The 55,629-nt window shown below is 69.9% G+C and carries 50 protein-coding genes and 4 tRNA genes (1 of these 54 only partly in view); 29 read left to right on the top strand and 25 right to left on the bottom strand.

Annotation, left to right across the window (positions count from 1 at the left end; all coding sequences use genetic code 11):
* Positions 1-415 carry the 3' portion of a class II aldolase/adducin family protein gene (locus ACODT0_RS35765; RefSeq protein ID WP_489043418.1) on the top strand. Its footprint begins 266 nt before the window's first position, so the window shows 415 of its 681 coding nt (coding positions 267-681); the start codon falls outside the window, past its left edge; the stop codon is at positions 413-415.
* 1 nt (position 416) lies between these two features.
* On the opposite strand, the gene ACODT0_RS35760 is transcribed toward ACODT0_RS35765, so the two are convergent.
* Positions 417-1,964, bottom strand: a complete 1,548-nt coding sequence (locus ACODT0_RS35760) for a linalool dehydratase/isomerase domain-containing protein (protein ID WP_489043417.1) — start codon at positions 1,962-1,964, stop codon at positions 417-419.
* Positions 1,961-2,545 carry an SCO family protein gene (locus ACODT0_RS35755; RefSeq protein ID WP_082321935.1) on the bottom strand — a complete coding sequence of 195 codons (585 nt, stop codon included), beginning with the start codon at positions 2,543-2,545 and terminating at the stop codon, positions 1,961-1,963. Before ACODT0_RS35755 ends, ACODT0_RS35760 begins: the two co-directional genes overlap by 4 nt.
* Before the next feature lie 108 nt (positions 2,546-2,653).
* On the opposite strand from ACODT0_RS35755, the gene ACODT0_RS35750 reads away from it, so the two are divergent.
* The 4 genes from ACODT0_RS35750 to ACODT0_RS35735 all read left to right on the top strand — a co-directional run bounded on the left by ACODT0_RS35750 (position 2,654) and on the right by ACODT0_RS35735 (position 7,701).
* Entirely contained in the window at positions 2,654-3,334 is a 681-nt protein-coding gene (locus ACODT0_RS35750) for a TetR/AcrR family transcriptional regulator (RefSeq protein ID WP_261216946.1), read from the top strand.
* Between the two features lie 79 nt (positions 3,335-3,413).
* Positions 3,414-5,585, top strand: coding sequence for a sensor histidine kinase (locus tag ACODT0_RS35745; protein WP_489043416.1), 2,172 nt, complete (start codon positions 3,414-3,416; stop codon positions 5,583-5,585).
* A complete protein-coding gene (locus tag ACODT0_RS35740) occupies positions 5,582-6,196 on the top strand; it encodes a response regulator transcription factor (RefSeq protein ID WP_422095995.1) in 615 nt (204 codons plus the stop codon). Before ACODT0_RS35745 ends, ACODT0_RS35740 begins: the two co-directional genes overlap by 4 nt.
* 167 nt (positions 6,197-6,363) lie before the next feature.
* Positions 6,364-7,701, top strand: coding sequence for an MFS family transporter (locus ACODT0_RS35735; RefSeq protein WP_057591388.1), 1,338 nt, complete (start codon positions 6,364-6,366; stop codon positions 7,699-7,701).
* A 71-nt stretch (positions 7,702-7,772) separates the two neighbouring features.
* Here ACODT0_RS35735 and ACODT0_RS35730 read toward each other — a convergent pair whose 3' ends face one another.
* On the bottom strand, positions 7,773-8,405 hold the full coding sequence (locus ACODT0_RS35730) for a TetR/AcrR family transcriptional regulator (protein WP_489043415.1): 633 nt from the start codon (positions 8,403-8,405) through the stop codon (positions 7,773-7,775).
* Between the two features lie 83 nt (positions 8,406-8,488).
* Between ACODT0_RS35730 and ACODT0_RS35725 the strand changes: the two genes are divergently transcribed.
* From ACODT0_RS35725 to ACODT0_RS35715, 3 genes are all read left to right on the top strand, one after another.
* Positions 8,489-9,154: an O-methyltransferase gene (locus ACODT0_RS35725; RefSeq protein ID WP_489043414.1), complete on the top strand. Its 666-nt coding sequence runs from the start codon at positions 8,489-8,491 to the stop codon at positions 9,152-9,154.
* Between the two features lie 133 nt (positions 9,155-9,287).
* A complete protein-coding gene (locus tag ACODT0_RS35720) occupies positions 9,288-10,484 on the top strand; it encodes an MFS transporter (RefSeq protein WP_489043413.1) in 1,197 nt (398 codons plus the stop codon).
* A gap of 130 nt (positions 10,485-10,614) precedes the next feature.
* Positions 10,615-11,016 carry an HU family DNA-binding protein gene (locus tag ACODT0_RS35715; RefSeq protein WP_489043412.1) on the top strand — a complete coding sequence of 134 codons (402 nt, stop codon included), beginning with the start codon at positions 10,615-10,617 and terminating at the stop codon, positions 11,014-11,016.
* 78 nt (positions 11,017-11,094) lie between these two features.
* Here ACODT0_RS35715 and ACODT0_RS35710 read toward each other — a convergent pair whose 3' ends face one another.
* The 5 genes from ACODT0_RS35710 to ACODT0_RS35690 all read right to left on the bottom strand — a co-directional run bounded on the left by ACODT0_RS35710 (position 11,095) and on the right by ACODT0_RS35690 (position 17,227).
* Entirely contained in the window at positions 11,095-12,027 is a 933-nt protein-coding gene (locus ACODT0_RS35710) for a LysR family transcriptional regulator (RefSeq protein WP_489043411.1), read from the bottom strand.
* A gap of 60 nt (positions 12,028-12,087) precedes the next feature.
* Positions 12,088-13,059: a Bug family tripartite tricarboxylate transporter substrate binding protein gene (locus ACODT0_RS35705; protein ID WP_057591392.1), complete on the bottom strand. Its 972-nt coding sequence runs from the start codon at positions 13,057-13,059 to the stop codon at positions 12,088-12,090.
* An 86-nt stretch (positions 13,060-13,145) separates the two neighbouring features.
* Complete coding sequence (locus ACODT0_RS35700; RefSeq protein ID WP_057591393.1) at positions 13,146-14,627, bottom strand: FAD-dependent oxidoreductase; 1,482 nt, start codon at positions 14,625-14,627, stop codon at positions 13,146-13,148.
* 41 nt (positions 14,628-14,668) lie between these two features.
* Positions 14,669-16,147 (bottom strand): aldehyde dehydrogenase, encoded by a 1,479-nt coding sequence (locus ACODT0_RS35695; RefSeq protein WP_489043410.1) that lies wholly within the window; start codon positions 16,145-16,147, stop codon positions 14,669-14,671.
* Between the two features lie 132 nt (positions 16,148-16,279).
* Entirely contained in the window at positions 16,280-17,227 is a 948-nt protein-coding gene (locus ACODT0_RS35690; protein WP_261216966.1) for a LysR family transcriptional regulator, read from the bottom strand.
* Positions 17,228-17,323: 96 nt separating this feature from the next.
* On the opposite strand from ACODT0_RS35690, the gene ACODT0_RS35685 reads away from it, so the two are divergent.
* The 6 genes from ACODT0_RS35685 to ACODT0_RS35660 all read left to right on the top strand — a co-directional run bounded on the left by ACODT0_RS35685 (position 17,324) and on the right by ACODT0_RS35660 (position 25,597).
* A complete protein-coding gene (locus ACODT0_RS35685; protein WP_489043409.1) occupies positions 17,324-18,196 on the top strand; it encodes an amidohydrolase family protein in 873 nt (290 codons plus the stop codon).
* Positions 18,197-18,218: 22 nt separating this feature from the next.
* On the top strand, positions 18,219-19,211 hold the full coding sequence (locus ACODT0_RS35680; protein ID WP_489043408.1) for a tripartite tricarboxylate transporter substrate binding protein: 993 nt from the start codon (positions 18,219-18,221) through the stop codon (positions 19,209-19,211).
* A gap of 19 nt (positions 19,212-19,230) precedes the next feature.
* A complete protein-coding gene (ydiJ, locus tag ACODT0_RS35675; protein ID WP_489043407.1) occupies positions 19,231-22,302 on the top strand; it encodes a D-2-hydroxyglutarate dehydrogenase YdiJ in 3,072 nt (1,023 codons plus the stop codon).
* 53 nt (positions 22,303-22,355) lie between these two features.
* Positions 22,356-23,240, top strand: coding sequence for a LysR family transcriptional regulator (locus ACODT0_RS35670; protein ID WP_489043406.1), 885 nt, complete (start codon positions 22,356-22,358; stop codon positions 23,238-23,240).
* A gap of 76 nt (positions 23,241-23,316) precedes the next feature.
* Positions 23,317-24,477, top strand: a complete 1,161-nt coding sequence (locus ACODT0_RS35665; protein ID WP_489043405.1) for an agmatine deiminase family protein — start codon at positions 23,317-23,319, stop codon at positions 24,475-24,477.
* 28 nt (positions 24,478-24,505) lie between these two features.
* A complete protein-coding gene (locus tag ACODT0_RS35660) occupies positions 24,506-25,597 on the top strand; it encodes an agmatine deiminase family protein (protein ID WP_422095986.1) in 1,092 nt (363 codons plus the stop codon).
* A 6-nt stretch (positions 25,598-25,603) separates the two neighbouring features.
* Here the strand turns inward: ACODT0_RS35660 and paoC are convergent, their stop codons facing one another.
* The 9 genes from paoC to ACODT0_RS35615 form a co-directional block, all read right to left on the bottom strand.
* The gene (gene paoC / locus ACODT0_RS35655) at positions 25,604-27,814 is read right to left on the bottom strand and encodes an aldehyde oxidoreductase molybdenum-binding subunit PaoC (RefSeq protein WP_296740564.1); all 2,211 of its coding nucleotides are present in this window, start codon (positions 27,812-27,814) and stop codon (positions 25,604-25,606) included.
* 5 nt (positions 27,815-27,819) lie between these two features.
* Positions 27,820-28,770: an FAD binding domain-containing protein gene (locus ACODT0_RS35650; RefSeq protein ID WP_489043404.1), complete on the bottom strand. Its 951-nt coding sequence runs from the start codon at positions 28,768-28,770 to the stop codon at positions 27,820-27,822.
* Positions 28,767-29,411 (bottom strand): aldehyde dehydrogenase iron-sulfur subunit PaoA, encoded by a 645-nt coding sequence (gene paoA, locus ACODT0_RS35645; protein WP_422095984.1) that lies wholly within the window; start codon positions 29,409-29,411, stop codon positions 28,767-28,769. The genes ACODT0_RS35650 and paoA overlap by 4 nt, the downstream gene beginning before the upstream one ends.
* 418 nt (positions 29,412-29,829) lie before the next feature.
* Positions 29,830-29,917 (bottom strand) — tRNA-Ser (locus ACODT0_RS35640).
* A 35-nt stretch (positions 29,918-29,952) separates the two neighbouring features.
* Positions 29,953-31,227 (bottom strand): radical SAM family heme chaperone HemW, encoded by a 1,275-nt coding sequence (hemW, locus tag ACODT0_RS35635; RefSeq protein ID WP_489043403.1) that lies wholly within the window; start codon positions 31,225-31,227, stop codon positions 29,953-29,955.
* Positions 31,218-31,817, bottom strand: coding sequence for an RdgB/HAM1 family non-canonical purine NTP pyrophosphatase (gene rdgB / locus ACODT0_RS35630; RefSeq protein ID WP_489043401.1), 600 nt, complete (start codon positions 31,815-31,817; stop codon positions 31,218-31,220). Before rdgB ends, hemW begins: the two co-directional genes overlap by 10 nt.
* Before the next feature lie 52 nt (positions 31,818-31,869).
* Positions 31,870-32,601, bottom strand: coding sequence for a ribonuclease PH (gene rph, locus ACODT0_RS35625; protein WP_489043400.1), 732 nt, complete (start codon positions 32,599-32,601; stop codon positions 31,870-31,872).
* Positions 32,602-32,667: 66 nt separating this feature from the next.
* Complete coding sequence (locus ACODT0_RS35620) at positions 32,668-33,579, bottom strand: PP2C family protein-serine/threonine phosphatase (protein WP_057595161.1); 912 nt, start codon at positions 33,577-33,579, stop codon at positions 32,668-32,670.
* A gap of 49 nt (positions 33,580-33,628) precedes the next feature.
* Positions 33,629-34,636: a serine/threonine protein kinase gene (locus ACODT0_RS35615; protein WP_057595160.1), complete on the bottom strand. Its 1,008-nt coding sequence runs from the start codon at positions 34,634-34,636 to the stop codon at positions 33,629-33,631.
* A gap of 91 nt (positions 34,637-34,727) precedes the next feature.
* Here ACODT0_RS35615 and ACODT0_RS35610 point away from each other — a divergent pair, with 91 nt between their 5' ends.
* The 4 genes from ACODT0_RS35610 (at position 34,728) to ACODT0_RS35595 (ending at position 38,877) form a co-directional block, all read left to right on the top strand.
* Entirely contained in the window at positions 34,728-35,651 is a 924-nt protein-coding gene (locus ACODT0_RS35610) for a YicC/YloC family endoribonuclease (protein ID WP_057595159.1), read from the top strand.
* 20 nt (positions 35,652-35,671) lie between these two features.
* A complete protein-coding gene (gmk, locus tag ACODT0_RS35605) occupies positions 35,672-36,292 on the top strand; it encodes a guanylate kinase (protein ID WP_057595158.1) in 621 nt (206 codons plus the stop codon).
* A 30-nt stretch (positions 36,293-36,322) separates the two neighbouring features.
* Complete coding sequence (gene rpoZ, locus ACODT0_RS35600) at positions 36,323-36,526, top strand: DNA-directed RNA polymerase subunit omega (RefSeq protein WP_057595157.1); 204 nt, start codon at positions 36,323-36,325, stop codon at positions 36,524-36,526.
* Between the two features lie 95 nt (positions 36,527-36,621).
* The gene (locus tag ACODT0_RS35595; protein ID WP_057595156.1) at positions 36,622-38,877 is read left to right on the top strand and encodes a RelA/SpoT family protein; all 2,256 of its coding nucleotides are present in this window, start codon (positions 36,622-36,624) and stop codon (positions 38,875-38,877) included.
* A 22-nt stretch (positions 38,878-38,899) separates the two neighbouring features.
* Here the strand turns inward: ACODT0_RS35595 and greB are convergent, their stop codons facing one another.
* From greB to hrcA, 4 genes are all read right to left on the bottom strand, one after another.
* A complete protein-coding gene (gene greB / locus ACODT0_RS35590; RefSeq protein WP_489043399.1) occupies positions 38,900-39,475 on the bottom strand; it encodes a transcription elongation factor GreB in 576 nt (191 codons plus the stop codon).
* A gap of 108 nt (positions 39,476-39,583) precedes the next feature.
* Positions 39,584-39,660, bottom strand: a tRNA-Arg gene (locus ACODT0_RS35585).
* A gap of 70 nt (positions 39,661-39,730) precedes the next feature.
* Positions 39,731-39,807: transfer RNA gene (locus tag ACODT0_RS35580), tRNA-Ile, on the bottom strand.
* 39 nt (positions 39,808-39,846) lie between these two features.
* Complete coding sequence (hrcA, locus tag ACODT0_RS35575) at positions 39,847-40,854, bottom strand: heat-inducible transcriptional repressor HrcA (protein ID WP_057595154.1); 1,008 nt, start codon at positions 40,852-40,854, stop codon at positions 39,847-39,849.
* A gap of 30 nt (positions 40,855-40,884) precedes the next feature.
* Between hrcA and ACODT0_RS35570 the strand changes: the two genes are divergently transcribed.
* From ACODT0_RS35570 to rapZ, 3 genes are read left to right on the top strand one after another with little or no spacing between them, the layout of a single operon-like run.
* Positions 40,885-41,793 carry an NAD kinase gene (locus ACODT0_RS35570; RefSeq protein ID WP_057595153.1) on the top strand — a complete coding sequence of 303 codons (909 nt, stop codon included), beginning with the start codon at positions 40,885-40,887 and terminating at the stop codon, positions 41,791-41,793.
* A gap of 1 nt (position 41,794) precedes the next feature.
* Positions 41,795-43,480, top strand: coding sequence for a DNA repair protein RecN (recN, locus tag ACODT0_RS35565; protein ID WP_489043398.1), 1,686 nt, complete (start codon positions 41,795-41,797; stop codon positions 43,478-43,480).
* 31 nt (positions 43,481-43,511) lie between these two features.
* Positions 43,512-44,387 (top strand): RNase adapter RapZ, encoded by an 876-nt coding sequence (gene rapZ, locus ACODT0_RS35560; RefSeq protein ID WP_057595151.1) that lies wholly within the window; start codon positions 43,512-43,514, stop codon positions 44,385-44,387.
* 25 nt (positions 44,388-44,412) lie between these two features.
* Here rapZ and mutY read toward each other — a convergent pair whose 3' ends face one another.
* The 3 genes from mutY to mutM all read right to left on the bottom strand — a co-directional run bounded on the left by mutY (position 44,413) and on the right by mutM (position 48,414).
* Positions 44,413-45,453 (bottom strand): A/G-specific adenine glycosylase, encoded by a 1,041-nt coding sequence (mutY, locus tag ACODT0_RS35555; RefSeq protein WP_489043421.1) that lies wholly within the window; start codon positions 45,451-45,453, stop codon positions 44,413-44,415.
* A 73-nt stretch (positions 45,454-45,526) separates the two neighbouring features.
* Positions 45,527-47,494, bottom strand: coding sequence for a dynamin family protein (locus ACODT0_RS35550; RefSeq protein ID WP_057595150.1), 1,968 nt, complete (start codon positions 47,492-47,494; stop codon positions 45,527-45,529).
* A 110-nt stretch (positions 47,495-47,604) separates the two neighbouring features.
* On the bottom strand, positions 47,605-48,414 hold the full coding sequence (gene mutM / locus ACODT0_RS35545; protein WP_057595149.1) for a bifunctional DNA-formamidopyrimidine glycosylase/DNA-(apurinic or apyrimidinic site) lyase: 810 nt from the start codon (positions 48,412-48,414) through the stop codon (positions 47,605-47,607).
* A gap of 71 nt (positions 48,415-48,485) precedes the next feature.
* On the opposite strand from mutM, the gene ACODT0_RS35540 reads away from it, so the two are divergent.
* The 8 genes from ACODT0_RS35540 to ACODT0_RS35505 all read left to right on the top strand — a co-directional run bounded on the left by ACODT0_RS35540 (position 48,486) and on the right by ACODT0_RS35505 (position 55,165).
* On the top strand, positions 48,486-50,384 hold the full coding sequence (locus tag ACODT0_RS35540) for a tetratricopeptide repeat protein (RefSeq protein ID WP_489043397.1): 1,899 nt from the start codon (positions 48,486-48,488) through the stop codon (positions 50,382-50,384).
* Positions 50,384-50,911, top strand: coding sequence for a lipoprotein insertase outer membrane protein LolB (locus tag ACODT0_RS35535; protein WP_422095980.1), 528 nt, complete (start codon positions 50,384-50,386; stop codon positions 50,909-50,911). The genes ACODT0_RS35540 and ACODT0_RS35535 overlap by 1 nt, the downstream gene beginning before the upstream one ends.
* A complete protein-coding gene (gene ispE / locus ACODT0_RS35530) occupies positions 50,908-51,798 on the top strand; it encodes a 4-(cytidine 5'-diphospho)-2-C-methyl-D-erythritol kinase (protein WP_057595147.1) in 891 nt (296 codons plus the stop codon). The genes ACODT0_RS35535 and ispE overlap by 4 nt, the downstream gene beginning before the upstream one ends.
* Positions 51,799-51,870: 72 nt before the next feature.
* Positions 51,871-51,947 (top strand) — tRNA-Gln (locus tag ACODT0_RS35525).
* A 174-nt stretch (positions 51,948-52,121) separates the two neighbouring features.
* Positions 52,122-53,096, top strand: coding sequence for a ribose-phosphate pyrophosphokinase (locus ACODT0_RS35520; protein ID WP_057595146.1), 975 nt, complete (start codon positions 52,122-52,124; stop codon positions 53,094-53,096).
* Between the two features lie 135 nt (positions 53,097-53,231).
* Positions 53,232-53,873, top strand: coding sequence for a 50S ribosomal protein L25/general stress protein Ctc (locus ACODT0_RS35515; RefSeq protein ID WP_057595145.1), 642 nt, complete (start codon positions 53,232-53,234; stop codon positions 53,871-53,873).
* 83 nt (positions 53,874-53,956) lie between these two features.
* Positions 53,957-54,589 (top strand): aminoacyl-tRNA hydrolase, encoded by a 633-nt coding sequence (gene pth, locus ACODT0_RS35510; RefSeq protein WP_057595144.1) that lies wholly within the window; start codon positions 53,957-53,959, stop codon positions 54,587-54,589.
* Positions 54,590-54,685: 96 nt separating this feature from the next.
* A complete protein-coding gene (locus ACODT0_RS35505; RefSeq protein ID WP_057595176.1) occupies positions 54,686-55,165 on the top strand; it encodes a hypothetical protein in 480 nt (159 codons plus the stop codon).
* Here ACODT0_RS35505 and ACODT0_RS35500 read toward each other — a convergent pair.
* Positions 55,151-55,444: a YfhL family 4Fe-4S dicluster ferredoxin gene (locus ACODT0_RS35500; RefSeq protein WP_057595143.1), complete on the bottom strand. Its 294-nt coding sequence runs from the start codon at positions 55,442-55,444 to the stop codon at positions 55,151-55,153. The genes ACODT0_RS35505 and ACODT0_RS35500 overlap by 15 nt on opposite strands.
* Positions 55,445-55,629: the final 185 nt, after the last annotated feature.

The raw sequence follows: 55,629 nt of genomic DNA, 5'->3' as shown, positions 1-55,629 counted from the left end.
CTACCGCCGCTACCCGCAGGCCGAGGCCGTGGTCCACACGCATTCGGATGCCTGCGTGGCGCTGTCGGCGCAGCGCCGGCCGATCCCGGCCTTCCACTACATGCTCGCGGGCTTCGGCGGCGACGACATTCCCTGCGCGCAGTACGCCACCTTCGGCACCGATGCGCTCGCGCAATCGGCGGTCGACGCGCTCGAGAACCGCAATGCCTGCCTGCTCGCGAACCACGGGATGATCTGTTACGCGGCCACGGTCGAGAAGGCGGTGGCGAACGCCGCCAAGCTCGAGACCCTGGCGCGCCAGTACTGGATGAGCGCGCAGCTCGGCGCGCCCGTGATCCTCGACGCGCGGGAGATGGAGACGGTGCGCCAGCGCTACCGCGGCTACGGCAAGTCGCGGCTGCCCACGCGCGGCTGAGTCAGTCGGCGCCGAACGCCAGCACGAAGGCCGCGGCCGCGCCCTCGGGGCAGCGCAGCGCGAAGCCCTCGGGCGTCGCGCGCAGCGCCAGGGCCGCGCCGCCTTCGATGCGGTCCGCCTCGCCGCGCGCGACCTCGGCGCCATCGCACCACAGGGTCCAGGCACCGCGCGATGCCAGCCGCCCGATCTCGACCTCGACGCCGCCGCGCGCGCCCTCGCAGCGGCGCAGCGCGAAGCGCAGCACGCGCGCTTCGGTGTCGAACACCGCCTGCAGCACGTCGACCGCGTCGTCCACGCGCACCAGCGCGGGCTGGCGATGGTGGTGCTCGGGCCAGGGCTGGTTGTAGAGGCGCCAGAGCCCGTCGGGCACGTTGAGGCTCGCATAGCCCAGCAGCACGTTGCCGGTCATCGGCTCGACCAGCGTGCGATGGCCCTGCGCGTCCTCGGGCTGGTCGTTGCGCGGGAAGTGGAAGCCGCCATCGCGCCAGGCCGGCGCCATGTGGCGATCGGCATGGCGCATGAAGCCCGCGAGCGTCTCGGCGTCGCCCATCTCCGAGGCCCAGGCCGCGGCGAAGCCGAAGTCGGAGTCGTCGTTGACCACCTGCTGGCCCATCACCGGCGGCCGCTCGGCCGAGCGCACCGAGCAGGCGCCGTCCTCGCCGCGCAGCAGCCAGCCCGCGAGCTGCGCCGGATAGTGCGCATGCACGAAGTCGCGGTTCCACATGTTCATGAGCATGCCGCACCAGGCATCGACCCAGGGCGAGGGGCCTGCGTTGTCGCGCAGCGCCTGCGTGTCCTGCGCCATCATCGTGAGGTAGTGGCCGTTGGCGCCGAGCCGGCCGAAGCGTTCCCAGGCCTGCTGGTAGGCCGTCGTGACCTCGACCGCCATCGCGCCGCCATGCACCAGGTCGTGCATGCGAAAGCCCAGGATCGCGGGCTGGTTGCAGATCTGGAACACGCAGTTGGGCTCGCAGGCCACGCCGAGGTAGCCGCTCTCGACCATCTGCCAGTAGACGTGCTGGTTGAGGCTGCGCTGGTCGTATTCGAAGCGGCGCTCCTTGCCGCCCCAGAAGAAGGACCAGTAGCTGAAGGTCAGCGCGCCGGGCTGCGCATAGCGGTCGTCGTCGAACAGGTAGTGATGCAGCAGCGCCATCGACTGCACGTAGGCGCTGTACATGATGTTGTCGCGCCCGACCGGGTTCCAGTCCTCCTCGTAGTCGTGCGAGCGGTGCATGTTGAACACGCTGCCGCCGCGGCTCACGCGCGCCCAGTACATCCAGACCTCGGGCAGCAGCATCTTGGCGATCAGCCGCTCGAACACCGGCCGGAAGGCGCCGGGCGCCGCGGGCAGCCGGTGGCGGTGCGCGAGCGCGATCGCATAGGCCATGTAGGCGAGCTGGAAGCGGTAGCCGCCGAAGTCGTCCTGGCCGGTGCCGCGGCCCTGCATGCCCGACCAGTCGTTGACCGGCTGGCGCGAGAGGTTGGCGAAATGGCGCAGGTGGCCGGCCTGCCGGTCGCTCAGCGGCGTCGAGGCTTCGGGGCTGTTCATGGCGTGTCTCCCTGCATCAGTTCCTTCATGCGTGCCGCCACCGCTGGCGCATCGAGCGATTCGGCGAAGTGCGCGAGGTAGCGGCCGCCCGGCGCCATGAAGTAGGCCAGCGCGGTGTGCGGCACCACGTAGCCGCCGGGCGCCGCCGCGTCGGGCACGCGGCGCGCGAACACGCGAAAGCTCTTCTTCGCGGCCTCGACCTGCGCCTCGCTGCCCGTGAGGCCGACGAAGCCGCCCGGATGGCGCGCCACGCAGGCGCGCAGCACCTCGGGCGTGTCGCGCGCGGGATCGACGCTCACGTAGAGCGGCTGCACGCGCGCGGCCAGCGGGCCCAGCGCCCGCAGCGCCGCGCCGAGCTTGGCGAGCTCGCGCGGGCAGACCACCGCGCAGTGCGAGAAGCCGAAGAACACCAGCAGGTGGCGATCGCCATAGCTGCGCTGGTCGACCGGCGTGCCGAAGTGGTCGACCAGCGAGAAGGCGCCATCGATCGGCGCGGGCATCGGAGCCGGCGCGGCGGCAGCGGCGCCGCCGCAACAGCAGGGCGCGGGCGCGGCATCGGCGAAGGTGGAGAGGAAGGACATGGGCGCATTCTTATTTGAACGCGTTCATTTATAGTCCGGGTTTTCCCGCAGCGCCACCTATACTTCGGCCGTCCATCGCCCCCACTCCCCTCGCCGGCCCCACGCTCCATGCCCTTGCGCGACCCGAAGCACGACCTGCGCCGCCGCGCGCGCAGCCAGGAAGACAAGGCGCTGGTGCGCGAGGACTTCATCGCCGCGGGCCGGCGGCTGCTCGCGGCCGAGGGCGCGGCCGGCGTGTCGCTGCGGCGCGTGGCGGCCGAGGCCGGCTATGCGCCGGGCAGCATCTACCAGTACTTCCACGACCAGCAGGACCTGTTCTTCCACATCCGCGGCCGCGACATGGACAGCGCCACCGAGCACCTGCGCCGGGCCATCGCGCGCACGCGCGATCCCGCGCGGCGCGTGCACAAGCTGTTCATGGCCACCGCCGACCACTGGCTCGCGCACATGGAGGAGTTCCTCGAGATCTTCCCGGCGCCCAGCCTGCGCGAGCCGCCGCCGCTGGACAGCGAGGGCCGGCCCTTCGGCCGCTCGCGCGCGGTGGTCGACAGCCTGCAGCTCTACTACGACACGGTCGATGCCTTCTTCGCCACGCTGCCGCGCCCGCCGCTGTCCTCGCGGCTCGCGGCCGACACGCTGCTGGCCTCGGTGTTCGGCACCATCGCCTTTCCGTGCATGACGCGCACCATGGCCTGGTCGGACACGCGCGCGATGGTGTCGCAGCTGGTCGAGGCGATGCTCGCGCAGTGGGCGGCGAAGGGCGCGGCGGCCGCGACACGCGCGCGCTGAGCGGCAAGCGGCGCCGGCGCGAAGGCCGCGGGGCGATCGGTGCAGAATCGCCTGCGCCGCGCCGGCCGTTCCCGCTTCCATGCCGCCCTCCCCGCCCTCTTCCGCCCCCCAGCCGCCGCCGCGCCGCCGCCGGCGCGCGCTGCTGCTCGGCGCCGGCCTGCTCGCGCTCGCGGCGCTGCTGATCGGCGCCGCCGGCCAATGGGCCGCCGCGCGCGAGGCCAGCTTCCAGGCCGACTCGATCCGCCGCGCGATGGAAGTGCACGTGCTGGGCCTGCGCGACTCGGCCGGCAAGTACAGCTACCTGCCGTTCACCGCGGCGCTGCATCCCGAGGTGCTGGCCGCGCTCGCGCACCCCGGCGACGCGGCCGTGAAGCAGCGCGCCAACCTCTACATCGAGGAGGTGAACCGGCAGGCCGGCTCCGACGCGCTCTACCTGATCGACCCGCAGGGCCTCACGCTCGCGGCCAGCAACTGGGCCACGCCGCAGAGCTTCGTCGGCGAGTCCTATGCCAACCGGCCCTACTTCATCGATGCGCGCGCGGGCCGCAGCGGGCTGTTCTACGGCGTGGGCCAGACCACCGGCGAACCGGGCCTGTTCATCTCGGCGCCGGTGCGCTCGGACGCGGGCGCGGTGATCGGCGTGGTGACGGTCAAGGTCAGCCTGCGCGCGCTGCAGGAGGCCTGGACCTTCGTGCGCGACCCGATCCTGCTGACCGACGCGCGCGGCATCGTGTTCCTGAGCTCGGTGCCCGCGTGGATGTATCAGGCCACGCGCCCGCTCGACGCGGTACAGCTCGAGCGGCTGCGGCGCGACCAGCAGTACGGCGCGCGCGCCAGCTTCCCCGCGCTGCCCTGGAAGACCCAGCGCGGCGACGGCGAGCCCGGCTACCTGGTGCGTACCGCGCTCGGCGGCAAGCCGCGCAGCTTCCTCGCGATCGACGAGCCGCTGCCCGATCTGGGCTGGACCCTCACGGTGATGGTCGACCATGCCGAAGTCACGCGCGCGCGCGAGCGCACCTGGATGCTGGGCCTGCTGGGCGCCGGCGTGCTGCTGCTCGGCGGCCTCTACTGGCGGCTGCGCGAGCGCCGCTTCGCCGAGCAGCGCGATGCGCGGCGCGAGCTCGAGCTGCGCGTGCGCGAGCGCACCCACGAGCTCGACGAGGCCCATGCCTTCCGCAAGGCGATGGAAGATTCGCTGCTGGTCGGCATGCGCGCGCGCGATCTCGAGGGCCGCATCACCTACGTCAACCCGGCCTTCTGCGAAATGACCGGCTACGGCGCCGACGAGCTGCTCGGCAAGCTGCCGCCCTACCCCTACTGGCATCCCGACGACGTGCCGCGCCACTGGCACCACTACGACGCCATGATGAGCGGCCAGCCCGCGCTGTCGGGCTTCGAGTCGCGGCTGCGCCATCGCGACGGCCGCGAGGTCATCACCATGGTCTACACCGCGCCGCTGATCGATGCCGACGGCGGCCACGCGGGCTGGATGAGCTCGGTGGTCGACATCACCGAGCAGAAGCGCGCCGAGCTGCGCCAGCGCCAGAACGACGAACAGCTGCAGCATGCGCAGCGGCTCGCGAGCCTGGGCGAGATGGCCTCCACGCTGGCGCACGAGCTCAACCAGCCGCTGATGGCGCTGAGCAGCTTCGCGGGCGCGGCCAAGGCCTTCGCCGAGCAGGGCAACCAGGCGTTGCTGGCCAGCAGCCTCGACGAGACCATGGCGCAGGCGCGGCGCAGCGCCGAGATCGTGCGGCGCATCCGCGGCTTCGTGCGCCAGCGCACCGCGGGCACCGAAGACTGCGCGGTGGCGGCGCTGGCCGCCAATGCGCTGGCGCTGCTGCAGGGCGAGATGCGCCAGCGCCAGTCGCGCGCCGAGGTGCGCATCCCGGCCACGCTGCCGCCGGTGCGCGGCGACCGCGTGCTGCTCGAGCAGGTGCTGCTGAACCTGCTGTCCAACAGCCTGCAGGCGATGCAGGCCATGCCGGTCGAACGGCGCGTGGTCGAGCTCGAGGCCGAGGTGGTCGAGGGCCGCATGGAGATCCGCGTGCTCGACCGCGGCACGGGCATCGACGACGCGCTCGCCGAGCAGGTGTTCGCGCCCTTCTTCACCACCAAGCCCGGCGGCCTCGGGCTCGGCCTCAACATCTGCCGCACCATCGTCGAGGCGCACCGCGGCCGACTGGTGTTCGACCACCGTCCGGGCGGTGGCACGGTATTCACCCTCGTGCTGGAGATCCCCTCCCCATGAACGCATCCGCCAACAACCTCTGCGTGGTCGACGACGACGAGGCCGTGCGCCGCTCGCTCGGCCTGCTGCTGCTCTCGCGCGGCTACGCGGTGCAGACCTTCGCCTCGGGCGAGGACTTCCTGGCCGGCGCCGACCTGCAGCGCGCGGGCTGCGCCATCCTCGACCTGCGCATGGACGGCATGAGCGGGCTGCAGGTGTTCGACGCGCTGCGCGCGCAGGACAGCCCGCTGGTGGTGCTGTTCCTCTCGGGCCACGGCGACATCCCGATGGCGGTGGAGGCGGTGCAGAACGGCGCCTTCGGCTGGCTCGAGAAGCCCTGCAACGACGAGCAGCTGCTCGACAGCATCGCGCGCGCCCTGCAGCGCGCCGGCGAGATCGCCGCGAAGCGCCAGGCGCGGCAGGCCGCGCAGTCGCTGTGGGACAAGCTCACGCCGCGCGAGATGCAGGTGGCGCGGCTGGTGGCCGAGGGCAAGCCGAACAAGCAGATCGCGCTCGAGCTCGCGCCGCTCGAGCAGCGCACGGTGGAGACCCACCGGGCCCACGTGTTCGCCAAGCTGGGCCTCGCGAACAGCCACCAGCTCGACCGCTTCCTGCGCGAGCACGGGCTGTAGCCAGGGCCGCGCCGCCCCGGAAACGTCACCTAGGGTTAACCCTTGCGTACCGATACGTAGCCGCGCGGCGGTGGGCTACGGACGACGGCGCGCGCGCGCCGCGCCAGACTCCCCGGGCACCGATTCAGGCCGCCTCCAGCGGCCGCGACCCGAGACAAGGACACGCCATGAACACCCTCGCCCGCACCGGCGGCGCCCCCGCCGGCGCCTCGCCGGCCGACACCACGCCCTACACCTTCGAGGAGAAGCGCAAGCGCATCTTCGCCATCTTCGCCGCCTCCTCGGGCAACCTGGTGGAGTGGTTCGACTTCTACGTCTACGCCTTCTGCGCGATCTACTTCGCGCCGGCCTTCTTCCCCAAGTCCGACCCCACGGTGCAGCTGCTGAACACCGCCGGCGTGTTCGCGGCCGGCTTCCTGATGCGCCCGATCGGCGGCTGGCTGTTCGGCCGCATCGCCGACCGCAAGGGCCGCAAGACCTCGATGGTGACCTCGGTCGTGATGATGTGCGTGGGCTCGCTGGTGATCGCCTGCCTGCCGACCTATGCGCAGATCGGCGCCGCCGCGCCCGCGCTGCTGCTGCTCGCGCGGCTGCTGCAGGGCCTGTCGGTCGGCGGCGAGTACGGCACCACCGCCACCTACATGAGCGAAGTGGCGATGCGCGGCCAGCGCGGCTTCTTCTCCTCGTTCCAGTACGTCACGCTGATCGGCGGCCAATTGCTCGCGGTGGTGGTCGTGGTGGTGCTGCAGCAGGTGCTCGACGAGGCCGAGCTCAAGGCCTGGGGCTGGCGCATTCCCTTCGTGCTGGGCGCCGTGGCGGCCATCGTGGCGCTGCTGCTGCGCCGCACGCTGACCGAGACCGCCAGCACCAAGACCCGCGCCGCCAAGGGCGCCGGCACCATGGGCGAGCTGTTCCGCCACCACAAGCGCGCCTTCTTCGTGGTGCTGGGCTACACGGCCGGCGGCTCGCTGATCTTCTACACCTTCACCACCTACATGCAGAAGTACCTGGTGAACTCGGCCGGCATGTCGATCAAGACCGCCAGCAACGTGATGACCGCCTGCCTGTTCATCTACATGTGCATGCAGCCGCTGTTCGGCGCGCTGTCGGACCGCATCGGCCGGCGCAGCAACATGCTGCTGTTCGGCGCGCTCGGCATGCTGATGACGGTGCCGGTGCTCAGCAGCCTGCAGAACGTCGCGAGCCCGCTGATGGCCGGCGTGCTGATCACCGTCGCGCTGGCGGTGGTGAGCTTCTACACCTCGATCAGCGGCATCGTGAAGGCCGAAATGTTCCCGCCCGAGGTGCGCGCGCTCGGCGTGGGCCTGTCGTACGCGGTGGGCAACGCCATCTTCGGCGGCAGCGCCGAGTACGTGGCGCTGGGCCTGAAGTCGATCGGCCACGAGTCCTACTTCTACTGGTACGTGACCGCGATGATGGGCGTGGCCTTCCTGGTCAGCCTGCTGCTGCCGCGCCAGGCCACCTACCTGCATCACGACAAGTAAGACAAGGCGCTCGCGCGTCGAGAAGAGTCCCGCCGCGGGGTCCGCGCCGGGACTTTTTTCTTGAGGCCCGATTACTCCGCGCCGAGGCTGCGCAGGTAGGCGCACAGCATGTCGGCCAGGGCCTCGGAGTAGGCCTTGATCTGCGCCTCGGTGCGCGGCGTTTCCGAGAACTGCTTGCCGACCGCGCCGAAGGTGGTGGTGACCAGGTCGCCCGCCAGCGCGCGCCGCGCCTTCGACAAGCCGGGCAGCGCCTCGCGCAGGAAAGCCTGCATCGCGCGCTCGCCCGCGGCGCGCGCGGTCTGCGCCTCGGGCGCGTCGCGGTAGAACGGCGCCGCGTCGTGCAAGGCGGTGCGCATGCCCGCTTCCTCGCACTCCGAGCGCACGAAGGCATGAACCAGCCGGCGCAGGCGCTCGAGCGGCGGCGTCTGAACGTCCTCGAGGATGCCGCACAAGAGCTCGGTGGTCTGGCGCCATTCGTCGCTCTGCAGCCGGAACAGGATCGAGGCCTTGTTCGGAAAGTACTGGTAGACCGAACCCACGCTCACACCCGCGCGCTCGGCCACGCGCGTGGTGGTGAAGCGGTGCACGCCTTCGCGGGCCAGAACCTGAAGGGCGGCTTCGAGGATCGCCGCGACGAGGTCGTTCGAACGGGCCTGCTGGGGCTGTCTTCTCGAGGAGAGCGGGGCACTGCGGCGGGTGGGCATGGCGTGGCTTTCGGAATGCGAATGGAAAATCTGAAGCTTTCTTCATATTATCGACGCACACCGTCCGACTCTTGAAGAACACCATGAACACACTGACCACCGCACCGCTCGCGCCCCTGCTGGAGCGCCTGTTCGCCGAGGCCGATGCCTCCTCGCCGCGCACCAGCGCCGCCGTTGCCGGCCTGTCGAGCGACGAACTCGCGCGCCTGATGCAAAGCCGCACCGAGTACCTCGATTTCTACGCCCGCCTGAAGGACTTCCCGCTCGCCGTCTCGCGCGAGACCGGCACGCTGCTCTACATGCTCGCGCGCGGCAACGGCGCGCGCAGCATCGTCGAGTTCGGCACCTCGTTCGGCATCTCCACCCTGCACCTCGCCGCGGCCCTGCGCGACAACGGCGGCGGCCGGCTGCTGAGCACCGAGTTCGAAGCCTCGAAAGTGGCACGCGCCCGCGCGAACCTCGCGGCCGGCGGCCTTGCCGACCTGGTCGAGGTGCGCGAAGGCGACGCGCTGCGCACGCTGGCCAGCGACCTGCCCGAGCGCATCGACCTGCTGCTGCTCGACGGCGCCAAGGCGCTCTATCCCGAGGTGCTGGCGCTGGTCGAGGCGCGCCTGCGTCCCGGCGCGCTCGTGATCGCCGACAACGCCGACCACAGCCCCGAGTACCTCGCGCGCGTGCGCTCGAGCGCGGCCGGCTACCTGTCGGTGCCTTTCGCCTCCGACGTCGAGCTCTCGATGCGGCTGGGCTGAACCTTTCTTTTTTCCCGCCAGCCCCGCTGGCCGTAAGCGTCTGACGTCAAGCAACGCACCCCCGCGATCCTCGCGGCCGGGGTGCGTTTTCCTTTTCGCACCGGCCGTCCGAGGAATCACCTGGACCTCCTCAATGACCTCCACTTCCGCCCCGGCGATTCCCGCGCCGTCCCGCTCCGCGCAAAGCCGCCTGCTGCTGCTCGCCGCGGTGCTCTTCATCTCCTACCTCTGCGTCGGCCTCTCGCTGCCCGTGGTGCCGGTCCATGTGACGACGCGGCTGGGCCTCGGCAACTTCTGGGCCGGCCTCGCGGTCGGCATCGCCTTCCTCGCCACCGTGCTCACGCGCGCCCACGCGGGCAGCCTGTCGGACCGCCAGGGTCCCAAGCGCGCCGTGGTGCGCGGGCTGGCCTTCTATGTCGCGGGCGCGCTCGTCGCGTGGCTCGCGGGCCTGTGGATTCCCACGCCGTGGATCGGCTTCGCCCTGCTGGTCGCGGGCCGCCTGCTGCTGGGCCTCGGCGAGAGCCTGGTGGCCGTCGGCGTGATCGGCTGGGGCATCGGCCTCGTCGGCCCCGCGCGCTCGGGCCAGGTGCTCGCGCTCGTCGGTGCCGCCATCTACGGCGCGCTCGCGGTCGGCGGTCCGGTCGGCCTCGCGCTGCTCGAACGCTTCGGCTTCGCGGGTGCGATGGCCGCGAGCGCGCTGCTGCCCTGCATCGGGCTGCTGGCCGTGTGGCGGCTCGAGGGCGTGGCGGTGCAGCCGGGCGCGGGCCGGCCCTCGCTGCGCAGCGTGCTCGGCATCATCTGGCCGCATGGGCTGATCGTGTGCCTGCAGGGCATCGGCTTCGCGGCCATCGGCGCCTTCTTCGTGCTGCACTTCCGCGGCCAGCACTGGTCGCATGCGGGCCTCGGGCTCACGGCCTTCGGCAGCGGCTTCGTGCTGGTGCGTTTGCTGTTCGGGCATCTGCCCGACCGCATCGGCGGGCTGCCGGTGGCGATCGTGTCGCTGGCGGTCGAGGCCTTCGGCCAGGCGCTGATCTGGCAGGCGCCGAGCCCCGTCGCCGCGCTCGCGGGTGCCTTCCTCACCGGCCTCGGCTGCTCGATGATCTTTCCGGCCATGGGCCGAGAAGTGGTGCGGCTGGTGGCATCGCAACTGCGCGGCACCGCGCTCGGCGGCTTCTCGGCCTTCCAGGACCTGGCCTACGGGCTCACCGGCCCCGTGGCCGGGCTGCTCGCGGACCGCGCGGGCTATGGCGGCGTGTTCCTCATCGGCGCGGGCGCGGCGCTCGCCGGCCTCGCGATCGCACTGCGGCTGCGCAGCGTCGCGCGTGCATGAGAAAGCCCCACTCTCCCTTCGCACCGCAGGCCCTCTCTCGCGTTCGAATACACTCCACGCCGCTTGCAGCCTGCATCCGAGGCTGCGCCGTCATAGGCAACATGACGAATCAAACCTATCAGGAACTCAGTTGAACCGCATCGAACTCGTTGAGAAAATCGCCACCACCCACAACGTCAGCAAGGCAGAAGCCGCGCGCATCGTGGAAACGGTCACCAGCTCCATCGTCGCCGCCGTGAAGAAGGGCGACCCCGTCCAGATCGTCGGCTTCGGCACCTTCAAGCAAGTTGCTCGCGCAGCCCGCACCGGTTTCAACCCGAGCGTCGGCACCAAGATCAAGATCGCCGCCCAGAAGGTGCCGAAGTTCGTGCCGGGCGCCGCCTTCAAGGCCGCCGTGGACCCGAAGGCCGCCAAGCGCAAGGCCGATGCCAAGCCCGCCGCCAAGTCGGCTGCGAAGCCCGCTGCCAAGCCGGTCGCAAAGAAGGCTGCTGCCGCCCCCGCCAAGAAGGCCGTGGCCGTGAAGAAGAAGTGATGCACCGCGGCCTCTCGCAGGCCGCATGCACGCGATGAAGACGGCCCCGCGGGGCCGTTTTCTTTTGGGGCGGCCGAATCAGGCGCGCTTCCTCGGCCGCCGCACCGCCTGCGCGCCCGTGCTGAACTCGGCCGCCGCTTCCACCACCCACTCGCTGAACAGCTGCACCGCCTGCGAATCGCGCTTGTGCTCGGGGTACACGAGGCAATAGCGCTTCTCGTGCTTGAGGCTGATGTCGAAGGGCATGGCCAGCGTGCCGCGCGCCACGTCCTCCTGCACGTAGAAGCGCGGCACCAGCCCCACGCCCAGGCCCGCGCGCGCGGCATCGATCACCATCGCATAGAGCTCGAAGCGCATCGCCGGCGGCGGCACCGGCAGCGTCGAGCCCGCGGCCTCGAACCAGCGTTGCCAGGCCTCGGGCCGCACGCGCTTGTGCAGCAGCGGCAGCGCGATCAGGCCGGCAGGCTTCTTCAGCTTCGAGAGGTCGAAGTGGGCGGGGCTCAGCACCGGCACCACCTCCTCCTCGAACAGATGCACCTTCTCGACCGCATCCCACACCGGGTCGTCGAAGTGCAGCGCAGCATCGAGGTTGGTGCCGCGGAACGCGAAGGGCTCGGCGCGCTCCGACAGGTTGACGGTGATGCCCGGGTTCCTGCGCAGGAAGTCGTGCAGCCGCGGCAGCAGCCAGCGGCTCGCGAAGGTCGGGATCACGGCGAGCTCGAGCACGCCGCCCGCGCCCTTGTGCTGCATCAGCGACTTGGTGTGCAGCTCGATCTCGTCGAGGTTGCCGCGGATGTTGCGCGCATAGAGCCGGCCCGCGTCGGTCAGCACCACCTGCTTCTTGCCGCGGCTGAACAGCTTCACGCCGAGGAAGCCCTCGAGCACGGCGATCTGCCGGCTCACCGCGCTCTCGGTCAGGTACATCTCGGCCGCGGCGCGCGCGAAGCTCTCGTGGCGCGCGGCCGACTCGAACAGCGACAAGGCGACGGTGCTGGGGATTTTTCGCTTCATGACGGATCGCGGCCCTTGGATCGAGGCGCCATTCTTGACCAGGACGAGCCGCGGCGGCACCTATTCCTCCACCTGGATGCGCGCGGCGCGCACCACCGTGCCCCAGCGCGCGTTCTCGCTCTTCACGAAGGCGCCGAAGTCGCGCGGCGCGATGTTCGAGGGCGTGTAGCCGATGTCGGTCATGCGCGCGCGTGCCGCCGGATCGCGCACCACCTTCTCGACCTGCGCCTGCAGCGCCTCGACCACGGCGGCGGGCGTGCCGGGCGGCGCGAGGATGCCGAACCAGGTGTCGGCATCGACCGCGTAGCCGAGCTCCTTGAGCGTCGGCACGTCGGGCAGGCCCGCGAAGCGCTCGGGCGAGCCGAGCGCGAACAGCTTGAGCTTGCTGCGGCTCGCGACCGCCAGCGGCGTGGGCACGAAGCCGTACTCGACGTCGCCGGCCATCACGGCCGACATCACGGGCGCGGCGCCCGCATAGGGCACGGGCAGCGCCTTCGTGCCCTCGGCGCGCGAGCGCAGCAGCTCCATGCCCATCTGCGCCATGCTGCCCGGGCCCCAATGCGCATAGGTGACCTCCCTGGCGCGCGCGCGGGCCACGAAGTCGGCCACGTCCTTGGTCTCGCTCGCGGGCCGCGCGGCCATCACGAAGCCCATCTTCGCGACCAGTGCCACGGGCTGGAAGCCGTCGGGGTCGTAGCGCACGGCCTTCTTGTAGATGTGCGGCGAGACCGAGATGAAGTCGGCCGCCGCGAACAGCAGCGTGGTGCCGTTGGCCGGCGCGGCATAGACGTAGTTGGCGCCGAGGATGCCGTTGACTCCGGGCCGGTTCTCGACGATCAGCGGCTGGCCCAGCGTGCTGCCGATCTGCGTGGCGACCAGCCGCGCGAGCACGTCGGTGCCGCCGCCGGGCGCATAGGGCACGACCAGGCGGATCGGCCCGGGCGGTGCCCAGTCGGCGCGGGCCGCGAAGCCGCCGAGGGCCGCGCAGGCGATGGCCAGGGCCGCGAGGCGGCGCGTCGTGATGAAGGGCATGTCTGTCTCCTTGGTTGTATGGACGTGCCGCGCCGCACCGCGCGGGCGGTGATGGCTGGGCAGCTGGAAAGAAAGCGGGGGCCGCGTCAGCGCGGTATCGCGTGGCGCGCGGCATGCGCGCCCGCGATGCGTCCGAACACGGCGCCGCGCAGCACCGAGGTCGCGCCCGTGTAGACCTGGTGGTAGAGGCCCGCGGCCTCGCCGGCCGCATAGAGGCCGGGGATGGTGCGGCCGTCGTTGTCGACCACCTGCGCATCGCGGTTGGTCTTCACGCCGCCGAAGGTGAAGCAGATGCCCGACATCACCGGGTAGGCGCAGAAGGGTCCGCGCGCCAGCGGCAGCGCCCAGTTCGACTTGGGCGGCGCGATACCCGCGGTGGCCACGCCGTCCACCGCGAGCGGCGAGAAGCGCGCGTCGGCATCGCCCGCGCAGGCCGCGTTGAAGGCCGCCACCGTGGCCAGCAGGCCGGCCGGATCGATGCCGCAGGCGCGCGCGAGCGCGTCCAGCGACCCGGCCTCGATCGGCGGCTGGTCGGTGCGGATGCCCTTCTTCCAGTTCGGCACCTCGTGGATGCGCTGGTCGTAGACCATGAAGGCGATGCCGTCGGGCTGGTCCTTGATGGCGCGCGCGATCGGGTCGTAGTGCACGTCGACCGGCCCCGGCGCCTCGTCGACGAAGCGCCGGCCCTCCTTGTTGACCAGCAGGCCGTACGAGAAGCTCATCACCAGCGGCTCGACCTGGGCCGAGCGCGGGTCCATCGGCTCGGCATGGTAGGAGCCGAAGTCGCCGGCCGGCGCGCCGCCGGCATCGAGCGCCATGCGGATGCCCTCGCCGCGGTTGTAGTAGCCGCCGCGCGCCACCGGCCGCAGGTAGCGCGCCTGCGGGCCGATGTAGCGCGTGAGCATCTCGGGGTTGCCCTCGAAGCCGCCCGTGCCCAGCACCACGCCGCGCGCCACGATGCGCCGCACGCTGCCGTCGGGCCCGACCGTGTCGACCGCCAGTTCGCCGCGCGCGTCGGCGCGCCGCAGCTGCTGCGCGGTGCTGCGGTAGCGGATCGCCACGCCCAGGCGCAGCGCTTCGTCGCGCAGCGCCTCGATCAGCGCGAGGCCGCCGCCCACCGGCATCAGCCGCGGCGCGGCCGCGGTCACGAAGTAGGTCGGCAGCGCCGCGAAGCGCACGCCGAAGCCCTGGAGCCACCGCACCGTGGCGCCGGCCTCGCCGGCCAGCGTGGCGACCAGCTCGGGGTCGGGCATGCCGTGCGCCTTGACGTGCGGCGGCCAGTCCTCGTAGGGCGCGGCCGCGTGCTGCACGATCTCGGGGTCGATGTGGTGGCCGGCATTGGCCACCAGCAGTTGCTCGAAATCGTCGCTGACCTCGGTCTCGCTCTTCATGCGGAAGTAGGACTCGGTCCAGCGCGTGTTGCCGCCGAACTCCTCGGGTGTGGCGCGTTCCAGCACCGTCACGGTCGCGCCCGCGGCGGCCGCGGCCACCGCCGCGCTCAGGCCCGAGATGCCGCAGCCGACGACCAGCACGTCGCAGCGGTCGATGGGCAGGGATGCTTCGTTCATGTCTCCACTTTCTTCTCGTGTCGTTGCGTCGCGCGCGGCTGTCAGTACTTGCGGATGAACGGGTCCGGCATGTCGAGCTCGGTCGAGATCCACACGCTCTTGGTCTCGAGGAATTCCTTCACCGCCTCCACGCCGCCCTCGCGGCCCTGGCCGCTGTCCTTGAAGCCGCCGAAGGGCGTGGTGAAGCTGGTCGAGCGGTAGTTGTTGATCCACACCGTGCCGGCCTTGAGCCGCTCCGACATGTGCATCGCGCGGTGCAGGCTGCGCGTCCACACGCCGGCCGCGAGGCCGAAGCGGATGTCGTTGCCGATGCGCACCGCGTCGGCCTCGTCCTTGAACTTGAGCACCGACAGCACCGGCCCGAACACTTCCTCCTGCGCGATGCGCATGCCGTTGTCCACGCCCGTGAAGATGGTCGGCTCGACGAACTGGCCCGCGCCGTAGCCCGGGCCGCTGCGCACCTTGCCGCCGAACGCGCAGTGCGCGCCCTCGGCCCTGGCGATGTCGATGTAGCTCACCACCTTGTCGAACTGCGGCCGCGTGGCCACCGGCCCCACCTGCACGTCGGGCAGCGAAGGGTCGCCGAGCTTGGCCTTGGAGGCGATCGCGACCAGCCGCTCGACGAACTCGTCGTGGATGCTCTCCTGCAGCAGCAGCCGCGAGCCCGCCATGCAGGTCTGGCCACCGGCCGAGAAGATGCCGGTGATCACGCCGTTGGCGGCGCGCGCGAGGTCGGCGTCGTCGAACACGATGTTGGGCGACTTGCCGCCGAGCTCGAGCGTCACGCGCTTGAAGTGCTTCGCCGCCGCCACGCTCACGCGGCGCCCGCCCTCGTCGCCGCCGGTGAAGGCGATGCAGGCCACGCCCGGATGCTCGACCAGCGGCTCGCCCACCTCCTTGCCGAAGCCCGTGACCACGTTGAACACGCCGGGCGGAAAGCCCGCCTCGGCGAACAGCCGCGCGAGCTCGAGCAGCGACACCGAGGTGTGCTCCGAGGGCTTGGCGACGATGGCGTTGCCGGCCGCCAGCGCCGGCGCCACCTTCCAGGCCGTCAGCAGCAGCGAGGAGTTCCACGGCGTGATGGTGCCGACCACGCCGATCGGCTCGAGGCGCGTGTAGTTGAAGACCTTGGGCTTGTCGATCGGGATCACCGCGCCCTGGATCTTGTCGGCCAGGCCGCCGTAGTAATAGAAGTACTTCGCCATGTACGACACCTGGCCGCGCACCTCGCTGCGCAGCTTGCCGTTGTCGCGCGCCTCGGCCTCGGTGAGGGTGTCGAGGTTGGCCTCGATCAGCGCGCCCAGCCGGTGCAGCAGCATGCCGCGCTGCGTGGCCGACATCTGGCCCCACGGGCCCTGCATCGCAGCCTCGGCCGCCTTCACCGCGCGGTCGACGTCCTCGGCATTGCCCTGCGGAATGCGGGCCCAGGGCTCGCCCGAGAACGGGTCGAGCGAATCGAACCACTGGGCCGAGGCGCTCGCCTGCCATTCGTTGCCGATGAAGAGTCTGTACTGCTGCATTGCTTGCGTGCTCCGTGTGTGGGCCGGGTGAACTGGATGAATGGCTTTCAGTTTCCGGCGCGGCACGCGGGGGCACAAGCGATGAGTCCTGGGCCTCTCGTGAGCTTTCGTCATCGATGGCCGCGGCGGCGTTCAGCGCAGCACGCGCGACTTGTCGCAGGCCTCCTCGAAGATCCGGTGGATCAGCTCGCGGAACCAGCGGTGGCCCGCGTCGTGCTCGTTGCGCGGATGCCAGACCGCGTCGATCGACAGGCCCAGCTCGGGCAGCGGCATCGGCACCGCCACGCAGTCCGAACCCGAGAGCACGCTGTCCATCCAGTGCGCGGGCATGGCGGCGATCAGGTCGGTGGATTCGATCACCGGCACCATGCCGAGCCAGGTCGGCACCTGGATCATCACGCGGCGCGCGAGCCCGCGCTCGGCCAGGATCTCGTCGAGGATGCTGCTGCCCACGCCCGAGACCTTGAGGTGGCCCAGCGAGAGGTACCTGTCGAGCGTCATCGGTTCGGAGGCCGCGGGATGGCCCTTGCGCATCAGCACCATCCACTGGTCGTCGAGGATGCGCCGCGAAGCCGACAGCACCGAGCGCCCGCGCGACACCGACAGCCGGATCTCCACGCCCTCGTACTCCACGCGGTCCGAGGGCTGGTACATGTCGAAGGACTGCACCGACAGGCTGACGCCGGGCGCCACCGAGCTCAGGTGGATGCACAGCCGCGGCAGCAGCAGCACGCCGACGTAGTCCGACAGCCGCAGGTGGAAGGTGCGGCGCGCGGTCGCGGGATCGAAGCCGCCGCGCACCTCGATCGCGCTCTCGATCTCGCTGAAGGCCTTGCGGAAGCTCGTGGCCAGCCGCACGGCCTCGGGCGTGGGCGCCATGCCCTGCGGCGTGCGCGTCAGGAGCGGGTCCTTGAACTGCGTGCGCAGGCGGCGCAGCGCATGGCTCACGGCCGAGGCGGTCAGGCCCAGCCGGGTGGCGGCCTTGACCACGCTGCGCTCCTCGAACAGGGCTTCGAAGATGACCAACAGGTTGAGGTCGATGCTGCGCAGGTTCAGGGGCGGACCGCCGGCGGCGTTCATGGGATGAATCCGGTTCACGATGAAGATGACAAAGATGATCTTGCCGCATGCGGGGGCGTCTTAGAACAATAAGCCCGCATCCCCAGCTTCCTCTCCATGACCTCGCTTTCCCCGCACGACCGCCACCCGCCCGCGAGCGATGGCCGCCCCGAGATATTCCCCGAAGGCTCCTGCGACACCCACTTCCACGTCTTCGGCGACGCGCGCGAATTTCCGCTGATCGACGAGCGTTCGTACACGCCGGCTCCGGCCTCCATGGCCGACTACCGGGCCGCCTTCGGTCCGGTGGGCGTCGAGCGCTGCGTGCTGGTGCAGCCCAGCGTCTACGGCCGCGACCATTCGCTGCTCAAGCGCACGCTGCGCGAAGCGGCGCCCGGCAGCATGCGCGGCGTGGCCGTGATCTTCGAGGACACGAGCGAGCGCGAGATCGAGGAACTGCACGCGCTGGGCGTGCGCGGCGCGCGCTGCAACGCGCTGTTCTCGGGCGGCGTGTCGGCCGCCAGCCTGCGCGCCATTGCCAGCCGCATCGCGGCCTTCGGCTGGCACCTGCAACTGCTGGTCGACGTGGAACGCGATCCCTTTCTGGTGCCGCGCGTTGCCGCCGCCGGGTTGCAGGTGGTGGTCGACCACTTCGGCCATCCGGCCCCGGGCTGGACGCCGCAGGGCCGCGGGCTCGCGAACCTGCGCGCGCTGCTCGCGGAAGGGCGCGCCTGGGTCAAGTTCTCGGGCGCCTACCGGCTCAGTGCATCGGCCTGCGCCACCGATCCCGTCGTGATCCCGCTGGCCCATGCGCTGGCGCGCGCCAACCCCGAACGCATCCTCTGGGGATCGGACTGGCCGCATCCCGGCATCGACGCACGCGCTCCCGCCAGCAGCGAACTGGCCGGAGCGCTGCGCGCCTGGTTGCCCGACGGCGACCTGCAGCAGGTGCTGGTGCACAACCCCACGCAGCTTTACTGGAACCATTGATTCATCACAGGGAGACGTTCGAATGACCGACAACAAGTTCAACCGCAGGACCTTCATCCAGGGCGGCGTCGCGCTCGCCGCATCGGCGGCGGCCTGGCCCGGCAGGGCGCAGGGCCGCGCCTTTCCGACCAAGCCCCTCACGCTGATCGTGCCCTTCGCGCCGGGCGGCAACGTGGACATCACCGCCCGCACCCTGGGCGTGCCGCTGACGCGGCATGCGGGGCAGTCGGTGATCGTCGACAACCGCGCCGGTGGCGGCGGTGCCGTGGGCACGGGCTGGGCCGCGCGCGCCGAGAACGACGGCCATTCGCTGCTGGTGGCCACGCCGGGCCAGCTCGGCACCCTGCCCGAGATGATCAAGGTGCCCTACCGCGCCGACAGCTTCGTGCCGGTGGCCGTGCTGAGCCGCACGCCCGTGGTGGTGGTGGTGCGCGCCAACGATGCGCGCTTCAAGACCGCGGGCGACTTCCTGCGGGCGATGCAGGCCGGGAGCGAGAACGTGACCATCGGCCATGCGGGCCCGGGCTCGCCGAACCACCTGGCGCTGCTGCAGCTCGAGGATGCCGCGAAGGCACGCGTCAATGCCGTGCCCTACAAGGGTTCGGGACCGGCCGTGGTCGACCTGCTCGGCGGCCAGATCGACGCCGTGATCGACCAGATCACGAGCTCGGCACCGCACATCAAGAGCGGCGGCCTGCGCGCGCTGCTGGTGCTCGGCCCGCAGGTCGGCGGCATGCTGGCCGGCGTGCCGAATCTGGCGCAGCAGGGCATTGCGAACTTCGACGCCACCACCTTCGTCGGCGTGTTCGCGCCCAGGGGCATCGCGCCGCAGACCGTCGCGAGCCTGCAGGGCTGGATCGCGAAGTCGGTGGCCGAGCCGGAGTTCTCGAAGCCGATCCGCGAACTGGGCAGCGAGCCCTTCGCCGAGAGCGCGGCCTACCTGCAGCGGCTGGTGCAGGAGGACGCGGTGCTGGCGGCGCGGCTGGTCAAGCAAGGCCGCCTCAAGGCGGACTGATCGGCACGCACGGCCAGCCATGATCGCCCACGTTCCACCCCCGGTCACGCTGGCGCAGCACTATCGGCAGTTTCTCGCGGCGCTGGCCGCCGCAGGCTTCGAGGGCGAGATCAGCCAGCGTCATGCCGACCGCACGGTGCTCGCGACCGACAACTCGATCTACCAGCGGCTGCCGCAGGCCGTGGTGTTCCCGAAGCATGCCGACGACGTGGTGCGGCTCGCGAGACTGATGGACCGCGACGAGCACCGGCGTGTGGTGCTCGCGCCGCGTGGCGGCGGCACCGGCACCAACGGGCAGTCGCTGACCGACGGCATCGCGGTCGACCTGTCGCGGCACCTGAACGGCATCGTCTGGATCGATCCGGTGCGGCGCGTGGCGCGCGTGCAGGCCGGCGTGGTCAAGGACCAGCTCAACGCGGCGCTCGCGCCGCACGGCCTGTTCTTCGCGCCCGAGCTGTCGACCTCGAACCGCGCCACCATCGGCGGCATGGTCAGCACCGACGCGAGCGGCCAGGGCAGCTGCAGCTACGGCAAGACGCGCGACCACGTGCTCGCGCTCGAGGTCGTGCTGCCGGGCGGCGAGCGCTTCGACAGCCGTCCCGCCGGGCCCGACGAACTCCAGGCCCAGCTGGCACGCCCCGGCCGCGTGGGCGATGCCTGGCGCTGCGCGCACCGGATCGCCGAGCGCGATGCCGCGCTGATCGAGCAACGCTTTCCCAGGCTCAACCGCTGCCTCACCGGCTACGACCTCGCGCACCTGCGCGAGCGCGACGGCCGCTTCAACCTCAACAGCGTGCTCTGCGGCGCCGAAGGCTCGCTGGGCTTCATCGTCGAGGCCGAGCTCAACCTGCTGCCGATTCCGCGCCACACGATGCTGGTCAACGTGCGCTATGCGAGCTTCATGGATGCGCTGCGCGACGCCCAGGCGCTGATGGCGCATGCGCCGCTGTCGATCGAGACCGTGGACTCGCGCGTGCTGAGGCTCGCGATGCAGGACATCGTGTGGCAGGGCGTGGCCGACTACTTCCCCTCGAGCGAAGACGGCGCGCCCACGCGCGGCATCAACATGGTCGAGTTCAGCGGCGATTCGCTGGAGGCACTCGAGACCCGCGTCGCGGCCTTCGTCGCGCACCTCGCGCGCGATGCCGGCGCGGCGCGCCTGGGCCACACCATCGCGGCCGGCCATGCCGCCGTGACCCGGGTCTATGCGATGCGCAAGCGCGCGGTGGGCCTGCTGGGCAATGTGCAGGGCGAGGCGCGGCCGCAGCCCTTCGTGGAAGACACCGCCGTGCCGCCCGAGCGGCTCGCCGACTACATCGCAGAGTTCCGCGCGCTGCTCGACAGCCACGGCCTCTCGTACGGCATGTTCGGTCATGTGGACGCCGGCGTGCTGCACGTGCGGCCCGCGCTCGACCTCAAGGACCCGGCCCAGGCCGCGCTGATCCGCCCGCTCTCCGACGCGGTCGCGCGGCTCACGCAGAAGTACGGCGGCCTGCTCTGGGGCGAGCATGGCAAGGGCGTGCGCTCCGAATACGCACCGGCCTTCTTCGGCCCGCTGTATGCGTCGCTGCGGGAACTCAAGGCCGCCTTCGATCCGCACAACCAGCTCAACCCCGGCAAGATCGCGACGCCCGCGGGCGTCGATGCGGCGCTGCTGCGCATCGACGAGGTGCCGATGCGCGCCGACGCCGACCGCCGCATCGACGAACGCGTGTGGCAGAGCTACGCCAGCGGCCTGCATTGCAACGGCAACGGCGCCTGCTACGACTTCGACCCCGACGACGCCATGTGCCCCTCGTGGAAGGCCACGCGCGAGCGCCGCCATTCGCCCAAGGGGCGCGCCTCGCTGCTGCGCGAATGGCTGCGGCTGCAGGGCGAGGCCGGCGTCGACGTGCTGCAGGCCGCGGCGCGGCAGCCCTCGTTCCTGGCCGGGCTGCCCGCGCGCTGGCGCAACGGCCGGCGGCGCGCGAAGGCCGCCGACGACTTCTCGCACGAGGTCTACGAAGCGATGGCCGGCTGCCTGGCCTGCAAGTCCTGCGCGGGGCAATGCCCGGTGAAGGTCAACGTGCCGGAGTTCCGCGCGCGCTTTCTCGAGCTCTACCACGCGCGCTACCTGCGCCCGCTCAAGGACTATTTCATCGGCTCGCTCGAATACAGCATGCCCGGCCTCGCGCGCATGCCGGCGCTCTACAACGGCCTGATGGCCCTGCCCGCGGTGCGCGGCCTGCTCGCGCGGCATGCAGGCATGGTCGATGCGCCACTGCTGAGCCGCTTCGATTTCGGCGCCACCCTGCGGCGCTGGAACGTGCGCCACGCCACGCCCTCGGCGCTGGCACGGCTCAGTGCCGACGAGCGCGCGCGCTCGGTGGTGCTGGTGCAGGACGCCTTCACGCGCTACTTCGAGACGCCCGTGCTCGCGGCCTTCATCGCGCTGGCCGCGCGGCTGGGCTGCACCGTGTGGCTCGCGCCCTTCCGGCCCAACGGCAAGCCGCTGCAGGTGCAGGGCTTCCTGCGTGCCTTCGACCGCGCGGCGCGCCGCAACGCCGACATGCTCGATGCGCTGGCGCAATGCGGCGTGCCACTGGTCGGCCTCGATCCCGCGATGACGCTGGTCTACCGCCAGGAGTACGCCAAGCTGCCGCGGATGGCGCGCCTGCCTTCGGTGCTGCTGCCGCAGGAATGGCTGCTCGATGCGCTGCCCGCCGAAGCGCCGCCGCGCGCCGCGCCGGGCGACTTCCGCCTGCTCGCGCATTGCACCGAGAAGACCAACGCGCCCGCGGCCGCCGCGCTGTGGCCCCGGGTGTTCGCGCGCGCCGGCCTGCGGCTCGAGGCGCAGGCCAGCGGCTGCTGCGGCATGTCGGGCACCTACGGCCACGAGCAGCGCAACCTGCAGACCTCGCAGCGGATCTTCTCGCAGTCGTGGGCGCCGCTGCTGGCGGCCGAGCCCGCGCCGGCGGAATTTCTCGCCACGGGTTATTCGTGCCGCAGCCAGGTCGAACGGCTGCGGGCGCGGCGCCTGCGCCACCCGGTGGAGGTGCTGGCGCAGCTGTATGGCGGTGGTCACGAAGAGGACGCCGACGCCGCGCACTGAACCCCGTCGATGAAAGGCGCTATCTTGTGTGCCGATCCATCGACCGGGTTCCCATGTCCAACGCCAGACTGCCCTCCTTCAAATTCCTGATCGGCTTCGAAGCGGCCGCGCGCCTGGGCAACTACTCGCGCGCGGCCGAGGAGCTGCACGTCTCGCAATCGGCCATCAGCCACCAGATCGCGCAGCTCGAGCAGCAGGTCGGCCAGCCGCTGTTCCGGCGCAAGGGACGCGGCGTGGAGCTGACCGTGGCCGGCGGCCTGCTGCTCGACAGCGTGGGCAAGTCGCTCGAGCAGATCCGCCACGGCCTGCACCGCATCGAGACCTACATGGACGACCGCCTCGTCACGCTGGTCTGCCCCGCGCCCGTCGCGCACGGCTGGCTGCAGCCACGCATCGACCGGCTGCTGCAGGCGCATCCCGACCTCTGCCCGATCGTCTCGGTCGACGAGAGCGCCCGCTTCATCGACGAGCTCGACGTGGACATCGCGATCACGCGCGAGCCGCTGCAGCAGCCGGGCGTGTTCGAGGTGCCGCTGCTGAGCGACGAGCTGGTGGCGGTCGGCCTGCCCGACGCCGACACGGATGCCGCGCCCGGCCTGCTGTGCCTCGAGCCCGACCTCACGAGCGACCGCATCGGCCCCTTCATCCGCGAGCACTTCGGCCAGTTGCGCAAGGCCGCGATCTACGACGACCCGCGCCTGCTGCTCGACGCCGCGCTGCGCGGCCGCGGCCTCGCGCTGGTGTCGCGGCTCTCGGCCGACGATGCGCTGCGCAGCGGCCGCTTGCGCCACCTGGCGGCCTCGCCGAGCCTGCCGCTCGGCACCCTCTGGATCTCCCGCACGGAAGGCCCGTCGCGCCTGCCGCTGGTGCGCGAGGTGTTCGACAGCCTGTGGGGCTTCGCGCGTGAAGACGGCCATTTCATGAGCCATATCGATTGATATGGCCAGAAAAGATCAATTGTGCGGATGAGTGAGCGTCTACAGAATCCGGGACTCCGTAGAAACCCTGATTCTTATGACGACTCGACGAACGCTCCTGGGCCTCGGTGGCCTGGGCCTCTTCCATGGACTGCTGAGCGCCTGCGGCGGTGGCGGCGGCAGCGCCGGCGGCCCCTCGCTCTCCTTTCCGCCGCCGGCGCCCGCTCCCGCGCCCGCGCCTTCCCCTGCACCCGCCAGCGTCTGGCGCATGCCCGACGAGGGCGGTGCCCATCGCGCCGTCTGGATGGCGTTCGCCGCGCGCGAATCGATCTGGAGCGCCGAACTGCGCCAGCCGGTGCAGCGCGCGCTGGCGCGCATCGCCAATGCGATCAGCGTCTACGAGCCGGTGAAGATGCTCGTGAACGCCGAGGATGCGGCCACGGCACGCCAGCTCTGCGGCTCCAACGTGCAGCTGATCGAACACCCGATCGATGACCTCTGGATGCGCGACACGGGTTGCGTGTTCGTGCGCAACGCCCGCGGCGAGCGGGCCGCCGTGAATTTCAACTTCAACGGCTGGGGCCGCAAGCAGCCGCATGCGCGCGACGCCACGGTGGCGGCGCGCATGGCCGAACTCGCGGGCGTGCCGCTGCTGCGCAGCCGCCTGGTGCTCGAAGGCGGCGGCATCGAGGTCGACGGCGAAGGCACGGCCATCGTCACCGAGAGCTGCGTGCTCAACGAGAACCGCAACCCGGGCGTGACCAAGGCCGCGGCCGAGGAAGAGCTCCAGCGCCTGCTGGGACTCACGAAGATCATCTGGCTGCCCGGCATCGCCAACCGCGACATCACCGACGGCCATACCGACTTCTATGCACGCTTCCTCAAGCCGGGCGTGGTGGTGGCGGCACTGGACAACGACCCCGAGTCCTTCGACCATGCCGTGACCCGGCGCCACCTGGAACTGCTGCGCACGGCGACCGATGCGCGCGGACGCGCCCTGCGCATCGTCACGCTGGCCACGCCGGGCCGGGTGCGCCCCACCTACGCACGCAAGGAGTTCGCGGCCGGCTACGTGAATTTCCTGCTGACCGACAAGGCCGTGTTCCTGCCCGAGTTCGGCGATGCGGCGGCCGACGCAGCGGCCCGCGCGGCGCTTTCCGCGGAACTGCCGAGCCACCAGGTCGTGCAGCTCGACATCGATGCCATCGCCGCGGGCGGCGGCGGCATCCACTGCACCACGCAGCAGGAGCCGGCGTGACCCCGAACGCTTTCGCCAGGAGACCGACATGCATTTCTCGATGACCCGCCGCCGCCTGACCAGCGCCCTCGGCCTCGCGCCGCTGGGCTGCATCGCCGCCTCGCCCGCCGCCACGCCCGAAAGCTGGCTGATGCCCGACGAAGCCGCGCCGCACCGCGCCACCTGGATGTCCTTCGGCCCGAGCGAAGCGATCTGGGGCCGGCGCCTGCTGACGCCGGTGCGCCAGCACCTGGCCCGCATCGCGCGCACCATCGCCGAGTTCGAACCCGTGCACCTGCTGGTGCGCGAACGCGAGCACGACCTGGCCGCGCGCCTGTGCGGCAACCGCGTGCAGCTCGAGGTGCAGCCGGTGGACGACCTCTGGATGCGCGACACCGGGCCGGTGTTCGTGCGCAATGCGGCGGGCGAATGGGGCGGCGTCGACTTCAACTTCAACGGCTGGGGCGGCAAGCAGGCCCATGCCGACGATGCCGAGGTGGCGGGCTATGTGAGCGGTGCAGCCAAGGCACGGCCGCTGGCCACGGAGCTGGTGCTCGAGGGCGGCGGCATCGAGGTCGACGGCGCGGGCACGGCGCTGATCACCGAGAGCTGTGTGCTCAACGCCAACCGCAATCCCGGCTGGCGCAAGGAGGACTGCGAGGCCGAACTGCGGCGCCTGCTGGGCCTGCGCAAGATCATCTGGCTGCCCGGCATCGCGGGCCGCGACATCACCGACGGCCACACCGACTTCTATGCGCGCTTCGCGGCACCGGGCATCGTGGTGGCGGGCCTGGAGAACGACCCCGATTCCTACGACCATGCCGTGACCCGGCGCCACCTCGAGATCCTGCGACAGGCCACCGACGCGCGCGGCCAGCGCCTGCGCGTGGAAGTGCTCGCAGGGCCGGATTCGGTGCGCGACGCCTACGACAGCGACGAGTTCGCGGCCGGCTACATCAACTTCTACGTCTGCAACGGCGCCGTCATCGCGCCGCAGTTCGGCGATGCGCGCGCCGACGGCAACGCCCGCGCACTGCTGCGCGAGCTGTTCCCGAAGCGCGAGGTGGTGCAGCTCGACATCGATGCGATCGCCGCGGGCGGCGGCGGCATCCACTGCACCACGCAGCAGCAGCCGCGTTGAGGTTGCTCAGGCCACCGGCGGCAGTCGATCGAGCAGCTTGTCGAGCGTGATCGGATAGCTGCGCACGCGGATGCCGGTCGCGTTGTAGACCGCGTTGGCGACCGCGGCCGCGACGCCGCACATGCCGAGCTCGCCCACGCCCTTGGCCTTCATCGGCGAGGAGATCGGATCGGTCTCGTCGAGGAACACCACGTCCTGGTGCGGGATGTCGGCATGCACCGGCACCTCGTAGCCCGCGAGGTCGTGGTTGACGAAGAAGCCGTGCCGCTTGTCGACCGCCAGTTCCTCCATCAGCGCGCCGCCCACGCCCATGGTCATCGCGCCGATCACCTGGCTGCGCGCGGCCTTGGGGTTGAGGATGCGGCCCGCGGCGCAGACCGCGAGCATGCGCCGCACGCGGATCTCGCCGGTGACGGCATCGACGCCGACCTCGACGAAGTGCGCGCCGAAGGTCGACTGCTGGTACTTCTTGTCGAGGTCGCCGTACTCGATGCCGTCCTCGGCCGAAAGGCCTTCGGTGCCCGCGGCCTCGGCCAGCGGCACCGCGCGTTCGCCGGCGCGCACCATGCCGTCGGCAAAGCTCGCATCGGCGACCGCGAAGCCCAGCTTTCCCGCCACCGCCTCGCGCAGCTTCATGCAGGCCGCGAACACGCCCGAGGTCGAGTTGTTCGCGCCCCACTGCCCGCCCGAGCCCGCCGAGGCCGGGTAGGCCGAATCGCCGAGCCGCACCTGCACCTTGTCGAGCGGCAGCCCCATGGTCTCGGCGGCGGTCTGCGCAATGATGGTGTACGAGCCGGTGCCGATGTCGGTCATGTCGGTTTCCACCGTGACCACGCCGCGGTTGTCGAGCCGCACGCGCGCGGCCGACTTCGTGAGCAGGTTGTTGCGGAAGGCCGCGGCCACGCCCATGCCGACGAGCCAGCGGCCGTCGCGCTGTTGGCCCGGCGACGCGTTGCGCCGGTTCCAGCCGAAGCGCTCGGCGCCGGTGCGCAGGCATTCGATCAGGCTGCGCTGCGAGTACGGGCGCTCGGGCTTCTCGGGATCGACCTGGGTGTCGTTGAGCACGCGGAACGCGATCGGATCGATTCCGAGCTTCTCGGCCATCTCGTCCATCGCGACCTCGAGCGCCATCAGGCCCGGCGCCTCGCCGGGCGCGCGCATCGCGTTGCCCTCGGGCAGGTCGAGCACCGCGAGCCGCGTGGCCGTGAGCCGGTTCGCGCCGGCATACAGCAGCCGGGTCTGGTTGACCGCCGTCTCGGGCTGGCCGCCCTCGAGGTCGCCCGACCAGCCCTCGTGCGCGATGGCGGTGATGCGGCCGTCGCGCGCGGCGCCGATGCGGATGCGCTGCACGGTCGCGGGCCGGTGCGTGGTGTTGTTGATCATCAGCGGCCGCGTCAGCGCCACCTTGACGGGCCGACGCGCGGCGCGCGCGCCCAGCGCGGCGAGCAGCGCATCGGCGCGCACGAACAGCTTGCCGCCGAAGCCGCCGCCGATGAAAGGCGAGACCAGGCGCACGTTCTCCTTCGGGATGCCCAGCGTCTTGGCGACGTCGCCGACGCCCCAGGCGATCATCTGGTTGGCGGTCCAGATCGTGAGCCGGTCGCCCTGCCACTGCGCGATGGAGGCATGCGGTTCCATCATCGCGTGCGACTCGTCGGGCGTGCTGTAGGTCGCGTCGAGCTGCACCGGCGCCGCGGCGAAGGCGCCCGCGAAATCGCCGACCTTCGTCTCCGGCTCGCCCGAAAAGGCACTGGCCTTGGGCGGCTTCGCCGACGCCATCTCGGCCGCGAGGTCGAAGCGGCCGGCCGCGCGCGTGTACTCGATGCGCACCAGCTGCGCCGCGGCGCGCGCCTGCTCGAAGCTCTGAGCCACGACCACGGCCACCGCCTGGTGGTAGTGGTCGATCTCGGGGCCGGCCAGCAGCTTGGCGGTGTTGAAGTCGCCCTTGGCGAGCTTGCCGGCATTGCGCGCGGTGACGATCGCCAGCACGCCCGGCGCGGCCTGCGCGGCGCGCAGGTCCATCGAGGCGATGCGACCCTTGGCGATGCCGGCGCCGATCACGTAGCCGTAGGCCGCGCCCGGCACTTCGGCATGGCGCTCGTAGGCATAGCGCGCGCTGCCGGTGGTCTTGACCGGGCCGTCGATGCGGTCGGTGGGCCGGCCGATGACCTTGAGCTGGTCGATCGCGTTGGTGGTCGCGGGGGTGTCGAATTTCATGATGTTCAGCTCCTCGCCTGCACCAGGGCCGCCGCGAGCGCGCGTTCGGCCAATGGCAACTTGAATGCGTTCTCGTGGGTCGGCTGCGCATCGGCCAAAAGCCGTGCGCTCACCGCGCGCGCGCCCTGCGGCATCGCGGCCTCGGCGGCCTCGATGCGCCATGGCTTGTGCGCGACGCCGCCGAGCGCCACGCGCCCGGTGCCGTCGCGCTGCACGATGGCCGCCACCGACACCAGCGCGAAGGCATAGGAAGCGCGATCGCGCACCTTGCGGTAGATCTGCGTGCCACCCACGGGCCGCGGCAAGGTCACGCCGGTGATCAGCTCGTCGCGCTCGAGCGCGGTCTCGATGTGCGGCGTGTCGCCGGGCAGCCGGTGGAAGTCGGCGATCGGAATCACGCGCGTGCGCCCGTCGGGCTTCACGGTCTCGACGGCCGCGTCGAGCACGCGCATCGCCACCGCCATGTCGCTCGGATGGGTCGCGATGCAGGCCTGGCTGGCGCCGATCACCGCGAGCTGCCGCGTCACGCCGCCGATCGCGCTGCAGCCGCTGCCGGGACGGCGCTTGTTGCAGGGCTGGTCGGTGTCGTAGAAGTAGGGACAGCGCGTGCGCTGCAGCAGGTTGCCGGCCGTGGTCGCCTTGTTGCGCAGCTGGCCCGAGGCGCCGGCCAGCAGTGCGCGCGACAGCACGCCGTAGTCGCGGCGCACGCGCTCGTCGGCCGCCAGGTCGGTGTTGCGCACCAGCGCGCCGATGCGCAGGCCACCGTCGGTGGTCGCCTCGATGCGGTCGAGCTTCAATGTGTTCACGTCGACCAGGTGCACCGGCGCCTCGATCTGCAGCTTCATCAGGTCGAGCAGGTTGGTGCCGCCCGCGATGAACTTGGCGCCGGGATGGCCGGCCACGGCCGCCGCGGCCTGCGCGGGCGTCTGCGCGCGCTCGTAGGTGAAGGGCTTCATGCGCGGCTCCCGGCCACCTCGGTGATGGCATCGACGATGTTCGAGTAGGCGCCGCATCGACAGATGTTGCCGCTCATGCGCTCGCGCAGTTCGTCGGCCGACAACAGCGGCCGCGCGGTGAGATCGGCGCTCACGTGGCTGGGCACGCCGCGGCGCACCTCGTCGATGACGCCGACCGCCGAACAGATCTGGCCCGGCGTGCAGTAGCCGCACTGGTAGCCGTCGTGCTTGACGAAGGCCGCCTGCAGCGGATGCATGGCCTGCGGCGTGCCCAGTCCCTCGATGGTCGTGACCTGCGCGCCCTCGTGCATGACCGCGAGCGTGAGGCAGGAATTGATGCGGCGTCCGTCGAGCAGCACGGTGCAGGCGCCGCACTGGCCGTGGTCGCAGCCCTTCTTGGTGCCGGTCAGGTGCAGGTGTTCGCGCAGTGCGTCGAGCAGGGTCGTGCGCGTGTCGAGTTCGAGCGCATGCGATTGGCCGTTGACCTGCAACGAGAGTCTGGTGGAGGGCATGTTCGTGGGCGGTGGTGATGCTGCGGCCGGCGCGGCCGCGGCGGGAAGGTGGGACGAGACTGCCGCGGCGGTGGCGGCGGTCGCGATGAGAGCATCGCGCCGGGTGATCGAGGTCGTGGGGCTTTCCATGGGGGACTCCTGTGGTTGGAGGGTCGGATGCGCGTGGGAACACTGCTGATAGCGCGAGCCATCGGGGATTGCAGTAGGAGAAGGGATGTTGTTGGGTCCCGTGGGTGGCTCGCCGCGCGCGGGTGGCGGGTGCTTGCGCTCGTTTGCCCGTCTGGTGCGGGCGTGGCGAAGCACCATTCTTGGGAAGCGCTCGCGGAATCGATTGCGCGTTTCGCGCGTTTTCTTGCCTGATTCGACGAGCTTGCGCGGGTGCGCGGCGATGCGAGCGTTCGCGTGTAAGAAGGCGGGCTTACAAGTGGCTGTGACTACGCCTGACGCCGCGAGCCAGCGCCTCGGTCGCGCCTACCAGCGTCCCAACGAAAAAAGTCCCGTCGCATGGGCTGCGCGGGACTTTCAAAAAAGCGGACCTGGATGATCCTGGCGGAGAGTGTGAGATTCGAACTCACGGACGGTCGCCCGTCGGCAGTTTTCAAGACTGCTGGTTTAAACCACTCACCCAACTCTCCGGAGCCGGCGATTCTATGCCGAGCCCGGCCCGTGCTCAGTCCTCGGGCAGGAACAGGGTCTGCAGGTCGCTGAGGAAATCGAGCCCGCGCTCGGTGGGCCACACGCGACTCAGGTCGCGTTCGACGAGGCCCTTGCGCTCGGCCTCCTCCAGAGCGCGCTGGATCGCGGTGAAGGCCAGGCCGGTGCGCTCGCCGAACTGCATCAGCGTGAAACCGGCCTTCAGGCGCATGGCGTTCAGCATGAACTCGAACGGCAGGTCGGCCAGCGCGACCTCGTCGCTCTGCGCGACGGCGGTGCCGGCACGGGCGTTGTCCATGTACAGGCGCGGTTCGCGAAAGCGCACCTGGCGCACGATGCGGTGGGCGAAGCTGAGCTTGCTGTGGGCGCCGGCGCCGATGCCGAGGTAGTCGCCGAACTGCCAGTAGTTGAGGTTGTGCGCGCAGGTGTGGCCGGGCCGCGCATAGGCCGAGACCTCGTAGCGCGACATGCCGATGGCGCCGGTGCGCTCGGTGATGCGGTCGAGCATGGCGTAGGCGATGTCGTCCTCGGGCAGCTGCGGCGGGAACTTGGCGAACCAGGTGTTCGGCTCGATGGTGAGGTGATAGACCGACAGGTGCGGCGGCGCGAGCGCGAGTGCCTGCGTGAGGTCGGCGTCGAGCTGCTCGAGCGACTGGCCCGGCAGCGCGTACATGAGGTCGAGGTTGAAGGTGTCGAACGAGGCCGCGGCCTCCTCGGCGGCGGCGATCGCCTGGGCACGGTCGTGCACGCGGCCCAGCGCCTTCAGGTGTTCGTCGTTGAAGCTCTGCACGCCCAGCGACAGCCGGGTGACGCCGGCCGCGCGGTAGGCGCGGAAGCGGTCGCGCTCGAAGGTGCCGGGGTTGGCCTCGAGCGTGATCTCGCAGTCGGGCGCGAGCTTGAGGCGCGCGCGCACGTCGCCCAGCAGGCGGTCGATGGCCTGGGGCGAGAAGAGGCTCGGGGTGCCGCCGCCGATGAAGATGGCCTGGACGCCACGGCCCCAGATCAGCGGCAGCGCGGCATCGAGGTCGGCGACGAGCGCGTCGATGTACGCGGACTCGGGCATGCCTTCGGCCTCGGCGGTGCTCGTGGCGCGCCACTCGTGGGAATTGAAGTCGCAGTACGGGCACTTGCGCAGGCACCACGGCAGGTGGATGTACAGCGTGAGCGGCGGCAGCGCCGTCAGCTGCAGCGGGCCGGGACGCATCCAGTGCAGCACGTCGTTGGCGTGCGGCGCGCCGGCCGGCGCCGCGGGCTGGATGGGAACGACGGACGAGGGAGCGCTCACAGCCATCGCTCGCGCATCAGCGCCAGCATGGCGCGCGCGGCCTGGCCGCGGTGGCTGTGGGCGTTCTTCACCTCGGGCGTGAGCTGGGCGAAGGTCTTGCCGAAGGCGGGCAGGTACATCACGGGGTCGAAGCCGAAGCCGTTGTCGCCGACCGGCGCCGGCGCGATCTCGCCGACCACGCGGCCCACGGCGATCAGCGGCTCGGGGTCGTCGTGGCGGCGCAGCGCGACCAGGGTGCTGACGAGCGCGGCGCGGCGGTTGGCCTGTCCGGCCAGTTGCTCGAGCAGCGCCTTCACGTTGTTGGCATCGCCCTTGGGGTAGCCGAACTGGGTGGCGTAGTAGGCGGTGTCGACGCCCGGCAGGCCACCGAAGGCATCGACGCACAGGCCGGCGTCGTCGGCGATGGCGGGCAGGCCGGTGGAGGCGCTGGCGTGGCGCGCCTTGGTCAGCGCGTTCTCGACGAAGGTGCGGAACGGCTCCTCGGCTTCGCTCACGCCAAGCTCCGACTGCCGCACGAGCGTGACGTCGAGTTCGGCGAAGAGCTGCTGCAGTTCGGCCAGTTTGCCGGCGTTGTTGGAAGCCAGGACGAGTTTCATACGTGGAAAGGAATAACTGCGGCGGCCTTCTGCGGGCCGCGGTTCATGGCTGCTACTTGGCCTGCAGGGCCTGCTGCTGCAGGACGACGAGTTCGCCGATGCCCTTTTCGGCCAGGCCCAGCAGCAGGTTCATCTCCTCGCGCGTGAAGGCCACGCCCTCGGCGGTGCCCTGCACTTCGACGAAATGGCCGGCGCCGGTCATGACGACGTTCATGTCGGTGTCGCAGGCGGAGTCCTCGGTGTACTCGAGGTCGAGCAGCGGCGTGCCGCCGACGATGCCCACCGAGATGGCGGCGACATGGCCCTTGATCGGCGAGGCGGCCAGCGTGCCGGCGGCGATCAGCTTGCTGACGGCATCCTGCGCGGCGACGAAGGCACCGGTGATGGCGGCGGTGCGGGTGCCGCCGTCGGCCTGCAGCACGTCGCAGTCGAGGTGGATGGTGCGTTCGCCGAGCGCGGCGAGGTCGAACACGGCGCGCATCGAGCGGCCGATGAGGCGCTGGATCTCCTGCGTGCGGCCGGTCTGCTTGCCCTTGGCGGCTTCGCGGCTGCTGCGGGTGTGGGTGGCGCGCGGCAGCATGCCGTATTCGGCCGTGACCCAGCCTTCGCCGCTGCCCTTCTTGTGCGGTGGCACCTTCTCCTCGACCGAGGCGGTGCACAGCACGCGGGTCTGGCCGAACTCGATCAGCACCGAGCCCTCGGCGTGGATGGTGAAGCCGCGCGTGATGCGCACGGGGCGCAACTGGTCGGCGGCGCGGCCGCCGCTACGGGTGAAAGCTGTCATGGTCTGATGAAGAAGAAGGAAGGAAAAAACACGGGCGCGCCCTCGAACGGGAAGGCGCGGAACGATTCAGGTCTTGCGGGCCGCCGAACGCCGGATGGCTTCGTTGATCTCGGCGATCGAACGCTCGATGGCGTCCTCGTCGAGGTCCTCGATCTCGTCGTCGGCGAGCATGCCGGCCTGGATGGTCGAGGCGAACACGCCGTCGCTGATGCTGTCGGTGGAGATGCCGGGCTCCTCGCCGGGCGCGTCGGGCATTTCCCATTCGAGCGCGATCAGCGTCACGTTGTCGCTGTGCGAGCCGCCCTTGCGCAGCGCCATCTCGGCGAGGTCGGGGGCGGCATCGGACACGGGCTTGCCGGACGACAGGGTGTGGACGATCAGCGCGTCGTCGAGCACGCCCCAGACGCCGTCGGAGCACAGCATGATGCGGTCGCCGCGCTGCAGCGCCAGCGGGGCCGACACGTCGAACAGCGGCGTGGTGGGCGAGCCGAGGCAGGTGAGCAGCAGGTTGCGGTTGGCGGGCGAGGACTCGGACACGCCGCGGTGGCGCGGGCGCTCGGCATGCGAATGGTCGAGCGTGCGCACCAGCAGGCGGCCGTCGCGCACGACGTACAGGCGCGAGTCGCCGCAATGCATCCAGGTGGCCATGCCGGCCTGCAGCACGGCTGCGACCACGGTGGTGCGCGGGGTGTCGAGCATCGCCTTGCTGCTGGCGTAGCGCATGATCTGCTGGTGTGCGGCCATCGCCGATTCGGCGAGGAAGGCCTTGGGGTCCTTCACCATCGGGCGTGCCTCGCGCTGGTAGAGCGCGGCCACGGTCTGCAGCGCGATCTGCGCGGCCACCTCGCCTTCGGGATGGCCGCCCATGCCGTCGGCCAGCACGAACAGGCCCGATTCGCGCGTGTAGCAGTAGCCCATGCGATCTTCGTTCTTGACGCGGCCGCCCTTGCGGCTGACCTGGAAGACGGAGAACTTCATGGCCGCGTTTCCAGGCGGGCAAGGATCGGGGAGGCGATGCGCTGCGTCGTCATGCCGGGCGGGTCGTCGGTGCCGCCGCGCGGGGCGCGCTCTTCTTGTCGAAAGAGCGGATGTTGTCGATCGACAGGCGCACCTTCTCGCCCACCGTGAGCTTGGTGTAGCGGCGCTCGCCCTCGCGGCTGAGTTCCTTCTGCAGCGCGAACACGGACTGCGGGCGCGAGAGCGGATCGAGCGACATGCACCACTCGACCACCTCGATGAGGTTGTCGGAATAGACGCCGCGCAGGCGCGACAGCGAGAGGCTCAGGCGGTCCTTCTCGATGCGGCGCGGCGCGTCGTTGGGCGGGTAGCCCTGCATGCAGGCGTAGATGCAGGCGCCGATCGCGTAGATGTCGGTCCAGGGGCCCATCGAGGAATCGCGGCGGTACATCTCGGGCGCTGCGAAGCCGGGCGTGTACATCGGGCGGATGAAGATGCCTTCTTTGCTGAGCACCTCGCGCGCGGCGCCGAAGTCGATCAGCACGGCCCGGTCGTCGTCGGTGACGAAGATGTTGGCGGGCTTGATGTCGAGGTGCAGCATCTTGTACTGGTGCACGATGCGCAGGCCGCGCAGGATCTCGTCGAACAGCGAGCGGATCGTCGATTCGCGGAACACCTTCTGCCGCTTGAGGTCGCGCGCGGTGACCACGAAGTCCTGCAGGGTCGCGCCCTCCAGGTAGTTCATGACCATGTAGACGGTCTCGTTCTCGCGGAAGAAGTTGAGCACGCTGACCACCGAGGCATGCGAGATCTGCGCGAGCGAGCGGCCTTCCTCGAAGAAGCTCTTGAGGCCGAGGCGGTACAGCGAGAGCTTCTCGGCCGGCACCTGCGGGGCGAGTTCGCCGGGGCCGCGGGTGGCGAGCGAAGAAGGGAGATACTCCTTGACCGCGACCTGCTGGCCGCTGGGGTCGATCGCCAGGTACACCACCCCGAAACCGCCCGCCGACAACCTGCGAACGATGCGGTAGCCGCCGATGGTCGTATCGGGCGGCAGAGGTGACGGCTTGACCTTTGACATAATCCGGGAGTTTCGCCCGAAGGCGATGGTGCGGCAAGCGAACGCCGTGCCGGTGCCTCGGTGCATGCAAGCAGAACCACAGAGAGGCGCAATGCCAGTTTACAGCATGACCGGCTATGCCAGCGGCCAGAACGGCCCCTCGGGCAGCCACGCCGAAACCGACGCGCGGCCCTCCGCCGCGGGCCGGCTCGGGGTCGAAATCCGCTCGGTCAACAGCCGCTTCCTCGACCTCACCTTCAAGCTCCCCGAAGAGCTGCGCCAGCACGAAACCGCCCTGCGCGAACTGCTGACCGGCCGCCTCAAGCGCGGCAAGGTCGAGCTGCGCGCTGCCATCGAAAGCAATGTCCAGGGCGGCGTGGCGGAGCCTTCCGTCAAGCTGCTGCAGCGGCTCAACGGCGTGCAGGACGGCATCAAGGCCTGGCTGCCCGGCGCGCGCGAACTCAGCGTGGCCGACGTGCTGCGGCTGGCGGGCAGCGACAGCGCGCCGCGCGGCGACTGGGGCGCCGACCTGCTCGAGGTGGCCGGCAAGGCGCTCGATGCCCTGGTGTCGGCCCGCCAGCGCGAAGGCGCGCGGCTGGCCAAGATGCTCGAGGCCCACCTGGGGCAACTGCGCGAGCTGGTCGCCCAGGCCGGACCGCTGGTGCCGCAGCTGGTCGAACAGCAGCGCACCCGTTTCCTCGAGCGCTGGCAGGAGGCCATGGGCCTGGGCGCCAACGGCGGCGGCACGCTGCCCGAGGCGGCGCAGGACCGCGCGCTGACCGAGGCGACCGCGTTCGCGATTCGCATCGACGTGGCCGAGGAGCTGACGCGGCTGAACTCGCATCTCGACGAGATCGAGCGGCTGCTCAAGAAGGGCGGCGAGATCGGCAAGCGGCTCGACTTCCTGATCCAGGAGCTGCATCGCGAGGCCAACACGCTGGGCTCCAAGTCGGCGGCGCTGGAGCTCACGCGCATCGGCGTGGACATGAAGGTGCTGATCGAGCAGATGCGCGAGCAGGTCCAGAACATCGAGTGAGCGAGCGAGTGAAGGAAAGCATGGACTATCCCGGCAACATCTTCGTGGTTGCGGCACCGAGCGGGGCCGGCAAGTCGAGCCTCGTGAAGGCCCTGATGGAGCTCGACTCGGCGGTGCAACCCTCCGTGTCGCACACGACGCGCTCGCCGCGCGGGCAGGAGAAGCACGGCCGCGAATACTTCTTCGCCTCGACCTCGGAGTTCGACGCGATGGTGGCCTCGGACGCCTTCGTCGAATGGGCCCACGTGCACGGGCAACGCTACGGCACCTCCAAGAAGGCGATCGAGGAACGCATCGCCCAGGGCGCCGACGTGATCCTCGAGATCGACTTCCAGGGCGCGCTGCAGATCCGCAAGGCCTTCGCGAACGCGGTGATGATCTTCATCCTGCCGCCGAGCTGGGAAGAGTTGCGCTCGCGGCTGGAACGCCGGGGCGAGGACAGCGCCGCGGTCATCGAACTGCGGCTGCAGAACGCCGCCGAAGAGATGGCGCAGGCCGGGAAATTCGATTTCGTTATAATCAACGAGTTATTTGAGCGCGCACTGTTCGATCTCAAAGCGATCGTCCACGCTCAGCGGCTCCGGTATTCCGCACAGCGACGCGCGCGTGCCGACACTTTCGCCGCCCTGAACATCCCCTGATTCCTCGCTCACCGACCGAAAGATTCCATCATGGCCCGCATCACCGTCGAAGACTGCCTGCAGCAGATCCCCAACCGCTTCCAGCTCGTGCTCGCCGCGACCTACCGCGCGCGCATGCTGAGCCAGGGCCATGCCCCGAAGATCGAAAGCAAGAACAAGCCGGCCGTGACCGCGCTGCGCGAGATCGCCGAAGGCAAGATCGGCCTGGAAATGCTCAAGAAGGTTCCCGGCTGATTGCTGACGCAGGCTTGCAACGGAAAAGCACCGCGACGCGGTGCTTTTTTTACGCCTGATCACGTCCACACAGCGGTCACGCTAAAGTGATAGCCATGAGCGCGGTCGCAAAATCTCAGTCCCATGCCCCTGCGGGCACGCCGAAGCCGAGCCCGGCGGCGCTGAATGCGGCCGCCGCCAGCTTCGCGGCCCTGACGGCCAGGCTCGACTACCTGAGCCCCGAAGACACCGAACTGGTCCGCCGCGCCTACCGTTTCGCCGACGAGGCCCACCTGGGCCAGCTGCGCAACAGCGGCGAGCCCTACATCACCCACCCCATCGCCGTGGCGGCGCAATGCGCCGAGTGGAAGCTCGACGCGCAGGCCCTGATGGCCGCCCTGCTGCACGATGCCATCGAGGACTGCGGCGTCACCAAGCCCGAACTGATCGAGCGCTTCGGCGCGCCGGTGGCCGAGCTGGTCGATGGCCTCACCAAGCTCGACAAGCTGCAGTTCAACACGCGCGAGGAGAACCAGGCCGAGTCCTTCCGCAAGATGCTGCTGGCGATGGCGCGCGACGTGCGCGTGATCCTGGTCAAGCTGGCCGACCGCACGCACAACATGCGCACGCTGGCCGACGCGCCGCGCGAGAAATGGGCCCGGATCTCGCGCGAAACGCTCGACATCTACGCACCCATCGCGCACCGGCTCGGCCTCAATCAGACGTACCGCGAGTTACAGGAACTGTCGTTCCGGCACCTCAAACCGTGGCGCTATGCAACGTTGGCCAAGGCCGTGGCCAAGGCGCGCGGTCGCCGGCGCGACCTGATCCAGAAGGTGCAGCGCGAGGTCGAGACCGCCTTCGCCGCCGCCAACATGACGCTGCGGATCGCGGGGCGCGAGAAGACGCTCTATTCGATCTACCGCAAGATGGAGGAAAAGCACCTGAGCTTCGCCCAGGTCACCGACATCTACGGCTTCCGGCTGATCGTGCCGAACGTGATCGCCTGCTACACCGGCCTGGGCATCCTGCACCAGATGTACAAGCCGCTGCCGGGCAAGTTCAAGGACCACATCGCGATCGCCAAGCTCAACGGCTACCAGTCGCTGCACACCACACTGGTGGGCCCGGCGGGCGTCAGCGTCGAGTTCCAGTTGCGCACCGACGCCATGCACGTGGTGGCCGAGTCGGGCGTGGCGGCGCACTGGCTCTACAAGGCCGCGGACCCGAGCACGGCCAGCAACGACCGCCTGGGCACCAAGTGGCTGCAGTCGCTGCTCGACATCCAGGACGAGACGCGCGACGCCGCGGAGTTCTGGGACCACGTCAAGGTCGACCTGTTCCCCGACGCCGTCTACGTCTTCACGCCCAAGAGCCAGATCATGGCGCTGCCGCGCGGCGCGACCGTGGTCGACTTCGCCTACGCGATCCACAGCAACATCGGCGACCACACCTCGGCCGCGCGCATCAACGGCGACCAGGTGCCGCTGCGCACCGAGCTCAAGAACGGCGACGTGGTCGAGGTGATCACCGCGCCGGTCTCCACGCCCAATCCGGCCTGGCTCGGCTTCGTGCGGACCGGCCGTGCGCGCTCGAAGATCCGCCACTACCTCAAGACCCTGGCCCACGCCGAATCCGAAGGCCTGGGCGAGAAGCTGCTGGCGCAGGCCCTGCGCGCCGAAGGCCTGAGCAAGCTGCCCGAGGACGATGCGGAGCACCAGCCGCTGTGGGAAAAGCTGCTGCGCTTCACCGGCAACCGCACGCGCGCCGAACTGCTGACCGACATCGGCCTGGGCAAGCGCATCGCGAGCATCGTGGCCAAGCGGCTGATGGCGCTCATGGCCGAGCTCGGCGAGCGCCCCGACGCGCTGCTGTTGAGCCGCGAGCGCTTCATCTCGCACGAAACCATCTCGCAAGGCGCGGTCACGCTCGACGGCAGCGAGAACTCGTCGGTGCGCTTCGCGCTGTGCTGCCGCCCGATCCCGGGCGACCCGATCGTGGGCTACCTCGGCCACGGCGAGGGCCTGGTGGTGCACACCGAGGCCTGCGGCGTGGGCCAGCGCCTGCGCCACAAGGACAGCGAACGCTTCTTCGCGGTCGAGTGGGCTGACGAACCGACGCGCGCCTTCGAAACCGGCGTGATCATCACCGTGCGCAACGACAAGGGCGTGCTGGCGCGCGTGGCCGCCACGCTGGCCGATGCCGAAGCCGACATCACCCACGTCGAGATGGCCGACGAGACGCCGCAGGATTCGACCGATCTGCGCTTCGTGATCGCGGTGCGCGATCGCTCGCACCTCGATGCGGTGCTGCGTTCGGTGCGCCGGACCACCTCGGTGCTGTCCGCCGCGCGCAGCGTTCCCGCGTCCTGATTCCGCGCCTGCGGCGCAGCCTCTATGCGGCGCCTGGCTCCGGCGCCGGATAGACGACCGACAGCAACTCGACCTCGTGCGTGCCGCCCGGCGTCACGAGCTTGACCACGTCGCCCTCCCGCGCCTTCAGCAGCGCCCGCGCGATCGGCGAGATCCAGCTGACCTGCGACTGCGCGCTGTCGGCCTCGTCGATGCCGAGGATCGTCACGCTGCGCTCGTCGCCGTTCTCGTCCGCATAGCGCACCGTGGCGCCGAAGAAGACCTGGTCGCTGCCGTGGTGCACGGAGGGGTCGGTCACCTCGGCGATCTCGAGGCGCTTGGTGAGGAAGCGGATACGGCGGTCGATCTCGCGCAGCCGCTTCTTGCCGTAGAGGTAGTCGCCGTTCTCCGAGCGGTCGCCGTTCTTGGCGGCCCAGTGCACGGCCTCGACCACCTTGGGCCGCTCCTCGTCCATCAGGTGCAGCAACTCGGTCCGCAGCCGCTCGTAGCCCGCCGGCGTGATGTAGTTCTTGCCGCCCGCGGGCAGCGGCGGCATAGCGCCGTCGGCGCCATCGTCGTCCGCGTCGGAATCCATTTCCTTGGTGAATGCCTTGTTCAAGCGACGCCTTTCGGAGATCGAAAGAAAAGCGTGGCGTCCGCCGTGCACGGACGAGCCCCGCACCAAAAAGAAAAGGGTCAACTCGTTTCCGAGTTGACCCTTGAAGAGTGGTGCGGCTGGCAGGAATTGAACCCACGACCCCTTGGTTCGTAGCCAAGTACTCTATCCAACTGAGCTACAGCCGCACAGCTTGCGATCATAGCACGTATTTTTGGGACCTTTCCGATTCGTCGAAACAAATCTCAAAAATACGGGTGGTAGGCCGTGCTGGGCTTGAACCAGCGACCAACGGATTATGAGTCCGCTGCTCTAACCAACTGAGCTAACGGCCCACGTGGACCCGATTCTATTCGCGCCGAAAAGGCGCCCCGCTACTTGCGGTGGCTCAGCGCGTTGCTGACCAGCCTCGAGGTGATGTCGACGATCTGGATCATGCGCTCGTAGGGCATGCGCGTCGGGCCGATCACGCCCAGCGTGCCCACGACCTGGCCGTCGACCTCGTAGTTGGCGCTGACGATGGACAGCTCCTCGACCGGCACCACCTGGCTCTCGCCGCCGATGAAGATGCGCACGCCCTCGGCCTTGCTCGACACGTCGAGCAGCCGCATCAGCTGCGCCTTCTGCTCGAAGAGCTCGAAGGCGCGCCGCAGCTGCCCCATGTCGCTCGAGAAATCGCTGACCGCGAGCAGGTTGCGCTCGCCCGAGATCACGACGTCGTCTTCCTGCGATTCGCTCAGCACGTCCGAGCTGACCTTCACGGCCGCCTGCATCAGCGCCGCGATCTCGCCGCGCAGCGTGTCGACCTCGGACTGCAGCCGGTCGCGCACCTGCTCGATCGTCAGGCCCGCGTAGTGGGCGTTGATGTAGTTCGCGGCCTCGACCAGCTGCGACTGCGAGTAATCGGCCTCGGGAAAGATCACGCGGTTCTGCACGTCGCCCTCGGGCGAGACGATGATCACCAGCAGCCGGCGGTCCGACAGGCGCAGGAACTCGATCTGCTTGAACACCGACGAACGCCGTGGCGCCATCACCACGCCGACGAACTGCGAGAGGTTCGACAGCAGGTGCGCCGCATTGGCGATCACGCGCTGCGGCTGGTCGGGCGCGAGGCTCGGCGCGGCCAGGTGCTCGCGCTGCGCGGTGAGCATGGTGTCGACGAAAAGCCGGTAGCCGCGCGCCGTGGGCACGCGGCCGGCCGAGGTGTGCGGACTGGCGATCAGCCCGAGCGCCTCGAGGTCCGACATCACGTTGCGGATGGTCGCGGGCGAGAGGTCCAGGCCCGAGGAACGCGAGAGCGTTCGCGAGCCGACCGGCTGGCCATCGGCGATGTAGCGCTCGACGAGCGTCTTGAGCAGCAACTTGGCGCGGTCGTCCAGCATTGCAAGATTTTAGTGTTGTAATTTGTAGCCATGACTTCCCCCTTTCGTCACGTCGCGCTGATCGGCAAATACCAGGCTTCCGGTGCCCGGTGCGGCGAGCGCGACAGCGTGATGGAAGGCATCGCGAGCTTCCTCGAATCTCAAGGCTGCAAGGTCTACGTCGAGCAACCGCGCGGCGACGACGAACCGGCCCAGGCGCTGCCCACCGGCGACCGCTACGAAGCCCTCACGGTCGAGCAGATCGGCCAGCAGTGCGACCTCGGCCTGGTGGTTGGCGGCGACGGCACCATGCTCGGCATCGGCCGGCAGCTCGCGGCCTTCGGCATTCCGCTGATCGGCATCAACCGGGGCCGGCTCGGCTTCATCACCGACATCCCGCTCGACAACTACCAGGCCACGCTGATCCCGATGCTGGCCGGCGAATACGAGGAAGACCACCGCAGCCTGATGCACGCGCAGGTGATGCGCGACGGCGCCGTGGTGTTCGACGCGCTCGCGATGAACGACGTGGTGGTCAACCGCGGCGCGACCTCGGGCATGGTCGAGCTGCGGGTGTCGGTGGGCAAGCATTTCGTGGCCAACCAGCGCGCCGACGGCCTGATCATCGCGTCGCCCACGGGCTCGACGGCCTATGCGCTGTCGGCCGGCGGGCCGCTGCTGCATCCGGCGGTGCCGGGCTGGGTGCTGGTGCCGATCGCGCCGCACACGCTGTCGAACCGCCCGGTGCTGCTGCCCGATGCCGACGAGATCGTGATCGAGCTCGTGGGCGGGCGCGACGCCAGCGCGAATTTCGACATGCAATCGCTGGCCTCGCTCGCGATCGGCGACCGCGTGGTGGTGCGCCGCTCCGATTTCCGGGTGCGTTTCCTGCATCCGCGCGGCTGGAGCTATTTCGACACGCTGCGCAAGAAACTGCATTGGAACGAAGGAGGTTCCTGAGATGGCGCTCAGACGCATCGCACTGCGCGATTTCGTGATCGTGCGATCCCTGGAGATCGATCTGTCCGACGGCTTCACGGTGCTGACCGGCGAAACCGGCGCGGGCAAATCCATCCTGATCGACGCGCTGCAGCTCGCGCTCGGCAACCGCGCCGATGCGGGCGCGGTGCGCGAAGGCGCCGAGCGGCTCGACGTGAGCGCGGAGTTCGACCACGACCCGACCTTCGTGGCCTGGCTCGACGAAGGCGGCTTCGAGGCGGGCGATGCCCTGCTGCTGCGCCGCACCGTCGACCTGCAGGGCCGCAGCCGCGGCTGGATCAACGGCAGCCCCGCCACCGCGACGCAACTGCGCGACATCGGCGACCGGCTGCTCGACATCCATGGCCAGCATGCCTGGCAAAGCCTCACGCGGCCCGACGCGGTGCGCGGCCTGCTCGATGCCTACGCGGGCGTGCGCACCGATGCGCTCGACGCCGCCTGGCACGGCTGGCGCCAGGCGCTGTCCGCGCTCGAGCAGGCGCGCGGCACGCAGGATTCGCTGCAGCGCGAGCGCGAGCGGCTGCAGTGGCAGATCTCGGAGGTCGCGAAGCTCGCGCCCGGCGCCGACGAATGGGAAGAACTGTCGGGCAGCCACACGCGCATCTCGAACGCGCAGGCGCTGATCGATGCCGCCCAGGGCGCCAGCCACGCGCTCGAGGACGAGGACAACGGCGCGCTGGCCGCGCTCTCGCGCGCGGTCACGCTGCTGCAGAACTGCGAACACATCGAGCCCGAGTTCCGCGCGCTCGGCGAGGTGCTGTCCTCCAGCATCGCGCAGGCCGCCGACGCCGCGCACTCGCTGCACGGCTACCTGCGCGACGCCGACACCGACCCGCAGCGGCTGGCCGAGCTCGACGAACGCATGAGCCTGTGGATGTCGCTGGCGCGCCGCTACAAGCGCCCGCCGGCCGAACTGCCGGCGCTGCTGGCCGGCTGGCAGGCCGAGCTGCAGGCCCTCGACGCGCAGAGCGACCTCGAGGGCCTGGAACGCGCCGAGCAGGCCGCGCAGCAGGCCTACCTGAAGGAAGCCCGCGCGCTCGGCAAGCTGCGCAAGCAGGCCGCGCCCAGGCTGGCCCAGGCGGTCACGCAGGCGATGCAGGGCCTGGGCATGCAGGGCGGCCGCTTCGAGGTCGATCTGCAGCCGCTGGCCCAGCCGGGCAAGGCCGGTCTCGAGGAGATCGCCTTCCTGGTCGCCGGCCACACCGGCAGCACGCCGCGGCCGATCGGCAAGGTGGCCTCGGGCGGCGAACTCTCGCGCATCGCGCTCGCGATCGCGGTCACCACCAGCCAGCTCGGCACCGCGCAGACGCTGATCTTCGACGAGGTCGATTCGGGCGTCGGCGGCGCGGTCGCCGAGACCGTGGGCCGGCTCATGAAGCAGCTGGGCCGCGACCGCCAGGTGCTCGCGGTCACGCACCTGCCCCAGGTGGCGGCCTGCGCCGACCACCACCTCGTGGTCGCCAAGCGGCAGACCGCGGGAACCGCCGGCAAGGACGGCCCGCGCACCGAGAGCGGCGTGTCGCTGCTCGACGGCGACAGCCGCGCGAACGAGATCGCGCGCATGCTGGGCGGCGAGAAGGTCTCGCAGACCTCGCTCGCCCACGCGCGCGAGATGCTGGGCCACAAGACGCCGGCGGCCACCTCATGAAGGCGGCGCGCCAAGACCACGGGGCTGCGCGATGAGCCTCGACCTGGTGCTCATCACCGGCATGTCGGGCTCCGGCAAGTCGGTTGCGCTGCATGCGCTCGAGGATGCGGGCTACTACTGCGTCGACAACCTGCCGCCCGAGCTGCTCACGCCCTTCATCGCGCTGCAGCATGCGCAGAACGCGCAGCGCGTGGCGATCGCGATGGACGTGCGCAGCGGCGTCTCGCTGCCGATCGTGCCGCAGCAGCTCGAGGCGCTGCGCAACGACGGCGTGTCGCTGCGCTCGCTGTTCCTCGACGCGACCACCGACGCGCTGCTGCGCCGCTATTCGGAAACCCGGCGCCGCCATCCGCTGTCGAGCCAGGAAGGCCGCACCGACGTGCCCGACCAGCAGCGCGTGCTGGTGCAGGCCATCGAGCTCGAGCGCGAGCTGCTGGCCGACCTGCGCGAAGGCGCCGACGTGATCGACACCAGCCTGATCCGGCCGGCGCAACTGCAGAGCTACGTCAAGTCGCTGATCTCGGCGCCGCAGAGCCGCCTGACGCTGGTGTTCGAGTCCTTCGCGTTCAAGCGCGGCGTGCCGCTCGACGCCGACTTCGTGTTCGACGTGCGCATGCTGCCCAACCCGCACTACGTGCCCACGCTGCGGCCGCTGACAGGCCGCGACGCGCCGGTGGCCGACTGGCTGCGCGAGCACGACGACGTGGCGCGCATGTACGAGGACATCGAGCAGTTCCTCACGCGCTGGCTCGATGCGCTCGCGCGCGACCACCGCAGCTACGTGACGGTGGCGATCGGCTGCACCGGCGGCCAGCACCGCTCGGTGTTCCTGGTCGAGCAGTTGGCGCGCAGCTTCGGCGCGCGCTGGGGCGCGCTCAAGCGGCACCGCGAACTCGACGCGAGCTGAAGAAACAAGGGCGAGGGGCCGGGCCTCAGCCCCCGGTGTTCTCGAGCAGCTTGCGCACCGGCGCGGGCAGTCCCAGGCCCGGCCATTCCGAGGCCTCGACCCAGCGCGCCGCATCGCCCTGCGGCGTTCCGCCATCGATGCGCACCGGATGCAGATGCAGGTCCTTGTGGGTCAGCACGTGCACGAAGGGCGCGAGGTCCTCGCAGCGATCGCGTTCGGCCTCGGGCAGCGCGGCCAGCAGTTCGTCGCGCGAATCGAACACCGGCAGGCAATGCAGGCCGGCCCAGATGCCCTTGGCGGGACGTTTCTCGAGCCACACGCGCCCCTTCGCATCGCGCGCCAGCAGCACCCACAGCGACTGCGCCGTGCGCCGCAGCTTGCGCGTCTTGACCGGATAGCGCTCGGGCGAACCTTCGCGCCGCGCCACGCAGCTGTCGTTGACCGGGCACAGCATGCAGCTCGGCTTGCGCGGCAGGCAGACGGTGGCGCCGAGGTCCATCTGGCCCTGCGTGTAGCTCGCGATCGCCTCGCGGTCGTCGGCCGGCGGCAGCAGCCGCGTCGCATGCTCCCAGAGCAGGCGCTCGCTGGCCGAGGAGGACAGGTCCTCGCCGAAGCCCAGCACGCGCGTCAGCACGCGCTTCACGTTGCCGTCGAGGATGGCCACGCGCTCGCCGAAGCAGAAGGCCGCGACGGCCGCGGCGGTGGAACGGCCGATGCCGGGCAGGGTCGCCAGTTCGGCGGCCGTCTGCGGGAAGCGGCCGCCGAAGCGCGCCATCACCTCCTGCGCGCAGCGGTGCATGTTGCGCGCGCGGCTGTAGTAGCCGAGTCCGCTCCACAGGCCGAAGACTTCGTCCTCGGTGCCTTCGGCCAGCGCCCGCACGTCGGGAAAGCGCTCGAGGAAGCGCGCGAAATAGCCGAGCACCGTCGTGACCTGCGTCTGCTGCAGCATCACCTCCGACAGCCACACGCGGTAGGGATCGCGCGTGTTCTGCCACGGCAGCTCGCTGCGGCCATGGCTGCGCTGCCAGGCGACCACGCGCTCGGCGAAGTGCGCCGGGAGTTTCAAGGCGACGGACGCGGCAGCCTCGGGGCTGCTGCGCTTGCGCGTGCGCGCGGCAACGGTCGCCGGCACGCCGTGCTCAGGCCGCGGCACGCAGCTCGCCGGCCGAGGCCGCCGTGGCGGACGGCTTGCCCTGCTGCGCGATCAGCGCGGTGAATTCGCTCAGGCGCTGCTGCAGCCCGGCCAGCGCGCTCTCCTGCGTGGCCAGTTCGAGCAGCCGCTCGTCGAGGCTGCCGGCCGCGTTCTGGATGCGCTCGATCGCCTCGATGCGCTTGCTGAAGTTGCGGCGGCGCTCCTTGAGCTGCGCATCGATCTGCGCGCTGGCGCCCTTGCTCCAGCGCTCGACCTCGGTCATGGCGGCCTCGTTCACCAGCCGCAGCCGGCTCGCGAGCGCGCGCACCAGCTTGTCGCAGAAGTCGGCCTGCGCGAGCTTGAGCATGTTGCCCACGCCCAGGTAGTGGATGTGGCTGCGCTCGATCTGGCTGAGCTCCTGCTCGAAGCCGCTGAGGTCGGGCTCGGCCGGCGCCTGCAGGGTGAAGCCCTGCTCGGCATTGAGCTGGCGGAAGGTGGCGTGCAGCATCGACTGGATCTCGGCCGTGGTCGCCTGCACCTCGCGCAGGTTGTTGCGCAGCGAGTCGAAGGTCTCGCCGTACACCTTGCGCACGTTGAACTTGACGCCGGGCCGCTTGAGCGCGGCCGACAGCCGCACCATGTCGGCCTTGAGCGCCGTGCGGCCCAGCACCGCATAGACCTCGCGCAGCAGCTTGCCCTGCACCGAGCGCAGCGCCAGGATGCGCGCGTTGCTGCCCTCGAACTCGTTCTGTTCCTGGTCGATGCGCGCGCGCATGTGCCGGATCACCGACACGTTCTTGCCGCGCAGCCCCTGCAGCTCGAGCGCCTGCTCGGCCAGGTCGCGCTGGCGCACCTTGAGGATGCGCTCGGCCTCGGTCCGCAGCGCGGCCATGCCGGCATCGACGGCCAGCCGCAGCATGGTCTCGCGCTTGCCGAGCACGCCCTGGCCCAGCAAGGCCTCGAGCGCGGGCAGGCGGCTGGCCTCGAGCAGCCGCGCGTCGCGATGCACCTTGGCCTGCAGTCCCTTCTGCGCCGACACCGGCAGCACCTGCGCGAGCGGCACGTCGAGGTGCTTGGCGGCGACCTGGCGCTGCTGCTCGATCTGCTGCTCGATCTGCGCGTGGGTGCTCAGCGTGTCCCACAGGGTGTCGATCTTGTTGAGCACCACGAAGCGCGTGTCGCTGCCCTCGTTCTCGGTCACCAGGTGCTCGCGCCAGATCGACAGGTCGGAGCGGGTGACGCCGGTTTCGGCGCCGAGGATGAAGACCACCGCGTGCGCCTGCGGGATCAGGCTCACCGTCAGTTCGGGTTCGGCGCCGATCGCGTTGAGGCCCGGGGTGTCGAGGATCACCAGCCCCTGCTCGAGCAGCGGATGCGGCATGTTCAGCACGGCATGGCGCCAGCGCGGGATCTCGACGCGGCCCTCGGCGTCCTGCACCGGGTTGTCGTCGGGCGTTTCCTCGTTCCAGAAGCCCAGCGCGCGCGCCTCGTCCTGCGAGACCCAGCGCACCTCCGCCACCTTGGCCATGGCCTGGGCCAGCCGCTCGGCATCGCCGACGTCGATCGCGATCTCCGTCCAGCGCGCGGGTTGGTCGCGCCAGTAGGCGAGCGAATGCGGCTCCAGGCGGGTTTCGATCGGCAGCAGGCGCAGCTTGGGCGCCAGCGTGGCGTCGTAGCCGAGCTCGGTCGGGCACATGGTGGTGCGGCCGGCGCTCGCCGGCATGATGCGCCGCCCGTAGCCGGCGAAGAAGATCGCGTTGATCAGCTCCGACTTGCCGCGCGAGAACTCGGCCACGAAGGCCACCATGACCTTGCTGGTGCGGATCTGCGATTCGAGCCCGCGCAGCCGCTCGGCCACCGCCTGGTCGAGCAGCTCGTTCTCGGTCAGCCAGCGGGACAGCCACTGCAAGCGGTGGGCGAAGTTGCTCCGCCACGCACCGTGCTGGTCGAGTTGTTGGTTGAAGGAGCGGCTCAAGGTGGAAATGTAAAAACTTTCTTACAAATATAACATCGCAATCTGAAAACCGGGTGACCCGCGTGCATTGACCTGCGGCCGGGCTGCGGCACTGCGCCCCGTCATCCGGGCTACTTCTGGCACACCGGACAGTAATAGGTCGAGCGCTGCCCCTGGCGCAGCAACCGGATCGGCGTGCCGCAGACCCTGCACGGTTCGCCGGCGCGGCCGTAGACCGTGGCCTCGAGCTGGAAGTAGCCGTTCTGGCCGTCGATGGAGAAGTCGCGCAAGGTACTGCCGCCCTTCTCGACCGCCCGCGCCAGGATCTCCTTGACCGCGGCATGCAGCCGCGCGGCGCGCGGCCGGCTGATGCGCGCGGCAGACAGCGTGGGACGGATGCCGGCCTGGAACAACGCCTCCGAGGCGTAGATGTTGCCCACGCCCACCACCACGTCGCCCGCGAGCAGCACCTGCTTGATCGCGGTGCGGCGCTTGCGCAGGCCGGCATGGAAGGCATCGAGGTCGAAGGCCTCGCCCAGCGGCTCCATGCCCAGCCCGCCGAGCAGCTTGATCGCCCAGGGCGCGGCCTCGTCGTCGACGTAGACCACGGCGCCGAAGCGGCGCGGATCGTTGAGCCGCAGCGTGCCGCGGTCGGTGACCAGGTCGAAGTGATCGTGCGCACCGGGCTCGGGCAAGGCGGCATCGAAGCGCAGGCTGCCCGACATGCCCAGGTGCAGCAGCAGCAGGCCCACGTCGAGATCGATCAGGAGGTATTTGCCGCGCCGGCGCACCTCGCGCACGCGGCGGCCCACCAGCAGCTCGGGAGCCACCATCAGCGCCCAGCGCAATGGCTTGCCGATGCGCACCGCGTCGATGCGCGCGCCGGCGATGCGGTCGGCGATTCCGCGCCGCGTGACTTCGACTTCGGGTAGCTCGGGCATGAGGCTCCAACAACTGCGTGACACGAAGCCCCACGCGGTGCTCGTTCAAATGCATGGATTATTATGGTTCGATGATTCCATCGCCCCGCCGACACCGCCTTGCGGCGGCCGCGTCACTCGTGCTCCTGGCCTGCGCCGCCCACGTCCACGCGCAGTCCTCCGACCCCGCCGCGCCGGACAGCCCGGCCCCCATCATCGAACGCAGCGCGCCGCCCAAGCCGGCGACGCCCGCGAGCCCGCAGCCCGCCAAGCCACCCGCGCGCACGACGCCCGCGAAGCCCGCTGCAGCGGCCGCCGCGGCCGATCCCGCGCCGCAGCCCTCGGCCCTGAGCGCCGACATGTTCTACGAGATCCTCATGGGCGAGCTCAGCGCGCGCTCGGGCGATCCCGGCTCGGGTTACCAGTACGTGCTCGATGCGGCGCGCAGGCTGCGCGACGGCAGGCTGTTCCAGCGCGCGATCGAGATCGCGCTGCAATCGCGCTCGGGCGATGCCGCCCTCGCCGCGGCACGCGCCTGGCAGGACACGGTGCCCAACTCGCGCGACGCGCGCCGCTTCGAGCTGCAGATCCTGATCCTGCTCAACCGCATCGGCGACACCACCGAACTGCTGCGCGCCGAGATCGCGGCCAGCCCGCAGGTCGAGCGGCCGCTCCTGATGGCCGTGATCGCGCGCAACTACTCGCGCGCCACCGACAAGAAGCTCGCCGCCTCGGTGGTCGAGCAGGCGCTGACCGACGAGCTCAAGAATCCCGCGACGGCGGGCATGGCCTGGGCCACGGTGGGCCGGCTGCGTCTCAATGCCGGCGACAACGCGGGCGCGCTCGAGGCCGCGCGCAAGGGCCAGCAGGCCGATCCGGCCTCCGATGCGCCGCCTGCGCTCGCGCTCGAACTCATCGATCCGGGCCAGCCGCTGGCCGAGCCGATCGTCACGCGCTACCTGGCCGGCAATCCGAAGGCTTCGCCCGAGCTGCGCGTGGCCTATTCGCGCGTGCTGGTCGAGAACCGCCGCTATGCCGACGCCTCGAGCCAGCTGCAGTCGCTGACCGTTGCGCGCCCCGAACTCGCCGAACCCTGGCTGCTGCTCGGCAGCCTGCAGGCCCAGGCACGCCAGGACGCCGCGGCCGAGACCTCGCTCAAGCGCTACCTCGAGCTGGCCAGCAGCCAGCCGGCCCCCGCGCAGGCCGAGGCCGTCGACCGCAACCGCGGCGTGACGCAGGCCTACCTGCTGCTGTCGCAACTGGCCGAGCGGCGCAAGGATTTCACCGGCGCCGAACGCTGGCTCGCGCGCATCGACAACACCGACGACCTGGTGATCGCGCAGACCCGCCGTGCCGGCCTGCTGGCGCGCCAGGGCAAGCTGCCGCAGGCGCGCGAGATCGTGCGCGGCCTGCCCGAGCGCACGCCCGAGGACAAGAAGCAGAAGTTCCTGGCCGAGGTGCAGCTGCTGCGCGATGCCAAGCAGTTCCAGGCCGCCTACGACATGCTGGCCCAGGCCTCGGCCGCCGCACCCGACGACACCGACCTCGTCTACGACCAGGCCATGATGGCCGAGAAGCTCGACCGCCTCGACGAGATGGAACGGCTGCTGCGCCGGCTGATGCAGCTCAAGCCCGAGAACCAGAACGCCTACAACGCCCTCGGCTACTCGTTCGCCGATCGCAAGATCCGGCTCGAGGAAGCCCGCACGCTGATCCAGAAGGCCGTGCAGCTCGCGCCCGAAGACCCGTTCATCGCCGACAGCCTGGGCTGGGTCGAGTTCAGGCTCGGCAACACCGCCGAGGCCATCCGCATCCTCGAGGCCGCCTACAAGACGCGCCCCGATCCGGAGATCGGTGCCCACTTCGGCGAAGTGCTGTGGAGCATCGGCCAGAAGGAGCGCGCGGTCACGATCTGGAAGGAAGCGCTGCTGAGCGACGCCGACAACGAGACCCTGCAGGAAACGCTCAAGCGCCTGCGGGTCAAGCCTTGATGGTGGCGCTCGCAGCCCCCGACGGCCGCCGGCGCCTGCTGCTGACGGCACTCGCGGCTTTCTCGGTGGCGGGATGCGCGCAGTTCACGGGCGGCTCGAAGGCCTCCGCGCCGCGCGCCACGAACGCCTGGAGCGGCCGCATGTCGCTGCGCGTGGACAGCGAGCCGGTGCAGACCTTCTCGGCCCTGTTCGAGCTGCGCGGCTCGCCCGAGACCGGCGAGCTCTCGCTCACCACGCCGATCGGCAGCACGCTGGCCCAGTTGCACTGGTCGCCGGGCGAAGCCCTGTTGAAGAACGGCAACGACACCCGCCGCTATGCCTCGCTCGACGCGCTGATCGAGGCCGCCACCGGCGCCGCGATCCCGGTCGCCGCGCTGTTCGGCTGGCTCGACGGGCGCAACGACCCCGTGCCCGGCTGGCGCCCCGACCTCGGCCAGCTCGCGAGCGGCCGGCTGCAGGCCGTGCGCGAAACGCCGGCGCCGCGGGCCGACCTGCGCATCGTGTTCGAGCGCATGCCGGCGTCATGAAGGCGATCTACGACCTTCCCGCGCCGGCCAAGCTCAACCTCTTCCTTCACGTCACCGGCCGGCGCGACGACGGCTACCACCTGCTGCAGTCGGTCTTCATGCTGATCGACTGGTGCGACACGCTCCACGTCGAGTTGCGCGGCGACGGCCAACTGAGTCGCGAGGACCTGACCGTGCCGCTGCCGGCCGACGACCTCGTGCTGCGCGCCGCGCGCGCGCTGCAGGCCCATGCGGCGCCGGGCCAGGGCGCGCACATCGGCGTCGCCAAGCAGGTACCCGCGCAGGCCGGCATGGGCGGCGGCTCGTCCGATGCCGCGACCTGCCTGCTGGCGCTCAACCGGCTCTGGAACCTGCGGCTGCCGCTCGCGGAACTCGCGCGCATCGGTCTGTCGCTGGGCGCCGACGTGCCTTTCTTCCTCTCGGGCCACAACGCCTGGGTCGAAGGCATCGGCGAGAAAATCCGCCCGATCGAACTGCCGTCGGCACGCTTCGTGGTGGTCAAACCACCCGAGGGACTCGATACCCGTTTAATTTTTTCTGCGGATGATCTGCAACGGGCCAGTCCTGTTGCTATAATCACGGGCTTTGCTGCAGTACGCGAACAGCACGCAGATCAAAACCCCTTACGCCTCGGCGAGGAAGTTTTCGATTTCGGCCACAACGACCTGCAGCCGGTTGCCCAGCGGCTCTGTCCCGCGATCACCGAAGCCATCGATTGGCTCGGCGCTCGAGGACTTCAAGCCAGGATGACCGGCTCCGGAAGTTCGGTGTTCGCCAGAATGCAGCAGGAACCGCAAAACGCGGAACTGCTTTCGGGCCCCACGGGCTGGCAGGTTCGCCAATGCAACAATCTGGCTGCTCATCCACTCCGGGGTTGGGCAGACTGAGAAACTGATCGGAGCGCCCAGGCGTTTCGATGCGACATATATCGGTAGGCGGTGCAAACCGTCGACCTGTGTAGGGGAGTCGCCAAGCTGGTTAAGGCACTGGATTTTGATTCCAGCATGCAAAGGTTCGAATCCTTTCTCCCCTGCCAAATCTTTCAGACACTACGGCCCGCGGGCCGTAGTTTCTTTTTGAAGCCGCGGTCCCTGGACCCGGCACTTCGTTTGCGGCCGACCCGCTGCAATAATCGGCGGCCCCAGGGTCGCCAGGACTCGTAACTCTTTGGCGGCTTTCCCAAGCCAAATCGCTCAGCCGGGACGCGCTCATGCAGGCTCACCATCCTGATTTCATGGTTTTCACCGGCAATGCCAATCCGGGCCTTGCCGCAGAAATCGCGAGCAACCTGGGCACCACCCTCGGTGCCGCCCGCGTCGGCCGCTTCTCCGACGGTGAAGTCACCGTCGAGATCAACCAGAACGTCCGGGCACGCGATGTGTTCGTGGTGCAGTCCACCTGCGCCCCGACCAACGAGAACCTGATGGAACTGCTGATCATGGTCGACGCGCTCAAGCGCGCCTCGGCCGAACGCATCAGCGCAGTGATCCCCTATTTCGGCTATGCCCGCCAGGACCGCCGCCCGCGCTCGAGCCGCGTGCCGATCTCGGCCAAGGTCGTGGCCAACCTGCTGGAAACCGTGGGCGTCGAGCGCGTGCTCACCATGGACCTGCACGCCGACCAGATCCAGGGCTTCTTCGACATTCCGGTCGACAACATCTACGCCTCGCCGGTGCTGCTGGGCGACCTGCGCGCCAAGAACTACGAAGACCTGATCGTGGTCTCGCCCGACGTCGGCGGCGTGGTTCGTGCCCGCGCGCTGGCCAAGCAACTGAATTGCGACCTCGCGATCATCGACAAGCGCCGCCCGAAGGCCAACGTCAGCGAAGTCATGAACGTGATCGGCGAGATCGACGGCCGCAACTGCGTGATCATGGACGACATGATCGACACGGCTGGTACGCTGGTCAAAGCAGCCGAGGTGCTGAAGGAACGCGGCGCCAAGAGCGTCTACGCCTACTGCACGCACCCGATCTTCTCGGGTCCCGCGATCGAACGCCTCAGCAAGGGCACGGCCCTCGACGAAGTGGTCGTGACCAACACCATTCCCCTTTCCGACAGCGCCAACGCCTGCGGAAAGATTCGCCAGCTCTCCGTGGCACCGCTGATCGCCGAGACGATCCAGCGCATTGCCAAGGGCGAGTCGGTGATGAGTTTGTTCTCGGACCAGGACAATCTCTTCTGAGATTGCGCTCCTGCCGTTCGGGCAAAAAGCCGGCTTCCCCGATCGGGAAGTCATTTTGAAACCGGCGCCGCACTGGTCGCGGTCGGCGCTCAAGAAGCGAAATGGCCGTCGTGCCTTCGCTCCAAGGAGTTAACCATGAAATTCGTCGCTTACGAGCGCGCCAAGCAGGGCACGGGTGCGAGCCGCCGTCTCCGCATTTCGGGCAAGACGCCCGGTATCGTCTACGGTGGCGAAGGCCAGCCGCAACTGATCGAGCTCGATCACAACGCGCTGTGGCACGCCCTGAAAAAGGAAGCCTTCCACGCCTCCGTCCTCGAGATGGAACTCGGCGGCAGCGTGAGCAAGGTGCTGCTGCGCGACGTGCAGTACCACCCGTTCCGCCAGCTGGTCCAGCACATCGACTTCCAACGCGTCGATGCCAAGACCCGCCTGCACATGAAGGTGCCGCTGCACTTCAAGGGCGAGGAAGAGTCCGATGCCGTCAAGCTCGACCACAACCTCGTGAACCACGTGATGACCGAACTCGAAGTCAGCTGCCTGCCCAGCGACCTGCCCGAGTTCATCGAGATCGACCTCTCGGGTCTGAAGAAGAACGCCACGCTGCACGTCAACGACATCAAGCTGCCCAAGGGCGTGAAGTTCGTGAGCCATGGCAAGACCAACCCGGTCGTGGTCTCGGCCGTGCCGCCGCTGGTCGCCGAAGAGCCGGCACCCGCCGCCGAAGGCGCCGAAGCCGCTCCCGCAGCAGCTCCTGCCAAGAAGTCCGGCAAGAAGTAATTCTTCTCGGCTTCGCGCTGCAAACCAAAGGCCCGCCTCGCGCGGGCCTTTTGCATTGCGCGACCGCCCGATAATCCCGCCCCATGATCAAACTGTTCGTCGGCCTCGGCAATCCCGGGCCTGAATACGAAGCCACGCGCCACAACGCCGGCTTCTGGTGGATCGACGCCCTCGCGCGCGACTGGAAGCTCAACCTCGTGCCCGAGCGCAGCTACCACGGCCTCGCGGCGCGCGCCAACATCGGTGGCCAGAGCATCTGGCTGCTCGAGCCGCAGACCTTCATGAACCTCTCGGGCAAGTCGGTCGCCGCGCTTGCGCGCTTCTTCAAGATCGCGCCCGAGGAGATCCTCGTGGCGCACGACGAGCTCGACGTGGTGCCCGGCCAGGCCAAGCTCAAGTTCGGTGGCAGCCATGCGGGCCACAACGGCCTGCGCGACATCCATGCGCAGCTCGGCACCGGCGATTACTGGCGGCTGCGCCTGGGCATCGGCCATCCCGGCGTGAAGTCGGAGGTGATCAACTGGGTGCTCAAGAAGCCGCTGAAGGAACAGCGCGACGCGATCGACGACGCGATCGTGCGCAGCCTGCATGCCCTGCCCGCGCTGCTCGCGGGCGAAATGGAAAAGGCCACGGCCACCATCCACACGAGCAAACCGCCCCGGCCCAAGCCGCCGCGGCGCGAGCCTGGCGACGGCAGCGCGCCCGCCGCACCCTAGCCAGCGTTCATCGCGGGAAGCGCCGACAGAGCGCGAAGCAAGAGGGAGAGAAGAACGATGTCGACAACGAGGGAGAGAAGAAGAAGCACGCACGGCATGCACCGGACCATCGTCGCGAGCGCGATGGCCATCGGCGCCTGTGCGCTGACGAGCGCATTCGCGCAGCAGCCGGGCACGTCGACCTGGCGCTGCGGCAACAGCTACAGCGACCGCCCGTGCGCGGGCGGAACGACGGTGAAGGTGGACGACGCGCGCAGCGACGACGACCGCCGGGCCGCCGACGAGGCCACGCAGCGCAACGCGAAGCTCGCCGACCGGCTCGAGCGCACGCGACTGTCCGAGGAGAAGCAGGCGCACCAGCGCGACCAGAGCGCCGCGCAGGAGGCCCATCGCGCGGCGCTCGCGCAACGCAGGCTCGAAGCCCAGGAGCGCCTCGAGAAGATGCGCGCCGCCAAGCTTGCGGCCGAGCCGCGCAAGGCCACGGCGAGTTACGGAGAGAGACCGGGATCGAAGCCTGGCGAGGACGGCGGCGCGAAGAAGAAGCGCCGCAAGCCCGCGGCCTCAGACGCCGGCTGAGGGTGCGGACGGAGGCTGCGGCAGCGCGGCCTTCGTTGCCGTGAGACGCTCGTACTTCTGCAGCAGCGTCTCGCGGCTTTCCACGTGGGCCGGATTGATCGGGATGCAGGCCACGGGGCAGATCTGCACGCATTGCGGCTCATCGAAGTGGCCCACGCATTCGGTGCACTTGTGCGGATCGATCTCGTAGATCGCCTCGCCCATGTAGATCGCATCGTTCGGGCACTCCGGCTCGCAGACATCGCAGTTGATGCATTCGTCGGTGATCATGAGGGCCATGCCGCGATTATCCCCGCAGGCGGAGTCCCCGGCGGCAACGTGGGAGAGCGATCCCCTCGGGGATCCGGTGCTACGGCACGCTTGTTGCAGTTGTCGGGTTATGCTGCGCCCCGCCCCATGAGCCTCTTCTTAATCAAGCGCCTTGCCACGCTGATCGGCACGCTGATCGGCGCCTCCATCATCGT

This window comes from Variovorax sp. FG153, from assembly GCF_057809595.1.
This window is presented reverse-complemented; position numbering and strand designations above follow the sequence as displayed.

What these genes read in the sequence shown, in the direction of transcription:
- ACODT0_RS35760 (WP_489043417.1), bottom strand. Translation starts at nt 1,964, where the DNA reads ATGAACAGCCCCGAAGCCTCGACGCCGCTGAGCGACCGGCAGGCCGGC.
- ACODT0_RS35755 (WP_082321935.1), bottom strand. Translation starts at nt 2,545, where the DNA reads ATGTCCTTCCTCTCCACCTTCGCCGATGCCGCGCCCGCGCCCTGCTGT.
- ACODT0_RS35750 (WP_261216946.1), top strand. Translation starts at nt 2,654, where the DNA reads ATGCCCTTGCGCGACCCGAAGCACGACCTGCGCCGCCGCGCGCGCAGC.
- ACODT0_RS35745 (WP_489043416.1), top strand. Translation starts at nt 3,414, where the DNA reads ATGCCGCCCTCCCCGCCCTCTTCCGCCCCCCAGCCGCCGCCGCGCCGC.
- ACODT0_RS35740 (WP_422095995.1), top strand. Translation starts at nt 5,582, where the DNA reads ATGAACGCATCCGCCAACAACCTCTGCGTGGTCGACGACGACGAGGCC.
- ACODT0_RS35735 (WP_057591388.1), top strand. Translation starts at nt 6,364, where the DNA reads ATGAACACCCTCGCCCGCACCGGCGGCGCCCCCGCCGGCGCCTCGCCG.
- ACODT0_RS35730 (WP_489043415.1), bottom strand. Translation starts at nt 8,405, where the DNA reads ATGCCCACCCGCCGCAGTGCCCCGCTCTCCTCGAGAAGACAGCCCCAG.
- ACODT0_RS35725 (WP_489043414.1), top strand. Translation starts at nt 8,489, where the DNA reads ATGAACACACTGACCACCGCACCGCTCGCGCCCCTGCTGGAGCGCCTG.
- ACODT0_RS35720 (WP_489043413.1), top strand. Translation starts at nt 9,288, where the DNA reads ATGACCTCCACTTCCGCCCCGGCGATTCCCGCGCCGTCCCGCTCCGCG.
- ACODT0_RS35710 (WP_489043411.1), bottom strand. Translation starts at nt 12,027, where the DNA reads ATGAAGCGAAAAATCCCCAGCACCGTCGCCTTGTCGCTGTTCGAGTCG.
- ACODT0_RS35705 (WP_057591392.1), bottom strand. Translation starts at nt 13,059, where the DNA reads ATGCCCTTCATCACGACGCGCCGCCTCGCGGCCCTGGCCATCGCCTGC.
- ACODT0_RS35700 (WP_057591393.1), bottom strand. Translation starts at nt 14,627, where the DNA reads ATGAACGAAGCATCCCTGCCCATCGACCGCTGCGACGTGCTGGTCGTC.
- ACODT0_RS35695 (WP_489043410.1), bottom strand. Translation starts at nt 16,147, where the DNA reads ATGCAGCAGTACAGACTCTTCATCGGCAACGAATGGCAGGCGAGCGCC.
- ACODT0_RS35690 (WP_261216966.1), bottom strand. Translation starts at nt 17,227, where the DNA reads ATGAACGCCGCCGGCGGTCCGCCCCTGAACCTGCGCAGCATCGACCTC.
- ACODT0_RS35685 (WP_489043409.1), top strand. Translation starts at nt 17,324, where the DNA reads ATGACCTCGCTTTCCCCGCACGACCGCCACCCGCCCGCGAGCGATGGC.
- ACODT0_RS35680 (WP_489043408.1), top strand. Translation starts at nt 18,219, where the DNA reads ATGACCGACAACAAGTTCAACCGCAGGACCTTCATCCAGGGCGGCGTC.
- ydiJ (WP_489043407.1), top strand. Translation starts at nt 19,231, where the DNA reads ATGATCGCCCACGTTCCACCCCCGGTCACGCTGGCGCAGCACTATCGG.
- ACODT0_RS35670 (WP_489043406.1), top strand. Translation starts at nt 22,356, where the DNA reads ATGTCCAACGCCAGACTGCCCTCCTTCAAATTCCTGATCGGCTTCGAA.
- ACODT0_RS35665 (WP_489043405.1), top strand. Translation starts at nt 23,317, where the DNA reads ATGACGACTCGACGAACGCTCCTGGGCCTCGGTGGCCTGGGCCTCTTC.
- ACODT0_RS35660 (WP_422095986.1), top strand. Translation starts at nt 24,506, where the DNA reads ATGCATTTCTCGATGACCCGCCGCCGCCTGACCAGCGCCCTCGGCCTC.
- paoC (WP_296740564.1), bottom strand. Translation starts at nt 27,814, where the DNA reads ATGAAATTCGACACCCCCGCGACCACCAACGCGATCGACCAGCTCAAG.
- ACODT0_RS35650 (WP_489043404.1), bottom strand. Translation starts at nt 28,770, where the DNA reads ATGAAGCCCTTCACCTACGAGCGCGCGCAGACGCCCGCGCAGGCCGCG.
- paoA (WP_422095984.1), bottom strand. Translation starts at nt 29,411, where the DNA reads ATGGAAAGCCCCACGACCTCGATCACCCGGCGCGATGCTCTCATCGCG.
- hemW (WP_489043403.1), bottom strand. Translation starts at nt 31,227, where the DNA reads ATGGCTGTGAGCGCTCCCTCGTCCGTCGTTCCCATCCAGCCCGCGGCG.
- rdgB (WP_489043401.1), bottom strand. Translation starts at nt 31,817, where the DNA reads ATGAAACTCGTCCTGGCTTCCAACAACGCCGGCAAACTGGCCGAACTG.
- rph (WP_489043400.1), bottom strand. Translation starts at nt 32,601, where the DNA reads ATGACAGCTTTCACCCGTAGCGGCGGCCGCGCCGCCGACCAGTTGCGC.
- ACODT0_RS35620 (WP_057595161.1), bottom strand. Translation starts at nt 33,579, where the DNA reads ATGAAGTTCTCCGTCTTCCAGGTCAGCCGCAAGGGCGGCCGCGTCAAG.
- ACODT0_RS35615 (WP_057595160.1), bottom strand. Translation starts at nt 34,636, where the DNA reads ATGTCAAAGGTCAAGCCGTCACCTCTGCCGCCCGATACGACCATCGGC.
- ACODT0_RS35610 (WP_057595159.1), top strand. Translation starts at nt 34,728, where the DNA reads ATGCCAGTTTACAGCATGACCGGCTATGCCAGCGGCCAGAACGGCCCC.
- gmk (WP_057595158.1), top strand. Translation starts at nt 35,672, where the DNA reads ATGGACTATCCCGGCAACATCTTCGTGGTTGCGGCACCGAGCGGGGCC.
- rpoZ (WP_057595157.1), top strand. Translation starts at nt 36,323, where the DNA reads ATGGCCCGCATCACCGTCGAAGACTGCCTGCAGCAGATCCCCAACCGC.
- ACODT0_RS35595 (WP_057595156.1), top strand. Translation starts at nt 36,622, where the DNA reads ATGAGCGCGGTCGCAAAATCTCAGTCCCATGCCCCTGCGGGCACGCCG.
- hrcA (WP_057595154.1), bottom strand. Translation starts at nt 40,854, where the DNA reads ATGCTGGACGACCGCGCCAAGTTGCTGCTCAAGACGCTCGTCGAGCGC.
- ACODT0_RS35570 (WP_057595153.1), top strand. Translation starts at nt 40,885, where the DNA reads ATGACTTCCCCCTTTCGTCACGTCGCGCTGATCGGCAAATACCAGGCT.
- recN (WP_489043398.1), top strand. Translation starts at nt 41,795, where the DNA reads ATGGCGCTCAGACGCATCGCACTGCGCGATTTCGTGATCGTGCGATCC.
- rapZ (WP_057595151.1), top strand. Translation starts at nt 43,512, where the DNA reads ATGAGCCTCGACCTGGTGCTCATCACCGGCATGTCGGGCTCCGGCAAG.
- mutM (WP_057595149.1), bottom strand. Translation starts at nt 48,414, where the DNA reads ATGCCCGAGCTACCCGAAGTCGAAGTCACGCGGCGCGGAATCGCCGAC.
- ACODT0_RS35540 (WP_489043397.1), top strand. Translation starts at nt 48,486, where the DNA reads ATGATTCCATCGCCCCGCCGACACCGCCTTGCGGCGGCCGCGTCACTC.
- ACODT0_RS35535 (WP_422095980.1), top strand. Translation starts at nt 50,384, where the DNA reads ATGGTGGCGCTCGCAGCCCCCGACGGCCGCCGGCGCCTGCTGCTGACG.
- ispE (WP_057595147.1), top strand. Translation starts at nt 50,908, where the DNA reads ATGAAGGCGATCTACGACCTTCCCGCGCCGGCCAAGCTCAACCTCTTC.
- ACODT0_RS35520 (WP_057595146.1), top strand. Translation starts at nt 52,122, where the DNA reads ATGCAGGCTCACCATCCTGATTTCATGGTTTTCACCGGCAATGCCAAT.
- ACODT0_RS35515 (WP_057595145.1), top strand. Translation starts at nt 53,232, where the DNA reads ATGAAATTCGTCGCTTACGAGCGCGCCAAGCAGGGCACGGGTGCGAGC.
- pth (WP_057595144.1), top strand. Translation starts at nt 53,957, where the DNA reads ATGATCAAACTGTTCGTCGGCCTCGGCAATCCCGGGCCTGAATACGAA.
- ACODT0_RS35505 (WP_057595176.1), top strand. Translation starts at nt 54,686, where the DNA reads ATGCACCGGACCATCGTCGCGAGCGCGATGGCCATCGGCGCCTGTGCG.
- ACODT0_RS35500 (WP_057595143.1), bottom strand. Translation starts at nt 55,444, where the DNA reads ATGGCCCTCATGATCACCGACGAATGCATCAACTGCGATGTCTGCGAG.